The organism is Bordetella genomosp. 6 (genome assembly GCF_002119705.1).
In the GTDB taxonomy this organism is placed as follows: Bacteria; Pseudomonadota; Gammaproteobacteria; order Burkholderiales; family Burkholderiaceae_B; genus Bordetella; species Bordetella bronchiseptica_F.
This window is the reverse complement of sequence record NZ_CP021107.1, coordinates 731318-787189: the sequence shown is the minus strand read 5'-3', so window position 1 is coordinate 787189 and position 55872 is coordinate 731318. Positions and strand designations below refer to the sequence as shown.

General features: G+C 69.3%; 55 protein-coding genes and 1 tRNA gene (2 of these 56 only partly in view). 27 read left to right on the top strand and 29 right to left on the bottom strand.

What is annotated here, in order from left to right; translation table 11 throughout:
* The 6 genes from pal to CAL11_RS03725 all read left to right on the top strand — a co-directional run.
* Positions 1-214, top strand: the final stretch of a protein-coding gene (pal, locus tag CAL11_RS03750) for a peptidoglycan-associated lipoprotein Pal (protein WP_033463926.1). It extends 284 nt beyond the left edge of the window; 214 of the gene's 498 nt are visible here — the last part of the coding sequence; the start codon falls outside the window, past its left edge; it ends in the stop codon at positions 212-214.
* A gap of 86 nt (positions 215-300) precedes the next feature.
* Positions 301-990: a tol-pal system protein YbgF gene (gene ybgF / locus CAL11_RS03745; RefSeq protein ID WP_086092199.1), complete on the top strand. Its 690-nt coding sequence runs from the start codon at positions 301-303 to the stop codon at positions 988-990.
* Complete coding sequence (locus CAL11_RS03740; RefSeq protein ID WP_086092198.1) at positions 990-2039, top strand: FecCD family ABC transporter permease; 1050 nt, start codon at positions 990-992, stop codon at positions 2037-2039. Before ybgF ends, CAL11_RS03740 begins: the two co-directional genes overlap by 1 nt.
* Entirely contained in the window at positions 2036-2827 is a 792-nt protein-coding gene (locus tag CAL11_RS03735) for an ABC transporter ATP-binding protein (RefSeq protein ID WP_086092197.1), read from the top strand. Before CAL11_RS03740 ends, CAL11_RS03735 begins: the two co-directional genes overlap by 4 nt.
* Positions 2828-2994: 167 nt before the next feature.
* A complete protein-coding gene (locus CAL11_RS03730; protein WP_033463937.1) occupies positions 2995-3981 on the top strand; it encodes a tripartite tricarboxylate transporter substrate binding protein in 987 nt (328 codons plus the stop codon).
* 4 nt (positions 3982-3985) lie between these two features.
* A complete protein-coding gene (locus tag CAL11_RS03725) occupies positions 3986-5587 on the top strand; it encodes a gamma-glutamyltransferase family protein (RefSeq protein ID WP_086092196.1) in 1602 nt (533 codons plus the stop codon).
* Between the two features lie 10 nt (positions 5588-5597).
* On the opposite strand, the gene CAL11_RS03720 is transcribed toward CAL11_RS03725, so the two are convergent.
* A complete protein-coding gene (locus tag CAL11_RS03720) occupies positions 5598-6053 on the bottom strand; it encodes a MarR family winged helix-turn-helix transcriptional regulator (RefSeq protein ID WP_033463942.1) in 456 nt (151 codons plus the stop codon).
* A gap of 105 nt (positions 6054-6158) precedes the next feature.
* On the opposite strand from CAL11_RS03720, the gene CAL11_RS03715 reads away from it, so the two are divergent.
* Positions 6159-7412, top strand: a complete 1254-nt coding sequence (locus tag CAL11_RS03715) for an NAD(P)/FAD-dependent oxidoreductase (RefSeq protein ID WP_167382447.1) — start codon at positions 6159-6161, stop codon at positions 7410-7412.
* Positions 7413-7424: 12 nt separating this feature from the next.
* On the opposite strand, the gene CAL11_RS03710 is transcribed toward CAL11_RS03715, so the two are convergent.
* Positions 7425-7925 (bottom strand): YbaK/EbsC family protein, encoded by a 501-nt coding sequence (locus CAL11_RS03710; protein ID WP_033463947.1) that lies wholly within the window; start codon positions 7923-7925, stop codon positions 7425-7427.
* A gap of 119 nt (positions 7926-8044) precedes the next feature.
* Here CAL11_RS03710 and CAL11_RS03705 point away from each other — a divergent pair, with 119 nt between their 5' ends.
* The 3 genes from CAL11_RS03705 to CAL11_RS03695 all read left to right on the top strand — a co-directional run bounded on the left by CAL11_RS03705 (position 8045) and on the right by CAL11_RS03695 (position 11770).
* Positions 8045-8851 (top strand): alpha/beta fold hydrolase, encoded by an 807-nt coding sequence (locus tag CAL11_RS03705; RefSeq protein ID WP_086092194.1) that lies wholly within the window; start codon positions 8045-8047, stop codon positions 8849-8851.
* Positions 8852-9068: 217 nt separating this feature from the next.
* Entirely contained in the window at positions 9069-10067 is a 999-nt protein-coding gene (locus CAL11_RS03700) for a Bug family tripartite tricarboxylate transporter substrate binding protein (RefSeq protein ID WP_086092193.1), read from the top strand.
* Between the two features lie 68 nt (positions 10068-10135).
* Complete coding sequence (locus CAL11_RS03695; protein ID WP_086092192.1) at positions 10136-11770, top strand: AMP-binding protein; 1635 nt, start codon at positions 10136-10138, stop codon at positions 11768-11770.
* Positions 11771-11813: 43 nt separating this feature from the next.
* Here CAL11_RS03695 and CAL11_RS03690 read toward each other — a convergent pair whose 3' ends face one another.
* The 3 genes from CAL11_RS03690 to CAL11_RS03680 are packed head-to-tail and all read right to left on the bottom strand — an operon-like array spanning position 11814 to position 15278.
* Positions 11814-13007, bottom strand: a complete 1194-nt coding sequence (locus CAL11_RS03690; RefSeq protein ID WP_086092191.1) for a thiolase family protein — start codon at positions 13005-13007, stop codon at positions 11814-11816.
* A gap of 55 nt (positions 13008-13062) precedes the next feature.
* A complete protein-coding gene (locus CAL11_RS03685) occupies positions 13063-14091 on the bottom strand; it encodes an acyl-CoA dehydrogenase family protein (RefSeq protein WP_086092190.1) in 1029 nt (342 codons plus the stop codon).
* A 26-nt stretch (positions 14092-14117) separates the two neighbouring features.
* Positions 14118-15278 carry an acyl-CoA dehydrogenase family protein gene (locus tag CAL11_RS03680; protein ID WP_086092189.1) on the bottom strand — a complete coding sequence of 387 codons (1161 nt, stop codon included), beginning with the start codon at positions 15276-15278 and terminating at the stop codon, positions 14118-14120.
* 197 nt (positions 15279-15475) lie between these two features.
* Here CAL11_RS03680 and CAL11_RS03675 point away from each other — a divergent pair, with 197 nt between their 5' ends.
* Positions 15476-16393: a LysR family transcriptional regulator gene (locus tag CAL11_RS03675; protein ID WP_347876364.1), complete on the top strand. Its 918-nt coding sequence runs from the start codon at positions 15476-15478 to the stop codon at positions 16391-16393.
* A 10-nt stretch (positions 16394-16403) separates the two neighbouring features.
* Here the strand turns inward: CAL11_RS03675 and CAL11_RS03670 are convergent, their stop codons facing one another.
* The 4 genes from CAL11_RS03670 to CAL11_RS03655 form a co-directional block, all read right to left on the bottom strand.
* Positions 16404-17375 (bottom strand): Bug family tripartite tricarboxylate transporter substrate binding protein, encoded by a 972-nt coding sequence (locus CAL11_RS03670; RefSeq protein WP_086092187.1) that lies wholly within the window; start codon positions 17373-17375, stop codon positions 16404-16406.
* 65 nt (positions 17376-17440) lie between these two features.
* Complete coding sequence (locus CAL11_RS03665) at positions 17441-18226, bottom strand: crotonase/enoyl-CoA hydratase family protein (RefSeq protein WP_086092186.1); 786 nt, start codon at positions 18224-18226, stop codon at positions 17441-17443.
* Positions 18219-19451 (bottom strand): CaiB/BaiF CoA transferase family protein, encoded by a 1233-nt coding sequence (locus CAL11_RS03660; RefSeq protein WP_086092185.1) that lies wholly within the window; start codon positions 19449-19451, stop codon positions 18219-18221. Before CAL11_RS03660 ends, CAL11_RS03665 begins: the two co-directional genes overlap by 8 nt.
* Before the next feature lie 195 nt (positions 19452-19646).
* Positions 19647-20402 (bottom strand): TerC family protein, encoded by a 756-nt coding sequence (locus CAL11_RS03655; RefSeq protein WP_086092184.1) that lies wholly within the window; start codon positions 20400-20402, stop codon positions 19647-19649.
* Positions 20403-20511: 109 nt separating this feature from the next.
* Between CAL11_RS03655 and CAL11_RS03650 the strand changes: the two genes are divergently transcribed.
* On the top strand, positions 20512-21030 hold the full coding sequence (locus tag CAL11_RS03650) for an MgtC/SapB family protein (protein WP_086092183.1): 519 nt from the start codon (positions 20512-20514) through the stop codon (positions 21028-21030).
* Here CAL11_RS03650 and fusA read toward each other — a convergent pair.
* The 4 genes from fusA to CAL11_RS03630 form a co-directional block, all read right to left on the bottom strand.
* Positions 21027-23150, bottom strand: coding sequence for an elongation factor G (fusA, locus tag CAL11_RS03645; RefSeq protein WP_086092182.1), 2124 nt, complete (start codon positions 23148-23150; stop codon positions 21027-21029). The genes CAL11_RS03650 and fusA overlap by 4 nt on opposite strands.
* Positions 23151-23518: 368 nt before the next feature.
* Complete coding sequence (locus CAL11_RS03640) at positions 23519-23989, bottom strand: universal stress protein (RefSeq protein ID WP_003814701.1); 471 nt, start codon at positions 23987-23989, stop codon at positions 23519-23521.
* A gap of 88 nt (positions 23990-24077) precedes the next feature.
* Complete coding sequence (locus CAL11_RS03635; RefSeq protein WP_033463982.1) at positions 24078-24422, bottom strand: TIGR01244 family sulfur transferase; 345 nt, start codon at positions 24420-24422, stop codon at positions 24078-24080.
* 82 nt (positions 24423-24504) lie between these two features.
* The gene (locus CAL11_RS03630) at positions 24505-25905 is read right to left on the bottom strand and encodes a PLP-dependent aminotransferase family protein (RefSeq protein WP_080699812.1); all 1401 of its coding nucleotides are present in this window, start codon (positions 25903-25905) and stop codon (positions 24505-24507) included.
* Between the two features lie 188 nt (positions 25906-26093).
* Here CAL11_RS03630 and CAL11_RS03625 point away from each other — a divergent pair, with 188 nt between their 5' ends.
* The 3 genes from CAL11_RS03625 (at position 26094) to CAL11_RS03615 (ending at position 28675) form a co-directional block, all read left to right on the top strand.
* Positions 26094-27008 (top strand): DMT family transporter, encoded by a 915-nt coding sequence (locus CAL11_RS03625; RefSeq protein ID WP_033463988.1) that lies wholly within the window; start codon positions 26094-26096, stop codon positions 27006-27008.
* Positions 27005-27664 (top strand): LysE family translocator, encoded by a 660-nt coding sequence (locus CAL11_RS03620; protein ID WP_033463991.1) that lies wholly within the window; start codon positions 27005-27007, stop codon positions 27662-27664. The genes CAL11_RS03625 and CAL11_RS03620 overlap by 4 nt, the downstream gene beginning before the upstream one ends.
* 87 nt (positions 27665-27751) lie before the next feature.
* Positions 27752-28675, top strand: coding sequence for an alpha/beta hydrolase (locus CAL11_RS03615; protein ID WP_033463993.1), 924 nt, complete (start codon positions 27752-27754; stop codon positions 28673-28675).
* 5 nt (positions 28676-28680) lie between these two features.
* On the opposite strand, the gene CAL11_RS03610 is transcribed toward CAL11_RS03615, so the two are convergent.
* Together CAL11_RS03610 and CAL11_RS03605 are read right to left on the bottom strand one after the other, a co-directional pair.
* Positions 28681-29136, bottom strand: a complete 456-nt coding sequence (locus CAL11_RS03610; protein WP_086092181.1) for a multidrug/biocide efflux PACE transporter — start codon at positions 29134-29136, stop codon at positions 28681-28683.
* Positions 29133-30134 carry a ChbG/HpnK family deacetylase gene (locus CAL11_RS03605; protein ID WP_244172906.1) on the bottom strand — a complete coding sequence of 334 codons (1002 nt, stop codon included), beginning with the start codon at positions 30132-30134 and terminating at the stop codon, positions 29133-29135. The genes CAL11_RS03610 and CAL11_RS03605 overlap by 4 nt, the downstream gene beginning before the upstream one ends.
* Here CAL11_RS03605 and CAL11_RS03600 point away from each other — a divergent pair.
* Positions 30069-30464, top strand: a complete 396-nt coding sequence (locus CAL11_RS03600; protein WP_244172905.1) for a GtrA family protein — start codon at positions 30069-30071, stop codon at positions 30462-30464. The two genes, CAL11_RS03605 and CAL11_RS03600, sit on opposite strands and share 66 nt — an antisense overlap.
* On the opposite strand, the gene CAL11_RS03595 is transcribed toward CAL11_RS03600, so the two are convergent.
* Positions 30424-32043 carry an ArnT family glycosyltransferase gene (locus CAL11_RS03595; RefSeq protein ID WP_086092179.1) on the bottom strand — a complete coding sequence of 540 codons (1620 nt, stop codon included), beginning with the start codon at positions 32041-32043 and terminating at the stop codon, positions 30424-30426. The two genes, CAL11_RS03600 and CAL11_RS03595, sit on opposite strands and share 41 nt — an antisense overlap.
* Positions 32040-33098, bottom strand: a complete 1059-nt coding sequence (locus CAL11_RS03590; protein WP_086092178.1) for a glycosyltransferase family 2 protein — start codon at positions 33096-33098, stop codon at positions 32040-32042. Before CAL11_RS03590 ends, CAL11_RS03595 begins: the two co-directional genes overlap by 4 nt.
* A 130-nt stretch (positions 33099-33228) precedes the next feature.
* On the opposite strand from CAL11_RS03590, the gene CAL11_RS03585 reads away from it, so the two are divergent.
* From CAL11_RS03585 to CAL11_RS03575, 3 genes are all read left to right on the top strand, one after another.
* Positions 33229-33744, top strand: coding sequence for a GNAT family N-acetyltransferase (locus tag CAL11_RS03585; protein WP_086092177.1), 516 nt, complete (start codon positions 33229-33231; stop codon positions 33742-33744).
* A gap of 197 nt (positions 33745-33941) precedes the next feature.
* Positions 33942-35147, top strand: coding sequence for a sodium/glutamate symporter (gene gltS, locus CAL11_RS03580; RefSeq protein ID WP_086092176.1), 1206 nt, complete (start codon positions 33942-33944; stop codon positions 35145-35147).
* Entirely contained in the window at positions 35144-36655 is a 1512-nt protein-coding gene (locus CAL11_RS03575) for a TAXI family TRAP transporter solute-binding subunit (protein WP_033464006.1), read from the top strand. Before gltS ends, CAL11_RS03575 begins: the two co-directional genes overlap by 4 nt.
* Positions 36656-36670: 15 nt before the next feature.
* Here the strand turns inward: CAL11_RS03575 and CAL11_RS03570 are convergent, their stop codons facing one another.
* The 8 genes from CAL11_RS03570 to CAL11_RS03535 form a co-directional block, all read right to left on the bottom strand.
* Complete coding sequence (locus tag CAL11_RS03570) at positions 36671-37984, bottom strand: short-chain fatty acid transporter (RefSeq protein ID WP_033464009.1); 1314 nt, start codon at positions 37982-37984, stop codon at positions 36671-36673.
* Positions 37985-38175: 191 nt separating this feature from the next.
* Positions 38176-38355 carry a hypothetical protein gene (locus CAL11_RS03565; protein ID WP_003814728.1) on the bottom strand — a complete coding sequence of 60 codons (180 nt, stop codon included), beginning with the start codon at positions 38353-38355 and terminating at the stop codon, positions 38176-38178.
* A gap of 284 nt (positions 38356-38639) precedes the next feature.
* A tRNA-Val gene (locus tag CAL11_RS03560) sits at positions 38640-38714 on the bottom strand.
* 71 nt (positions 38715-38785) lie between these two features.
* Positions 38786-39520: a DNA polymerase III subunit epsilon gene (gene dnaQ, locus CAL11_RS03555; RefSeq protein ID WP_033464012.1), complete on the bottom strand. Its 735-nt coding sequence runs from the start codon at positions 39518-39520 to the stop codon at positions 38786-38788.
* 8 nt (positions 39521-39528) lie between these two features.
* Positions 39529-42615 (bottom strand): efflux RND transporter permease subunit, encoded by a 3087-nt coding sequence (locus tag CAL11_RS03550; RefSeq protein WP_086092175.1) that lies wholly within the window; start codon positions 42613-42615, stop codon positions 39529-39531.
* 12 nt (positions 42616-42627) lie between these two features.
* Positions 42628-43707, bottom strand: coding sequence for an efflux RND transporter periplasmic adaptor subunit (locus CAL11_RS03545; RefSeq protein WP_033464018.1), 1080 nt, complete (start codon positions 43705-43707; stop codon positions 42628-42630).
* Positions 43708-43875: 168 nt separating this feature from the next.
* Complete coding sequence (rnhA, locus tag CAL11_RS03540; protein ID WP_086094506.1) at positions 43876-44343, bottom strand: ribonuclease HI; 468 nt, start codon at positions 44341-44343, stop codon at positions 43876-43878.
* Between the two features lie 59 nt (positions 44344-44402).
* Entirely contained in the window at positions 44403-45173 is a 771-nt protein-coding gene (locus CAL11_RS03535) for a class I SAM-dependent methyltransferase (protein ID WP_033454676.1), read from the bottom strand.
* Positions 45174-45193: 20 nt separating this feature from the next.
* Between CAL11_RS03535 and gloB the strand changes: the two genes are divergently transcribed.
* The 3 genes from gloB (at position 45194) to fabI (ending at position 48294) form a co-directional block, all read left to right on the top strand.
* A complete protein-coding gene (gloB, locus tag CAL11_RS03530; RefSeq protein ID WP_086092174.1) occupies positions 45194-45994 on the top strand; it encodes a hydroxyacylglutathione hydrolase in 801 nt (266 codons plus the stop codon).
* A 10-nt stretch (positions 45995-46004) separates the two neighbouring features.
* Positions 46005-47414: a transglycosylase SLT domain-containing protein gene (locus CAL11_RS03525; RefSeq protein WP_033454680.1), complete on the top strand. Its 1410-nt coding sequence runs from the start codon at positions 46005-46007 to the stop codon at positions 47412-47414.
* Between the two features lie 94 nt (positions 47415-47508).
* Positions 47509-48294 carry an enoyl-ACP reductase FabI gene (gene fabI / locus CAL11_RS03520; RefSeq protein WP_086092173.1) on the top strand — a complete coding sequence of 262 codons (786 nt, stop codon included), beginning with the start codon at positions 47509-47511 and terminating at the stop codon, positions 48292-48294.
* 92 nt (positions 48295-48386) lie between these two features.
* Here the strand turns inward: fabI and CAL11_RS03515 are convergent, their stop codons facing one another.
* Complete coding sequence (locus CAL11_RS03515; RefSeq protein WP_033464023.1) at positions 48387-48779, bottom strand: OsmC family protein; 393 nt, start codon at positions 48777-48779, stop codon at positions 48387-48389.
* A gap of 137 nt (positions 48780-48916) precedes the next feature.
* On the opposite strand from CAL11_RS03515, the gene CAL11_RS03510 reads away from it, so the two are divergent.
* Positions 48917-49594, top strand: a complete 678-nt coding sequence (locus tag CAL11_RS03510; RefSeq protein ID WP_086092172.1) for a tellurite resistance TerB family protein — start codon at positions 48917-48919, stop codon at positions 49592-49594.
* 4 nt (positions 49595-49598) lie between these two features.
* Here the strand turns inward: CAL11_RS03510 and CAL11_RS03505 are convergent, their stop codons facing one another.
* From CAL11_RS03505 to CAL11_RS03495, 3 genes are all read right to left on the bottom strand, one after another.
* On the bottom strand, positions 49599-50570 hold the full coding sequence (locus tag CAL11_RS03505) for a tripartite tricarboxylate transporter substrate binding protein (protein WP_167382446.1): 972 nt from the start codon (positions 50568-50570) through the stop codon (positions 49599-49601).
* 92 nt (positions 50571-50662) lie between these two features.
* Positions 50663-51568 carry a carboxylating nicotinate-nucleotide diphosphorylase gene (nadC, locus tag CAL11_RS03500; RefSeq protein ID WP_086092170.1) on the bottom strand — a complete coding sequence of 302 codons (906 nt, stop codon included), beginning with the start codon at positions 51566-51568 and terminating at the stop codon, positions 50663-50665.
* 102 nt (positions 51569-51670) lie between these two features.
* Positions 51671-52639 carry an NUDIX hydrolase gene (locus CAL11_RS03495; protein ID WP_086092169.1) on the bottom strand — a complete coding sequence of 323 codons (969 nt, stop codon included), beginning with the start codon at positions 52637-52639 and terminating at the stop codon, positions 51671-51673.
* A gap of 242 nt (positions 52640-52881) precedes the next feature.
* On the opposite strand from CAL11_RS03495, the gene CAL11_RS03490 reads away from it, so the two are divergent.
* The 4 genes from CAL11_RS03490 to CAL11_RS03475 all read left to right on the top strand — a co-directional run.
* On the top strand, positions 52882-53115 hold the full coding sequence (locus tag CAL11_RS03490) for a hypothetical protein (protein ID WP_033464037.1): 234 nt from the start codon (positions 52882-52884) through the stop codon (positions 53113-53115).
* Positions 53116-53356: 241 nt separating this feature from the next.
* The gene (locus CAL11_RS03485) at positions 53357-54718 is read left to right on the top strand and encodes an aromatic ring-hydroxylating dioxygenase subunit alpha (protein WP_086092168.1); all 1362 of its coding nucleotides are present in this window, start codon (positions 53357-53359) and stop codon (positions 54716-54718) included.
* Positions 54719-54777: 59 nt separating this feature from the next.
* On the top strand, positions 54778-55416 hold the full coding sequence (locus CAL11_RS03480) for a hypothetical protein (RefSeq protein WP_003814756.1): 639 nt from the start codon (positions 54778-54780) through the stop codon (positions 55414-55416).
* Positions 55416-55872, top strand: partial view of a branched-chain amino acid ABC transporter permease gene (locus CAL11_RS03475; protein ID WP_080699816.1) — the 5' portion only. 413 nt of this gene lie beyond the right edge of the window; only the first 457 of its 870 coding nucleotides appear in the window; the start codon lies at positions 55416-55418; its stop codon lies off the right edge, out of view. The genes CAL11_RS03480 and CAL11_RS03475 overlap by 1 nt, the downstream gene beginning before the upstream one ends.

The following is a 55872-nucleotide window of genomic DNA, read 5'->3' as shown; positions in this document are numbered from 1 at the left end:
CGAAGGCAACACCGACGAACGCGGCGGCGCCGAATACAACCTCGCACTGGGCCAACGCCGTGCCGACGCTGTCCGTCGCATGATGACCCTGCTGGGTGTGTCGGACAACCAGATCGAAACCATTAGTTTCGGCAAGGAAAAGCCGAAGGCGACGGGTTCGAGCGAGGCTGATTTCGCCGAGAACCGCCGCGCCGATATCGTTTATCAGCGCTAAGTCCTCGCGACGCCAAGCAGCCCCACCACGCGTCGGGACGGTCATCCGGCCGTCCCGACGTTTTCGTTTCAGACCTGGATATTTTCATGCGCGATCAAGCCCTGCCCCTGCGTACTCTGGTCATTACCGCCAGCCTGGCCCTCGCGGCCATGGCGGCCCCCGCCCATGCCTTTGCCGACGATGAAGCGCGCCGCGCCATCCTGGATCTGCGCCAGCAGGTGCAACAGCAGAATGAGCAGAACCAGCGCGCGCGGCTGCAATTGGCCGATCAGTTGCACGCCATGCAACAGGAAATCGCCCAATTGCGCGACCAACTGGAACTGATTTCGCGCCAGCAGCCCAATGCGCAGGGCGGCCAGCCCCAGCACGCCGGCAACCCGCCGGGCGTGACCGCGGTCGACCAGCAGGAGCAGGCCGCCTATGACGGCGCAATCGACCTGTTCCGCAAGGGCCAGTACAAGGACGCCGCCGAATCGCTGGCCGCCTTCATCGCGCTGTACCCGAACAGTCAGCTGGCGCCGACGGCGCAGTTCTACCTGGGCAGCAGCCGCTACGCCATGAAGGATTTCAAGGGCGCGATCGAGCAGCTCAACAGCCTGGTGCAGAACGCGCCGACCAACGCCCGCGCGCCCGACGCCCTGCTGGTGATCGCCGGCAGCCAGATCGAGCTGAACAACCGCGCCGGCGCCAAGGCCACGCTGCAGCGCATCGTGCGCGACTATCCGACCACGCCGGCCGCCAACACGGCCAAGAGCCGCCTGCAACTGCTGCAGTAATGGCCGCGGCCGCCCCCGACGCGGTGCGGGCCTACGGCCGCCTGCTGCGGCGCCGCCGGTGGCTGATGGCCGCCCTGGCGGCGGCAGCCTGCGCGGCGCTGGCCGCCGACGCTGCGCTGGGTCCCGCCGGCCTGACGCTGGCCGAACTCTGGCGCACCCTGCTGCAACCCGGCGCCGCCGATACGGCGGCCCGCGTCATCGTCTGGGACATCCGCCTGCCGCAGGCCGCCATGGCCGCCATCGTGGGCATGGCGCTCGGGCTGGCCGGGGCCGAGATGCAGACCATCCTGAACAACCCCCTGGCCAGCCCGTTCACGCTGGGCGTCTCGTCCGCCGCGGCGCTGGGCGCTTCGCTGGCCATCGTGCTGCATGTCGGCCTGCCCGGCGTGGCCGGGGCCTGGCTGGTGCCGCTGTACGCTTTCCTGTTCGCCGCGCTGGCCGGCCTGCTGCTGGACCAGGTGGCGCGGCGCCGGGCCATCGGCGCGCCGGCCATCGTGCTGTTCGGCATCGCGCTGGTATTCACCTTCAATGCGCTGATCTCGCTGATCCAGTTCACCGCCAGCGCCCAGGCGCTGCAGAACCTGGTGTTCTGGACCATGGGCAGCATGGCGCGCGCCGATTGGGCCAGCGTGGGCATCCTGGCGGCGGCCTGCGCGCTGGCCCTGCCGCTGGCGCTACGCCACGCCTGGCGGCTGACCGCCCTGCGGCTGGGCGAAACGCGCGCGGCCAGCTTCGGCGTGGACGTGCGCCGGCTGCGCCTGGCCGCCCTGTGCCGCATCAGCCTGCTGGCCGCTCTGGCGGTGGCATTCGCCGGCACGATAGGCTTCATCGGACTGGTGGCGCCGCACATCGCCCGCCGCCTGTTCGGCGAGGATCACCGCTTCTATCTGCCCGGCAGCGCGCTGACGGGCGCGCTGATCCTGTCGCTGGCCGCCTCGGTGTCCAAGAGCCTGGTGCCAGGGGTGATCGTGCCGGTGGGCATCGTGACCTCGCTGGTGGGCATTCCCTTTTTCGTGGCGGTGCTGCTGCGCCGCCCGCAAAGCCTGTGAACGCGCCGGGGCTGGCCATCGAAGGACTGGGCGTGGCCTATGGCGCCCGCACGGTCATCGCCAGCCTGGATCTGGGGCCCTTGCCGCACGGCACGCTCACCGCGCTGCTGGGCCCCAATGGCAGCGGCAAATCCACCCTGCTCAAGGCGGTGGCGGGACTGCTGCCCGCGCGCGGCGGCGCGATCGCGCTGGACGGACTGAGGCTGGACCAGGCCGGGCTGGCGCAACGGGCGCAGCATGTCGCCTATCTGCCGCAAGGCCTGCCGGCCGATGTCCACCTGCGCGTGTTCGAATCGGTGCTGGTCGCGGCGCGCGCGCATGGCGAAGCGGCCGGACAGGCCGGGCCGCCGGCCGTGGCCGCCCTGCTCGAGCGGCTGGGCATCGGACACCTGGCGCTGCAATTCCTCGATGAGCTGTCCGGCGGGCAGAAGCAGCTGGTGGGGCTGGCGCAGGCGCTGATACGGCGCCCGCGCGTGCTGCTGCTCGACGAGCCGCTGTCGGCGCTGGATCCGAACTACCAGTTCCATGTGATGGACCTGCTGCGCCAGGAAACCCGCCGCCATGGCTTGATCACCATCGCGGCGCTGCACGATATCAATGTCGCCCTGCGCCACGCCGACCAGGCGCTGCTGATCCGCGCCGGGGAGCTGGCCGCGGCCGGCGAGCCAGCCGCCGTGATCGACGCGCCGCTGCTGGCGCGCGTCTATGGCATCCAGGCGCGCGTGGAACGCTGCTCGCGCGGCCATCCCCATGTGCTGGTGGACGGCGTGGCCGGCCCCGTCAGGTAGCGGCAACCCGAACGTCATCGACGACGCATGGCCGGCCGCGCGCCATCGCATAAAACGTTGACATAGCAACTATATGCTCATAGGATGAGCACCTCGCCCGCCGCCGGCCCGGCCGCGGCGCGCTTCCCGTTGACTTCCCCGCCCATATCCGCCCAGGAGATGCATTCATGTCCGGTTCCCGCTGTTTTACGCTGGCGCGCCTGATCGCGCCCGTCTTCGCGGCCGCAGCGCTGGCCGCCGCGCCCGCCAGCGCCGCGGATTTTCCCAGCCGTCCGATCAAGCTGGTGGTGCCGGCGCCGCCGGGCGGCGCGGGCGACATCAGCGCGCGCGCCATCGCCGAAGGCATGGGCGCCAAGCTGGGCCAGCCGGTCATCGTGGAAAACCGCCCCGGCGCGGCCACGCTGCTGGGCCTGCGCGCCGTCGTGCGCGACCAGCCCGACGGCTACACCATGGCGCTGCTGCCGGTCACGGGCGTGGCCATCGCCACCACCATGTACGACAACGTCCCCAGCCTGGAAAAGGACTTCTCGTATGTCGCCGGCGTGGTCAACGCGCCGCACATGCTGGTGGCCCCCGCCGGCCAGCAGTCGGCCACCGTGACCGAGCTCGTCGCCCGCCTGAAGGCGGCCCCCGGCCGCTACAACTACGCCTCGCAGGGCGTGGGCTCGCTGTCGCACCTGGAGTCGGCGCTGTTCCTGGACGGATCGAAGGCGCAGGCCGAGCACGTCCCGTACAAGGGCAGCGCCGAAGCGCTGCCCGGCCTGATGAGCGGCGAGACCGCCTTCATGTTCGACAGCGTCGCGTCGGTCCGCACGCACGTGGCGGCCGGCAAGCTGGTGGCCCTGGCCACCAGCGCCAGCGGCCGCGTGCCGCAGTTCCCCGATATCCCCACGATGGCCGAACTGGGCGTCACCGACCTGAAGGCCGACAACCCGTTCGCGTTCGTCACCCCGGCCGGCACGCCGCCGGCGGTGGTGGCGGTGCTGACCGATGCGGTGCGCACCGCGCTGGAAGACCCCAAGATCATCGAGACGCTGACGCGCGCCGGCATGGTGCCGGCGTTCCATCCGCCCAAGGATATCGCCCGCATCGCGGCCGACGACCTGGCGTTCTGGCCCGGGCTGGCGCGCCGCGTCGGCGCCAAGAAGGAGTAATCGCGTGACCGCATCCCACCCCCTGGACTGGACCTTCCCCTACGTATCGCAGCGCATGCCCGCGCTGGGCGAGAACATGGTCTGCACGGAGCAGCCGCTGGCCAACCAGGCCGCCATGCGCATGCTGGCCGCCGGCGGCAACGCCGTCGACGCGGCGATCGCGGCGGCCATCACCATGACGGTGGTGGGCCCATGCATGAACGGCATCGGCGGCGACCTGTTCGCCATCATCTGGGACGGACGCCAGCTGCACGGCCTGAACGCCTCGGGACGGGCGCCGCAGGCCTGGACCCGGGAATACTTCTCGCGCCATGACGCCATGCCCGCGCGCGGCTGGGACGCCGTGACGGTGCCGGGCGCCGTATCGGGATGGGTGGCGCTGTCGCGCAAATTCGGCAAGCTGGATTTCGCCCGCCTGTTCGAGCCGGCCTTGCACTACGCGCGCCATGGCTTTCTGGTGACGCCCATCACCGCGCGCCAGTGGGCAGACCAGGCCGAACCGATCATGCAGGGCCCGGGCTTTCGCGATGCCTTCGCGCCCAACGGCCGCACGCCCCAGCCCGGCGAACGCTTCATCTGCCCCGGACAGGCCGATACGCTGCAGGATATCGCGGACACGCACGGCGAATCGTTCTACCGCGGCGCGCTGGCCGCCCGCATCGCCGCGTTCGCGCGCGAGACCGGCGGGGCGCTGACCGAGGCCGATCTGGCCGCGCACCAGGCCGATTGGGTGGACCCGATCGGCGCGCAATACGGCGAGCTGACGCTGCACGAGATCGGCCCCAGCGGCCAGGGCATCGGCGCGCTGATGGCGCTGGGCATGCTCGATGGCCTGTCGGGCAAACTGGGCCAGCCCGACAGCACGGACTTCTATCACTACCAGATCGAGGCCATGAAACTGGCCTTCGCCGACATCAACCGCTACGTGGCCGACCCCGCCTCGATGCGCGAGGTCTCGGCCGAGATGCTGCTCGACCGCGCCTACCTGGCCGCGCGCGCCGGCGCGATCAGCCCGACCGAAGCGCGCTACCCGGGACCCGGCAAACCGCACAACGGCGGCACGACGTACCTGACGGCCGCCGATGCCGACGGCATGATGGTGTCGCTGATCCAATCCAACTTCAAGGGCTTCGGCTCCGGCGTGGTGGTACCCGGCACTGGCATCGCCCTGCACAACCGCGGCTGGGGCTTCAACCTGATCGAAGGCCACCCCAACGAAGTCGGGCCCGGCAAACGGCCGTTCCACACCATCATCCCAGGCTTCCTGATGCGCGGCGGCGCGCCGCTGATGAGCTTTGGCGTGATGGGCGGCTCGCTGCAGGCGCAGGGCCATGTACAGGTGACGGTGCGCACGGCCGCCGGGCAGAACCCACAGGCCGTCGTCGACGCGCCGCGCTGGCGCATCCTGGAGGACAACCGCACCGTCATGGTGGAATGGAACTTCCCCGATGCCGCCGTGGCCGGCCTGCGCGAGCGCGGCCACGCGGTGACCGTGGCGCCGCGCTTCTCGGATGAGTTTGGCGGCTCGCAGGCCATCATGCGCATCGAGGGTGGCTACCTGGGCGCCTCGGACCACCGCAAGGATGGACAGGCCAGCGCGCTCTGAACGCAGCGCCTCAGAGCTCGTCCATGATGGCCTGCGCCTGTTCGGCCAGCTTGTCGAGCGTGGCGTTGAAGGCGGCCAGTTCGTCGGCGGACAGGGCGCGCTTCATGCGCTCGTCGCGCGCCAGGCTGATGCGCAGACCCTGCCGGTACACTTCGATACCGGCAGGCGTCAGCGACGCCAGCACCTTGCGGCGGTCATGGGCGCTGGGCACGCGGTTCACGTAGGCTTTGTCGGTGAGTTCCTGCAAGGCCCGGCTGACCTGGCTTTTGTCGTAGCGGCAGAAATCGGCGATCTCCTGCACCGAGCCGACGCCGTCGTTGGCCAGGAAGAACATGACGCGCCATTGCCGCACCGACAGGCCGAGTTCGCGCCCCATCATGAGTTCGAGGCTGCGGTACAGCAGTTGGCTGGTCGACAGGAAGCGAAAGGCAAGCAGGCGGGATGCCGCCTGGGTGGATTTGTCCATGCTGAACCCTGAGCGGAATGGGAATGGCGGGCGCCAGGCAGGCCCGAGTATACAGAACGCCTCGCGCCCGGCTGGCGCGCGGCGCGCATCACGGAGATGGGATCGATGAGCAAGGAAATCATCGTGCTGGGCGCGGGCATGGTGGGCGTATGCGCGGCCCTGCACCTGCAGCGCCGCGGCCACCGCGTCACGCTGGTCGACCGGCGCGAGCCGGGGCTGGAGACCTCGTACGGCAATGCCGGCATCATCCAGCGCGAGGCGGTCGAACCCTATGCCTTCCCGCGCGGCCTGGCCACCTTGCTGCGCGTGGCGCTGCGCCGCGGCTTCGACATCCGCTACCACTGGGGCGCGCTGCCCGCGCTGCTGCCGCGCCTGGCCGCCTACTACGCCGCCAGCGCGCCGCGCCGCTACCGGCCCATCGCGCTGGCGTACGGCCAGATCATCGCCCATTGCACCCATGAGCACCAGGCGTTGATCGACGCCTCGGGCTGCGACGACCTGATCCGGCGCACCGGATTTCGCTCGCTGTTTCGCGGCGCGGCCGGCCTTGCCGCGGCGACCCGCGAGGCGCGGCGCCTGGCCGACGAATGCGGCGTGGCGCTGGCGATCGAATCGGCGTCCGACCTGGAACAGGCCGAACCGGGCTTGCGGCCCGGCGTGAGCGCCGGCGCCATCCATTGGCAGGAACCCTGGAGCGTGGCCGACCCCGGCGCGCTGGTGGCCGCCTATGCCGAGCGCTTCCAGGCCGAAGGCGGGACGGTGGTGCGCGGCGATGCCGGCACGCTGCAGCGCGCCGGCGCCGGCTGGTCGGTACAGATCGAGGAAGCGGCCGGCCCGGCCCGGCGCGAGGCCGGCCACGCCGTGGTGGCGCTCGGCCCCTGGTCCGATGGCCTGCTGCGGCGCTTCGGCTACCGGCTGCCCCTGTTCGTCAAGCGCGGCTATCACCGCCATTACCAGTGCGCCGCCATGCCGAGCATGCCGGTGCAGGATGCGGATTGCGGCTTCGTGCTCAGCCCGATGCGGCGCGGCCTGCGCCTGGCCACCGGCGCCGAGCTGGCGCGCCAGGACGCGCCGCCCACGCCCGTGCAGCTGGCGCGCGCCGAAACCGCCGCGCGCGACCTGTACGCACTGGGAGAGCCGGCCGAACCGGATTTCTGGATGGGCAGCCGCCCCTGCACGGTGGACATGCTGCCGGTGATCGGCGCGGCGCCGCGCCACCCCGGCCTGTGGTTCAACCTCGGGCACGGGCACCAGGGCTTTACGCTGGGGCCGGTCAGCGGCCGGCTGCTGGCCGAACTGGTGGACGGCGCGCCGACCGTGGTCGACGCCGCGCCCTACTCGCCCGCCCGCTTCGGTTGATGCAATGCGCCGTCAGGCGGCGCGCTGCGCCACATCGGCGACCGGCGCGCCGGTCATGTCGGCCAATTGGCGCGGCGTCAGGCTGAACACCGCGTGCGGATGGCCGGCCGCCGCCCACAGGCTGTCGTACCGGAACAGATCTTCGTCGAGCAGCATCACCGGGCGCACGGCATGGCCGATGGGGCAGACGCCGCCGATGGCGTAGCCCGTCATGGCACGCACGAACTTGGCGTCGGCCTTGGCCAGCCCGCCCACCCGCGCGGCCACCTTGGCCTCGTCGACCCGGTTGACGCCGCTGGCGATGACCAGCACCGGAGCGTCGTCGGCCGCGCGCCGGAAGATGATGGACTTGGCGATCTGCGCCACTTCGCAGCCCAGCCCCGCGGCCGCCTCGGCCGAGGTCTTGCCGGTCTGGGGCAGCATGATCACCGGCCGGTCGTGGCCCATCTCGCGCAGCAGCCGCGCCACGCGCAGCGCCGACTCGGGCAGGGAATTCGGTTCGTCTTCGGCCATGGGTAGCGGATCCTTCGGGAAGTCATCGAAAACGCGATCGGCCACGAGTGTATCAGCCCGCCCGCGCCGTCCGGGCTAGAATCACGCCCTGCGGGCCGTCGCGGCGCGCCACACCTGCCATGCGCTCAGAACCTCAACTTTCCTTGCAGACCGCCGCCATCGACGGTTACCCCATCGCCTACGCCGAGGCCGGCCAGGGCGCCCCCATGGTGCTGATCCATGGCTCGCTGTGCGACTGCCGCTACTGGAAACCGCAGCTCGGGCCGCTGGGCAGATCCTTTCGCGTGCTGGCGCCGTCGCTGCGCCACTACTGGCCCGAAGACTGGGATGGCGCCGGCGACGATTTCTCGGTGGCCCGCCATGCGCAGGATATCGTCGAGTTCATTGAAAACGTGTGCGGCGAGCCCGCGCACCTGGTGGGCCATTCGCGCGGCGGCCGCGTCGCGCTGGAAACGGCGCTGCGCCGCCCCGACCTGGCACGCTCGCTGGTGCTGGCCGACCCGGGCCTGCCGCTGCCCGGCGGCGACGACTCGCGCGGCGGATTCCGCCAGCGCGCGCTGGCGTTGATCCGCGACGGCGACCCCGACGCGGGCCTGGCGCTGTTCATCGACACGGTGACCGGGCCCGACACCTGGCGTCGCATGGTGCCCTGGTTCAAGGACATGGTGCGCGACAACGCCAATACGCTGCTGGGCCAGGCGCGCGAACAGCCCGGGCCGCTGACGCCGGATACCCTGCGCAGGCTGGCGCTGCCGACGCTGCTGATCGGCGGCGCGCTCAGCCCCGCCCCCTACCCCGAGGTGCTGGACATGCTCGAAGGCGCCTGGCCCCACGCCGAGCGCACGGCCATCGCCGGTTCGTCGCACGGCATGAACCTGGGCAACCCGCGCGCCTTCAATGGCGCGATCGAAGCCTTCCTCGCCTAGGCCGGCCCGGCGCGGCGCCCAGCCGCGCGGACTGCGCACCCGATACGCCGGCCGTATTGGCCGAGACAAATAAAGTATTTGTGGAGACCGCCGCACCCTACATAGCATTGCCAGCTGTTGCACCAGTACGCGGCATGCCACGCGGAACGTTCCCGATCCGCGCCATGCCGCCGACAGAACAATCGACAACAGCCTCAGGCAACCAAGGGGGAGCAACATGGCGATTCACAACAAGGCACGGACATACCTTGCTTCGGCCGTCGGGGCGGTGCTGTGCGCGTTCGCGGCACCGGTTTGCGCGCAAGCCACCTACCCAACCCGGCCGGTCAGCATCGTGGTGCAGACCCCGCCTGGCGGCCCGCTGGACGCCGCCATGCGCGTCGTCGCCAAGCAACTGGAGCAGCGGTTCGGCGGCAACGCCAGCGTTATCGTGGAGAACAGGCCCGGCGCCAACGGCCTGATCGCGACGAAGTTCGTCGCCCAGTCGCAGCCGGACGGCCATACGCTGCTGGGCGTCAGCGTCTCGCATGTGGCCAACCCCAGCATCCATCGGAACATGCCGTTCGATCCCCTGCGCGAGCTCAAGGGCATCGCGCACCTGGGCGTGGCACGCAACGTTTTCGTTGCCAGTTCGGTGGCGCCGCCAAAGAGCATCGAGGAATTCGTCGCCTGGGCAAAAGAAAACCCGGACAACGTGACGTTCGGCTCCGGCGGCGTGGGTTCGGGCGGACACCTGATGGCCGCGCTGATCGCACAGTCGACCGGCATCCGCATGACACACGTCGCCTACAAGGGCGGCACCGCCATGCTGCCCGACCTGGTCGCCGGACGGGTGCTGTTCAGCGTGGACACGCTCAAGAACATGGCCCCGGTCGTCGAGGCAGGGTCTGTGAGGATACTGGGCGTGACCAACGCGCAGCGCTGGCCGGACCTGGCCTCGGTGCCGACCTTCGTCGAGTCAGGCTATCCGCAAGTGGCGCTCAACTCGTGGATCGGCATCGTGGCGCCGGCCAAGACCCCGCCGGCAGTGATGGCGCGGCTGGAGCGCGAGCTTGCCGCGATCGCCAGCCTGCCCGAGGTCAGGGAGCAGTTCTCGGGGTTCGGACTCAGCATCCTTCCCGAGCCGCTGGTCGGCGAGCAATTCCAGGCCTTCATGGAATCGGAGAAGGCCATGTGGAAGAAGATCGCCGACGCCGCCGACATCAAGGTCGACTAGGCCGTCCATCACCCGGCCGGCGCGCGCCGCTGCGCGCACGGACCCTGCACAACGACATCAAGGCCCCCATGGCAGACTTCACGCTGGACGAGATCAAGCAACGCCGCATGGCGGAAATCACCGCGATGCAGGCCCGGCGGCATGGCGAGAAGACCTTTCTTCATTTCCTGCCGCGCGGCGAGAAGATCAGTTATGCCGGGTTCGACCGGCGCAGCAGCGATGTGGCCCGGGGCCTGAAAGCCCACGGCGTGGAGACCGGCGCGCATGTCGGGCTGATTCTCGACAATTGCCCGGAGATGATCCTGGCGGTATTCGCGCTCGCCAGGATCGGAGCGGTGTGGGTGCCGATCAATACCGCGGCCAAGGGCAAGCTGCTGGTCTATTACCTGGATTTCGCCGACATCACGACCCTGGTCGTGCACGAGAAGTACCTGGCCCTGATCGCGGCCTGCCTGCATGAACTGCCCAGGCTGGAACGGATCGTCGTCGTCGAGGATGGATCCGGACACATCGCGCCGCAAGGCCCCCGGTCCATCCGCTTTGCCGAGCTGGAGCGGGATGGTCCGGCGGACCAGTCCTGGGACGCCGACCCCTGGCAGCTTGGCGCGCTGCTGTTCACGTCCGGCACGACGGGGCCCTCCAAGGCCGTCATGTGGCCGCAGGCGGGGCTGAATGTGTGGGCGGTACAGAATGCCACGGCGCGCTGGGTTACCCATGACGACGTGGAGTATGTCTGCCTGCCGCTATTCCACGCCAACGCCTTGCTCAACAGTACCTGGACGGCGTTCGTGGCGGGCGCCACCGTGGCGTTGACGGACCGCTACTCGACCACGCGCTTCTGGAACGAGATCCGCCAGAGCGGCGCCACCCGCTTCAATTCGCTGGGCGCGATCGTCAATTTCCTGTGGACCCAGCCGCCCACGCCGCGGGATCGCGACCACAAGGTCCGGCTGTGCTCGATGGCGCCCGTCCCGCCCTACGTGCACGAATTCGAAGCGCGCTTCGGCGTGAAGGTTTTCACCGGCTACGGGCTCAGCGACTACTGCCTGGCGGCCTCCACCCGGCTGGACGACCCGGCCGGGAAGGCCTTCAGTTGCGGCAAGCCGCGCCCGGGCATCGACTTGCGCATCGTCGACGACAACGACATCGAACTGCCCGCCGGACAGACCGGAGAGATCGTGTTGCGCAGCCATGAAACCTGGAGCACGGCTTCGGGCTACTACAAGATGCCCGAGGCGACGCTGCGGGCACGGCGCAATTTCCTGTTCCACACGGGCGACCGGGGCTACCTGGACGCGGACGGCTACCTGTACTTCGTCGACCGCAAGAAGGACTCGATACGGCGGCGCGGCGAGAATATTTCCTCGCAGGAGGTCGAGGCCGTCCTCACGTCGCATCCCGAAGTCGTGAATGCCGCGGTCTATCCCGTGCGCGGCGATCTGCCCGAGGACGAAGTCGGCGCCTCGGTGCTGCTGCGTCCGGGTAGCGCGCTGAGCTACCAGGACCTGACCCGGTACTGCGTGGAGAACATGAGCTATTACATGGTGCCGCGCTTCCTGGAATTCGTCGATGCGCTGCCGCTGACCGAATCCGGCAAGATCGAGAAATTCAAGCTCAGGCAGCGCGCCGAGCAGCGACCATCGCCGCTGTGGGATCGCGAGGCGGCCGGCGTTGTCGTCTCGCGCGCAGGCGCCAAGCCGTAGCACGCCGCGCCCGCCGCCCGGCAGGCCGGCGGGCGGCTCGGCGTCAGACCCGTTCGATGGCGATCGCGGTCGCTTCGCCGCCGCCCAGGCACAGGCCGGCCACGCCGCGGCGCAGGCCACGACGCTGCAACGCATGTATCAGCGTGACGATGAGACGCGCGCCCGTGGCACCGACCGGATGCCCCAAGGCGCAGGCGCCGCCGTTGACGTTGACCCGGTCGGCCGGCAGGCCCAATTCGCGCAGGGCGATCATCGTCACGACCGCGAACGCCTCGTTGATCTCGAACAGGTCGACCGAGTCGCGGCTCCAGCCCACCCGCTCGAACAGCCGCGCGATGGCGCGCACGGGCGCGGCCGGAAACTGGCCCGGCGGCAACGCCGCGGTGGCATGGCCGACGATGCGCGCCAGGGGCGCCAGCCCCAGGCGCTCGGCGTGCGCCTGCCGCGTCAGCACCAAGGCCGCCGCGCCGTCGGAGATCGAGGAGGCGTTGCCGGCGGTCACCGTGCCGTCGGCGTTGAAGGCCGGCTTGAAGCTGGCCAGCCGCGACACGTCGCACAGGCCGGGCGTCTCGTCCACGGCAACCATGCCGGCCGGCGCGCCGCGACGCGCCAGCCCGGCCATCGGCGCGATTTCATCGGCGAACTCGCCTTCGGCGACGCTGCGTTGCGCCCGCAGTACGCTCTCGTGCGCGTACGCATCCTGCTGTTCGCGGGAGAAGCCGTATTCGCGCGCGGCCAGGTCGGCGTAATGCCCCATCAACCGGCCTTCGTAGGCATCCTGCAGGCCGTCGCGGTACATGTGGTCGAGCAACTGGCCATCGCCGAGCCGATAGCCCTGCCGCGCCTTGGGGATCAGATGCGGCGCATTGCTCATCGACTCCATGCCGCCGGCCAGCACCACATCGGCCGATCCGGCGCATAGCATGTCGTGCGCCAGCATGGCGGCCTTCATGCCCGAACCGCACATCTTGCTCAGGGTGGTGGCCTGCACCTCGGTCGGCAGCCCCGCGCCGAGCACGGCCTGGCGCGCCGGCGCCTGCCCCAGCCCGGCGAACAGGCAGCATCCCATCAGCGCCTCCTGCGCCGCGTCGGGCGGCAAGCCCGCCTGCCGCACCGCGGCGGCCAGCGCATGGGCGCCCAGTTGCGGCGCGCTGTAGTGCGCCAGCGCGCCCTGGAACGCGCCGATGGGCGTGCGCCGCGCCGCGACGATGACTACCGGATCTGGATTGACGGACATGTTGAACCTCGAAAAAGGGGTAGGAAAAAAAAGCAGAGCCGGCGCGCGGACGGCGCTACGCCTGGGCGGCGGACACCAGCCCGCGCACCGTGTCCAGCAGCGTTCGCCCGTCATCGGCCAGTACGCGCCGGCCGAGCAGCTCGGCGCAATCGTCTTCGCTCGTTCCAACGGCGCGCCACTCGTGCAGCCGCGCCGTGTACAGGCCGAGCGGCAATTCCTCGGTGATGCCGATGGCGCCATGCACCGCGTGCGCCAGCGCGCAGACTACGGGCACGGCCTCGCAGGCCCGGAGCCGGGCGCAGGCGGCAAGCGCCGGATCGGGAAACAGCGCGCCGCTGGCGCATGCCAGCCGCGCGGCCATGGCCACCGCCGCCACCTGCTCGGCCAGCACGCTGATGTCCTGCTGGATCGCCTGGAACCGTCCCAGGACCTGTCCAAACTGATGTCGCTCCCGCGCATAAGCCACGCAGCAGTCCAGCACCGCCTGCATGGCTCCTGCCATGCCCGCGGCATCGGCCGCATTGCGCCAGGCCTGCACCGCCCCGGCGGGCACCGCGGCGCGGCCGGCATGCGCCGGCATGCCGCGCCACGCAGGCGCGCCGCTGGCGCCGGGCCGGAACAGGCCGGGCAGTGCCATGTCCGGCGCCGGCCACAGCGCCAGGCAGCCGTCGCGCTCGACCGCCACCGCCTGCGCCAGCCCCGCGCCCGCGATGGGCGCGCAGCGCCAGCCGGCGCCATCGGGCAGCGCCGCGCCCAGGGCGATGGGCCCGTCCGGCACGGCCTGCCCGGCGGCGCGCAGCAAGGCGCGCGCCAGCAGGGTGTCGGCGAACGGAAACGGCAAGGCCATGGCCCCGGCTGCCCGCAACAAACCTTCCGCGTCGGCAAGCGACAGGCCGGCGCCGCCGTGTTCGGCGGGCGACAGGGCGTCGCCATAGCCCAGGGCGTCCACCGCGTTCCAGGTATGCGCGGCGGCGGCGCGCGGATCGGCCGCGGCTTCGATCTCGCGCACCCGCTCCAGCGGACACAGGCCGGCCAACGCACGGACGAACGTTTCGTATAGATCCTGCTGCATGGTGGACGCCATGTCCTCCCCCTCGATGTAGGTCCGCCTCAGCGCAGCCCGAGCTCGCGCGCGATGATCCCGCGCAGGATATGGCGCGTTCCGCCGCGCAAGGAAAACGTTGGATTGATCAGCGTCAGATAGGCCAGCGTACGCATCAGCGCCGCGTCGGGCGCGGGCCGCGGACTGGCGCGCAACGCCTGCCCTATCAGCTCGGGAACCGTCTGTTCGAACTCCGTGCCCAGGTCTTTCACCAGCACGGCGGCAAGGCTGGCGTCGGCGCCCTGCTCGAGCCGCTGCGATACCGCCAGCGACATGGAGCGCAGCACCGCCAGCCGTGCGGCCAGGCGGCCCGCCATGCGGACCTGCTCCCGCGGCGGCGCGGGGTCGCGGCGCAGATGGGCCAGCCAGCCATCGAGCAGGACCATGCTGGAATAGATGCGCTCCGGGCCGCTGCGCTCGAGCGCCAGTTCGGCCATCACCTGCCGCCAGCCGCTGCCTTCCTCGCCCACCAGCGCATCGTGCGGCAGCAGCACATTGTCGAACAGCACTTCGCAGAAATGCGCATCGCCGGCGATGTCGCGGATGGGCCGGATCTCGATGCCCGGCAGCGCAAGGTCGAAGATCATCTGCGACAGCCCGCGGTGGCGATCCTCCGGCGTGCCGGAGGTGCGCACCAGCGCGCACATGTAGTGCGAGCGGTGGGCGTTCGTCGTCCAGATCTTGCGTCCGTTCAGCAGCCAGCCGTCGGCGACGGGCGTGGCGCGCGTGCGCACGCTGGCCAGGTCCGACCCGGTATCGGGTTCGCTCATGCCGATGGCGAAGAAGGCTTCGCCGCGGATGATCCTGGGCAGGTAGAACGCGCGCTGCGCCGGCGAACCGAAACGCAGGATCAATGGCGCGGTCTGGCGGTCGGCGATCCAGTGCGCCGACACCGGCGCGCCGGCGGCCAGCAGTTCCTCGCTGAGCACGAAGCGCGCGAAATTGCTGCGGCCCGCGCCGCCGTACTCGACGGGCAGCGTCAGGCCCAGCCAGCCCTGCCGCGCCAGCGCTCGGCTGAATCCGGCGTCATACCCCATCCAGGAGCGCGCCCGCCGATCCGCCGGCATCTCTCTCAGCGCCTCTTCCAGGAAGGCGCGCACGGCCGGGCGCAGGGCCTCGTCGCGCGCGGGAATGGCGGCAGGCTGCAGCGCCTCGATGATAGTGCCCAAGATGGCTCCCGTAAGTGCGGCGGCACGGCACCGCGCACGCGCCACGGTTCTCGAAGCTGCCGTGAAACCCATGGCCCGCGCGGCTGCGCGGGCATCACGACAATCTACACGGAGCACATATCACGGTCTAATATTAGATGTGGACCGGGCAATACATCATGCATATCGCAAGCCCGGCGCATCACCGGAGGCGCGCCGTGGAGCTACGCCAGCTCAAGCAACTGTTGGTCCTGTCCGAAACGCTCAATTTCCACCGGGCGGCCGAACGGCTTCATATGGCGCAACCACCCCTTTCCACCGCAATCAAGAAACTGGAACAGGAACTGGGCGTGCAGCTGTTCGAACGGCTGCCCGCGGGCCTGCGGCCCACGCCGGCGGCCGAGGTGGTGTTGCGCTATGCGCGCGCCACGCTGTTCTACGCCGATGAAATCCAGCGCGCGGCCCAGGAAGGCGCCAGCGGCAAGCAAGGCATGCTCAAGGTGGGCTTTGTCGGCTCTTCGGTCTACTCGCTGATGCCGCAACTGCTGTCGGCGTTCCGCAAGGACTACCCGCGCGTGGACCTGGTCATCGAGGAATCCACCACCGTGGACCTGCTGCGCCGCCTGGACGCGCACACGCTGGACGTCGCGCTGGTGCGCTTTCCGGTGCTGGAGCCGTCGACGGCCCGCATAACGCTGCTGCAGGCCGATCACCTGATGCTGGCGGTGCCGGCCGGCAGCCGCTACGCGCAGCGCGACGACGTCGCGCTCGACGAGCTGGCGGACGAACCGTTCATCGGCTATTCGCGCACGCACGTGCCGGGCATGCATGCGTTGATCATGTACGCGTTCCAGCAGTATGGCGTGGTGCCTCACATCACGCAGGAGGCCATCCAGGTGCAGACCATACTGAGCCTGGTGGAGAGCGGACTGGGCCTGGCCATCGTGCCCAAGGTGGCATGTCGGCAGGCTGGCGGCGGCGTGCGGCTGGTCAACGTGCCGCAACTGGCCGAAACCATCAAGGTCGGCATCGCCCTGGCCGTGCATCCCGACAACGCCACGCCGACCACCGCCAACTTCGTCGACATGGCGTGCCGCCTGATGCAGGCCGGGCCGGCCGCCGGCCCGCCGCGCTGAGCCTGAAGCGCTATTCCTGCTGGATGTTGGCCAGTTCGGCGATGCGCCGCATGGACGCCAGCTCGTCGCGCTGGAACGCCGCCAGCGTGTCGGGGCCGCCGACGAAAGGCTCGCCGCCCAGTTTCTCCATGAACGCCTTGCCCTCCCCGCTGCGCACCAGCGCCTGGACGGCTTCGGACACGCGCGCGACGATGGCCGGATCGATCTTCGCGGGAAAGAACGCGGCGGTCCAGGCATACGCCTCGAACCCCTTGTTGCCGCTTTCCTGCATGGTGGGCACGTCGGGCAGGTCCTTGATGCGCCGTGTGCTGGTCACCGCCAGCGGCCGCAATTTGCCGCCGCGGATCAACGGCAACGCGGCGCTGACGTCGGCCACGCTGTATTGCACGACGCCCCCGGCCACGTCGGCCAGCGCGGCCGACGTGCCCTTGTACGGCACGTGGGTGGCCTTGATTCCGTTCTGCTCGTGGAACAGCTCCAGCACGACCTGGTAGGTCGCGGTGCCGCTGGCGAAGTTGAGCTGGCCGGGCGCGGCCCGCGCGGCGGCCACCAGATCGGCGACGCTGCGATACGGCGAGTTGGCCGGCACGACCAGGGCCATCGGAAAGCGGGCGATCGGCGCGACCGGGGCAAAGTCCTTGACCGCGTCGTAGGGCAGGCTCTTGAAGACGGCCGCGTTGGTCGTCATGGGCGAATTGCTGGCGACGAACAGGGTGTAGCCGTCGGGCGGCGCGGTGGCCACCGCCTGGGCGGCGATGAAGCTGTTGGCGCCGGGCCGGTTCTCCACGACGAAGGGTTGCTTGAAGCGTTGCGCCAGATGCCTGGACAGGAACCGCGCGGTCGTGTCCGCGCCGCTGCCCGGCGGCAGGGACACGATGATCTTCACCGGATGCGCGGGATAGCCGGCCTCCGCGCGGGCGTTGCCGCCCTGCGCCAGCCCAACGACGGACAATGCCGCAAGGGCCAGGGTCCTGGGATGCATGGTCGTCTCCGTTCTGTTGGTCTTGTCGAATGCCGCGGCGGCCGCAAGCCCGCCGCGGGGCAGCCTCAGCCGCGCTTGCGGCTCAGATAGGTATCGAGCGCGTCGGCATGCTCCGGCGTGTGATGCGCCAGCGCCTGGAAGCCCGCCGACAGCTCCAGCAAGGTGTCCAGCCGCGTATGCTGGCCCTCGCGCAGGAGCCGCTTGGTCAGGCGCAGCGCATGGCCGGAATGCTGGGCAATCTCCTGGGCCAGCGCCAGCGCCGCCGGCAGCAGCGCGTCGGCGTCCAACACCTCCGAGACCAGGCCCAGTTCGCAGGCCCACGCGGCATCGATGCTGCGGCCGGTGAACGACAGTTCGCAGGCGCGCGACATGCCGACGATGCGCGGCAGCAGCCAGGCGCCGCCGTCGCCCGGCGTCAGGCCCAGCTTGACGAAACTCTCGGCAAAGCTGGCCTGCCGGGCGGCCAGCCGGATATCGCACATGCAGGCCAGGTCGCAACCGGCGCCGATGGCCGGCCCATTGACCGCGGCGATGGTCGGCACCTCCAGGTTGTACAGCGCCAGCGGGATGCGCTGGATACCGCTGCGGTAGGCCTGGCGGCTGTGCACCGGCTCGCCCAGCCCGGCGCCCACCGTATCGGCCAGCGTCTTGAGGTTGCCGCCGGACGAGAACACGCCATGCGAGCCGGTCAGCACCACGGCCCGCACCGACAGGTCCGCGCCGATCCGCGCGCAGGCCTCGACCAGCTCCTCGACCGCGTCGGCGTCGGACAGGGCGTTGCGGGTGCCTTCGCGGTCCATGGTCAACAGCAGCACGCCGCCATGCCGTTCATGCCGCAGGAAATCAGTCATGGCCGGCTCCCGTTGGCAGTTCGCCGGGCGCGGCAATGGCCGCTCCGTCGCGCAGCAGCGCGGCGATGGCCTCGTCGCCGTATCCGGCTTCCTTGAGCACGTCGACGCTGTGCTCGCCCAGGCGCGGCGCGTGGCCGCGCGGCTGGGGCGGCGTGCCGGACCACCGCGACGGCACCGCCATCATGCGCACCGCGCCTTCGCTGGGATGATCCACCGTGCCGAAAAATCCGATGGCCTCCAGATGCGGGTCGCGCAGCAGCGACGCCATGGTGTGCACGGGCATGGCGGGGATGTCGGCGGCCTCGAACGCGGCCAGCCACTCCTCGGTGGTGCGGGTGGCGATGGCGTCCGAGACCAGGCGATAAATGGCGTGGATGTGCTGGGTGCGGGTGCCGATGTCGCGAAACCGCGGGTCGGCCGCGTCGCGGCCTGGCTGCCCCATGATCTCGAAAAACGCCTTCCAGTGCTTGTCCGCATAGAGCAGGACGCAGATGTGGCCGTTCCTGGTGGCGTAGGGGCGCCGGTCGGCGTTCAGGATGCGCGGATAGCCGGGCGGCCCCAGGGGCGGCTCGAAAGTCTGGCCCATCATGTGGTCGCCCAGGATCAGGTGCGCCATGGTTTCGAACATGGGCACGTCGATGGCCTGCCCCTGGCCCGTGCGGGCGCGGTGGTACAGGCCGGCGGTGACGGCGTTGGCGGCGCTGATGCCGACGATGCGGTCGACCATGGCGCTGGGCGCGTAGCGCGGGATGTCGCTGCCGGCCTCGACCGACAGCGACGGGATTCCCACCGCGCCCTGGATCAGGTCGTCATAGGCCGCCCGGGCGGCGTAGGGGCCGCGCTGGTCGTAGCCGTACATGCCGACGTAGAGGATCGACGGATTGGCTTGCGCCACCTCGGCGTAGGACAGCCCCAGCCGCGCCATCGCCTGGGGACGCACGTTGTAGACCAGCACATCGCAGGTGGCGGCCACCTTGAGCAGCGCCTGCCGGCCGGCGGGGTTTTTCAGGTCCAGGGCAATGCTGCGCTTGCTGCGGTTGGCGTGCAGGAAGATGCCCCCCATGTCCGCATGGCGGCCGGGCCCGATGCCGCGCACGTTGTCGCCGGCGGGCGGTTCGACCTTGATGACGTCGGCGCCCAGGTCGCCCAGTATCTGCGTCGCGTACGGCCCCATCAGCACGGTCGTGATGTCGAGGATGCGCACGCCCTCCAAGGGGCCGCTCATGCGTCGCCTCCGCCATGCCCCGCCCCGGCGCGCGCGGGGTGCCCGGCCATGCGCTTTCCAGTATCGCCTGCTTGCATCGCAACTCCTGCCCTGGATGTTCGTTGCGAACATCCTAGGCAAGAAGCGGGCGCGGCGGAAATACTATATTTGGGTCGGCCGATACATCGCAGGTATTGCCGGCGCGCGGCCGCGGCCTCACCCGCCGGCGGCCCCCGCGCCGCGCCGCTCGCGCGCGCGGCGCGCCATCATGTTCAGCCCCTCGACCAGGGCCGAGAACGTCATCGCGGCGTAGATATAGCCCTTGGGCACATGCGCGCCGAACCCTTCGGCGATCAGCGTCATGCCTATCATCATCAGGAAAGCCAGCGCCAGCATGACCACCGTGGGATTGCGCTCGATGAAGCGCGCCAGGGGCTCGGCCGCCAGCAGCATGACCGCCACCGCGACGATGACCGCCACGAACATGATGGGAATGTGTTCGGTCATGCCCACGGCGGTGATGATGCTGTCGATCGAGAACACCAGGTCCAGCATCAGGATCTGCGCCACCGCCGCGGCAAAGCCCAGGGTGGCCGCCTTGCCGCCGAACATGTCGCCGCCCGGGTTGGGGTCGACATGGTGGTGGATCTCCTTGGTGGCCTTCCAGACCAGGAACAGGCCGCCGGCCACCAGGATGACGTCGCGCCACGAGAACCCGTGGCCGAACAGTTCGAACACCGGCTGCGTCAGCTGCACGATGAACGCCACCGTGCCCAGCAGCGCCAGCCGCAGGATCAGCGCCATGCCGATCCCGATGCGCCGCGCCCTGGTCTGGTGCTGGGGCGGCAGCTTGTTGGTGAGTATGGAGATGAAGATGAGGTTGTCGATGCCCAGCACGACTTCCATGGCTATGAGGGTAGCCAGCGCTGCCCAGGCGGCGGGTTGCTGGGCCAGCGAAACAAGGTAGTCCATCGGCGTCTCCAACGCAGGCGGGTTTGTCGATCATAACGACCCGAAGCCGCCGTGCACAGCGCCGCGTTGCCCTGCTATGCTGGAATTCCTTTCCTGGGAGCGCGCTGCCATGGGCACCATCTGGATGGAAATCTGGTCCACCGTGCGTAACGAATTCGCCGACATCCCGGACGTCGCCGAGGCCACCCGCATCGTGCTGCGGCTGGGCATGGCGGTGGTGCTGGGCGGGCTGCTGGGCTACGAACGGGAACGCAGCGGCAAGGCCGCCGGGCTGCGCACCCACATGCTGGTGGCGCTGGGCGCGGCGCTGTTCGTGCTGGTGCCGCTGCAAGGCGGCATGGAGGTCGGCGACCTCAGCCGCGTGCTGCAGGGCGTGATCGCCGGCATCGGCTTCCTGGGCGCGGGAGCCATCATCAAGCTGGGCCACGAGGGCGAAATCCGCGGCCTGACCACCTCGGCCGGCATCTGGCTGACCGCGGCGATCGGCGTGGCCGCCGGCATGGGGCGCGAGGCCACCGCGCTGGCCAGCACGCTGATCGCCCTGTTCGTCCTGGCGGCGCTGCGCCGCCTGGAAAAACGCATCGCGGCCCGCGACGACAAGCGGGTCGTCGCCCAATCGCCGCACTAGCCCCGCGCCGCCGCCCCCGAGCCGCGGGCGGCGATGATCTGCTCGGCCACCTGGCGCGGCGCCTCGGCGTAATGCTTGAACTCCATGCTGTAGGTGGCGCGCCCCTGCGTCAGAGAACGCAGCGACGTGGAGTAGCCGAACATCTCGGCCAGGGGCACTTCGGCGCGCACCAGCTTGCCGCCGCCGCCGGCGATGTCCTCCATGCCCTGCACCATGCCGCGCCGCGACGACAGGTCGCCCATCACGTTGCCCGTGAAATCCTCCGGCGTCTCGACCTCCACGTGCATCATGGGTTCGAGCAGCACCGGCCTGGCGCGCCGCATGCCTTCCTTGAAGGCCATCGACGCCGCCATGCGGAACGCATTCTCGTTCGAGTCCACGTCGTGGTAGGAGCCGAATACCAGCGTGACCTTGACGTCGACCACCGGATAGCCCGCCAGCACGCCGGCATTCAGCGTCTCGCGCACCCCGCGGTCGACCGCGGGGATGAACTCGCGCGGCACCACGCCGCCCTTGATCGCATCGACGAACTCGTAGCCCTTGCCCTGCTCCTGCGGTTCCAGCTTGAGCACCACATGGCCGTACTGGCCGCGTCCGCCCGACTGCTTGACGAACTTGCCCTCGACGTCGGTGACGGTGGACCGTATGGTCTCGCGGTAGGCGACCTGGGGCTTGCCCACGTTGGCCTCGACCCCGAACTCGCGCTTCATGCGATCGACCAGGATTTCCAGGTGCAGTTCGCCCATGCCCGAAATAATGGTCTGGCCGGACTCTTCGTCGGTCCGCACCCGGAACGACGGATCCTCCTGCGCCAGCCGGTTGAGCGCGATGCCCATTTTTTCCTGGTCGGCCTTGGTGCGGGGCTCGACGGCCTGCGAAATCACCGGCTCGGGGAAGGTCATGCGCTCGAGGATGATGACGTGCGCCGGATCGGTCAGCGTGTCGCCGGTGGTGATTTCCTTGATGCCGACCGCGGCGGCGATGTCGCCGGCGTATACCTCGCTGATTTCGCGGCGTTCGTTGGCATGCATCTGCAGGATGCGGCCCAGCCGCTCTTTCTTGCTCTTGAGCGGGTTGAGCACCGAGTCGCCCGACTTGACCACGCCCGAGTAGACCCGGAAGAAAACCAGCTGGCCCACGAAGGGATCGGTCATGATCTTGAACGCCAGCGCCGAGAACGGCTCGTCGTCGGCGGGATGGCGCTCGATCTCGCGGTCGCGCTCGTCGTGGCCGATGATGGCGGGCACGTCCGCCGGCGAGGGCAGGTAGTCGATGACGGCGTCCAGCATGGCCTGCACGCCCTTGTTCTTGAACGCGCTGCCGCACAGCATGGGCACGATCTCGTTGGCGACGGTGCGGGCGCGCAGGCCGCTCTTGATTTCGTCCTCGCTCAGCGGCTGGCCCGACAGGTATTTCTCGAGCAGGGCCTCGTTGGCCTCGGCCGCCTTCTCGACCATTTTCTCGCGCCACTGCTCGGCCTGCGCCTGGAGTTCGGGCGGAATGTCGCGGTACTCGAAACGCACGCCCTGGCTGGCGTCGTCCCAGATGATGGCCTTCATCTTGACCAGGTCCACCACCCCTTCGAAGTGGTCCTCGGCGCCGACCGGAATCTGTATCGGCACGGCGTCGCCCTTCAGACGCTCGACGATCTGGCGCTGCACGCGGAAGAAGTCGGCCCCGACGCGATCCATCTTGTTGACGAACGCGATGCGCGGCACGCCGTATTTGTTGGCCTGGCGCCAGACCGTCTCGGACTGCGGCTGCACGCCGCCCACCGAGTCGTAGACCATACAGGCGCCGTCGAGCACCCGCATCGAGCGTTCGACTTCGATGGTGAAGTCCACGTGCCCCGGGGTGTCGATGATATTGATGCGGTGCTCGGGATAGTTGCCGGCCATGCCGCGCCAGAACGCCGTGGTGGCGGCCGACGTGATGGTGATGCCGCGCTCCTGTTCCTGCTCCATCCAGTCCATGGTCGCCGCGCCTTCGTGCACCTCGCCCAGCTTGTGGGTAATGCCGGTGTAGAAGAGGATGCGCTCGGTGGTCGTGGTCTTGCCCGCGTCGATGTGGGCGCTGATGCCGATGTTGCGGTAGCGTTCGATGCTCGTCCTGCGAGTCATGATGGCCTCTTGATGGCAAGGGATCGTGGTTTTTCCACGCGTCGCGGAGGTCGTCCGCGCCGCCTTGCGCACCTGCGCTGCAATCGGCTGTGGCTGGATCTGGCGCCGATGCGCTACCGCAGACAATACTACGACTGGCGCCGCCCATGGCAGATATCCCTGGCGTCGCCGGGGTGGCTTGCCGCATGGCGCAGGACGCCGTGGGCGCCTGTCCCTGCTGGGACAGGCACCCCGCCGTACGCCATCGACGCCAGCCTGCCAAGACAGTCTCCGCCCCCCGGGACAGACGCCCAAGCAATCGACAGGCCCAAAAAAGCCCCGCGGCCTGTGCGGCCAGCGGGGCTGGTGCGGCGCCGGGACGGCCAGCGCTATTTCTTGTCCTTGTCTTCCTTGACCCGGTACACCAGCACGGCGGTATGGGCCAGCGACAGCACCTTGGCGGTGACGCTGCCCAGCAGCAGGCGCGACAGCCCGCTGCGACCGTGGCTGCCGATGAAGATCAGGTCGCAGCCGGCCTCGCCGGCGGCCTGGACGATGCCGTCGGCCACGTTGAAATTGGAGACAGCGCGCGACTCGGCCTTGACCCCGGCGGTTTCGGCGCGGTCGAGGATCAGCTTGAGATATTTCTCAGCCTGTTCGGCCGAAGCCTTTTCGTAGTCTTCGTCGGTAATGGCGTAGGCGGCGGCCATGCCATCGAACCCGATGGTGGCGGCAAACGGCTGCGTGACATGCAGCGCGACGACTTCGGCCCCGGTGGAGCGGGCAAAGCAGATGCCCGCATTGGCTGCTTGCGCGGACAGCGGGGAACCGTCCGTGGGAATCAGGATCTTCTTGAACATGCTGCCTGCTCCTGTCTGGTAAGAGACTCCATGCTAACGGAAAACCCGCCGCCGACGCACCCCGGGGGAGACCCGCCCTTGACCCGCGTCAACCCAGTTGCCGGGCGGCCGCGAACAGGTTGGTGCAGCGGGTGCCGGTACGGCAATAGGCCAGCACGGGGCCGGGCATCGTGCGCAACAGTTCGGCGAAGCGCGCGACATCGGCGGCGGTCATCGCGCTGCCGACCACCGGCTGGTACTCGACCTGCAAACCCAGCGCCTGGGCGGCCTGCGACACATCGGCGGCGGTGGGCTGGTCGGGGCCGCCCTCGAAATCGGGCCGGTTGATGATGACGCTCTTGTAACCCGCGGCGGCCACGTCGGCCATGTCGGCCGGCCCCAGCTGGGGCGCAACGGCGAAATTCTCGGTAAGGGGCTTGATAGCGGCGGACATGGTTGCAACCTCGAATGGTGAAGCGCCGGAGAGGCGGGATCTGTGGAAAGTATATTCAGTTCTGCGGGTCAGCGCGCAGGCCCTATTGCGCCACCACCGCCGCGATCGATTGCCAGATACCCGGCGTGTCGACCATGGCGACCGAGAACCGCAGCATGGTAGACGGCGCGCCGCTGGGCGAGAACAGCGTGCCTGGCGCCAGCAGCATGCCGCGCTCGGCGGCGTTGCGCGCCACCGGCTCGGAATCGCGGCCGCAGTCGGCCCAGACGAACATGCCGGCGTGCGGCTCGTGCGGGACGGACAGCCCGAGCTGCTGCAGGGCCTGGATGCTGCGCAGGCGCGCCTCGTTGACGCGCGCGCGCACGCGCTCGATGTGGCGCCGGTATTGCCCTTCGACCAGCACCCGGTGCACCACCCGCTCGCCCAGTTCCGGCGAGGTCAGCCCGGCCAGCATTTTCAGGTCGGTCAGGCGCTGCAGCGTCTCGGCCCCGGCGGCGATATAGCCCACGCGCAGGCTGGCCGCCAGCATCTTGGAAAAGCCGCCCACCAGGATCACGCGCTCGAGGCGGTCGAGCGCCGCCAGCTTCATCGCGCCGCCCGGGTGCAGGTCGGCATAGGTGTCGTCCTCGACCACCATGAAATCATGACGCTCGGCCAGGCGCAGGATGTCGTAGGCCGCGCCGGCCGACAAGGTGTGGCCCGTGGGGTTGTGGACCGCGCCGTTGATGATGTACAGCCGCGGCTTGTGCTCGGCCGCCAGGCGGTCGAGCATGGCCAGGTCCGGGCCGTCGGGGCCGCGCGGCACGCCGATCGGGCGCGCGCCGAACGCGGCCAGGCGCCCGAAAATGACGAACCACGCCGGGTCTTCGACCAGTACGGTATCGCCCGGCTTGATCAGGTGGCGCGCCACGATGTCCAGGCCATGCGTGACACCGTTGGTGGTCAGCAGATTGCGCTCCGGATGGGCCGGCACGCCATCGGCCTGCAGCATGGAGGCCAGTTGCTGGCGCAGCGGCGCGTAGCCCTGCGGGCTGCCGTACGACACCAGGTTGCCGCGCACCGTGCGGCCCACCGCGCGCACCGCCGCGGCCACCATATCGGGGTCGAGCCACTCGGGCGGCAGCAGGCCGGCGCCGCCCGGCATGCCGGCGGCGGTTTCGCGGAACATGTTGCGCAGCAGCCAGCTCACGTCCACCCGCACCGGGGTCTCGGGCGCGGCCTGCGGCGCCCGCGCGCTCGCCAGGGCGGTCAGGGAGGCGCTGCGGGCCCGCACGAAAAACCCGGCGCCGCGCCGGGATTGCACCAGCCCGCGCGCCACCAGCCGATCATAGGCCTCGACCACGGTGAAGCGGCTGACACCGCTTTGCTCGGCCATCCGGCGTATCGACGGCAGCCGGGTGCCCGGCCGCAGGCCATGTTCGTCGATGCGCCGCGCCAGGTCATCGGCCAACTGCGTCACCAGGGTGGCGTCGGCCTGCCGCACCGGCTGCCACCCGGCGCCGGAAGGGGGGGAAGTCGCAACTGTCATGGTGGTTTTACCAGGCCAGTGATTAAAGTGATATGAAAAAGTGTACCGGTACTGTACCGATATCTATGCGTAGAGTGACACCAATGCAACGGATCGGCAAGCCCGGTCGGCCAGTTTCCCCCATCCTGAGGCAATTCTTTCCCATGTCCCCCCCTAGCGCGCAAGCATCGGCACCGTCCGCGTCCCCCCACGTCTCGAGCTGGGAAGGCTATGGCTACGGATTGATCGGTGTCCTGGTGTTCGCCCTGACCCTGCCCATGACCCGGCTCGCCGTCGGCGAACTCTCGCCGCTGCTGGTCGGACTGGGCCGCGCCCTGCTGGCGGCCGTGCCGGCGGCCGCGCTGCTGTGGCTGACGCGCAGCCGGCGTCCCGACCGGGCAGAATGGTCCGGCATCGTGCTGGCCGCCGCCGGCATCGTGGTGGGCTGGCCGGTCGCCTCGACGCTGGCCATGGCGTCGGTGCCGGCCGCGCATGGCGCGGTGTTCAACGGCCTGCTGCCGCTGTCGACGGCGGTATTCGCCGCCTGGCGCAGCGGCGAGCGGCCCTCGCCGGCCTTCTGGGGCTTCGCGGTGCTGGGCGCCGTCCTGGTGGCGGGCTATGCGTTGCGGCAGGGCCACGGCGCCCTGCAGCCAGGCGACCTGTGGCTGCTGTTGGCGGTGGTGCTGGGCGGCATGGGCTACGCCGAGGGCGCCCGGGCCAGCCGCACGCTGGGCGGCTGGCGCACCATCTGCTGGGCGCTGGTGGTCAGCGTGCCGGCGCTGCTGCCGACCGTGCTGTGGCTGGCGCGCGACGCGGCCTGGCCCAGCCTGCCGGTGGCCGGCGCGTTTGCCTACCTGGCCTTCGGCTCGATGTTCCTGGGATTCTTCGCCTGGTATCGCGGCCTGGCCATTGGCGGCATTGCGCGGGTGGGACAGATCCAGCTGCTGCAACCGTTTCTTACGGTTGTCGCGGCCGCCCTGCTGTTCAATGAGCAGGTCGAACCCATTACCTATGTGTTTGCCGTGGCGGTGGTGGCTGTCATCGCCGGCGGCCGGCGCGCCATGGTGCGAAAAGCATGATCGGCTCCGACCTGACCTCCCTCGACCAGGCGCCCCTGGCCTCGCTGTCGGTATTGACGCCGCTGGTGCTGTTCACGCTGGTCAACTCGCTGACTCCCGGGCCGAACAACGTGATGCTGGCCTCCTCGGGGCTGACCTTCGGCTTTCGCCGCACGATTCCCCACCTGCTGGGGATCTCGGTCGGCTTTTCTATCATGCTGCTGATGGTCGGCCTGGGGCTGGGCGCCACGCTGGAGCGCCTGCCCTGGCTGTACTCGACGCTGAAATACGGCGGCGCCGCCTATCTGCTGTACCTGGCCTGGAAAATCGCCACCTCGGGCCCGATGGAAAGCGGCGCCGAACGCGGCAAGCCGCTGACCTTCATCCAGGCCGCGCTGTTCCAGTGGGTCAACCCCAAGGCCTGGGTCATGATCGTCAGCGTGGTGGCGACCTATACGCCGCAACATGGCTATTTCGCCAACCTCATCATCGCGACCCTGGTGTGCGGCGTGGTCAACCTGCCCAGCGTGGGCGTGTGGGCCGCCTTCGGCATGGCGCTGCGCCGCTGGCTGCACCGCCCGGCCGCGGTGCGCGGCTTCAATGTCGGCATGGCGGTGCTGCTGGTGGTGTCGCTGTATCCGGTGGGCCTGGACCTGCTGGCGCTGTATACCGGCTGACGCCGGGGAACTGGCGGGCACGCCGCATGGTCTGAGCAGGAGGCACGGGGCGCCGCGCGCCCTCCAAGACGAACAAGCTCCGGTTACATGGTTTCCCTGCCCTTCAGACTCTCGTGGCGCCGCATGGCCGCCGTGCTGCTATTGGCGGCCGGCGCGCTGGGCTTCAACCAGCTCGACGCCTGGCAGCGCCAGGCCATCTTCTCGCCGCAGACCGATCAGCAGCGCTGGTGGCGCGAACCGCCGGCGGGCACCGAGGTGTTCGACCTGGCGCTGCCTAACGGCGACAAGGTGCATGCCTGGTACTGGCAGAGCCCGCGCCGCGACGCGCCGACCGTGCTGTACCTGCACGGCGCGCGCTGGAACCTCAACGGCAGCGCGTTCCGCATGGAGGGCTGGACCCGCATGGGCTACTCGATGCTGGCGATCGATTATCGCGGCTTCGGCCAGTCGACGCCGCTGCTGCCCTCGGAGCAAAGCGCCTCGCAGGACGCCGTCGCGGCGCTGCAGGAGCTGGCGCGCCGCCAGCCCGACCCGGCGCGCCGCTTCATCTACGGCCACAGCCTGGGCGGCGCGATCGCCATCGACCTGGCGGCGCGGCCCGACCTGCCGCCGTTCGCGGGGCTGATCGTCGAATCCAGTTTCACCAGCATCGGGGCCATGCTCGGTACGATGAAGTGGGGCTGGGTACCCGGCGCCACGCTGCTGGTCACGCAACCGTTCGCCTCGGTGGACAAGCTGGCCGCGCTGACCACCCCCATGTTGCTGCTGCATGGCACCGCCGACCGCGTCGTGCCGCACACCATGAGCGACGAACTCTATCGCGCCGCGCAACAGGTGCCGGCCGACCTCAAGCGGCTGGTGAAGATCGAAGGCGCGTCGCACTCGGGCGCGATCCGCAGCGGACGCATCTATGAAGATGCCGTGGCCGACTTCGTGCGCGACGCCGGCCGCGGCTATGCCGGCCGCCAGGGCGCCCCGACCCCGCTCACGGCCTCCCGGCCCGGCGCCTGAGCGGCTCAGGCGCCGGCCGGCTCGATCCGGCCCCACCAGCGCGCGCGCAGCTTGTCATAGGCCAGGTTGTAGAAGAAGGCGTAGGGCAGGTAGAACATCAGCAGGCCGATGTCCAGCATGAACGCCTCCCAGAAGCTGATGGACAGCCACCAGGCGGCCAACGGCACGATGATCAGCACCAGGCCCAGCTCGAAGCCCACCGCATGCGCCACGCGCACCGGCATGGTGCGGGCCACGCCGAAGCGGCGCTCCAGCCGTTCGAAGCCGGCGTTGTAGACCATGTTCCACAGCAGCGCGATCCAGGCGATGACCGCGGTCAGCACGCCCATGTCGAACAGCGGCTGGTCCATGGCCCAGGCCGCCACCGGCGCGCTCAGGCCAATGGCGATGATTTCGAAGAAGAACGCATGCAGGAAGCGTTCCTTGATGGTTTTGGGGGCTTGTTTCGAGGAAGAACTCATAAACGGCTTGCCAGGCGCCGGAAGCTGCCGGAATGCGGAACATTCCGGACCTTACCCGATTCCTGGCTCGCCTGCCGGCCACGGACCTGGCTCAGGCGCACGATGCGCAAGCCGTTGCGCGCCAGCCACGTGCCCAGCTCGGGGTGCGCCAGCACGGCGTACTCGGCGGCGCGCTGGGACGCGTGCGCCGCGCCGTGGGCCTGCGGCCAGCCCGGATGGCACATCAGCAGGTCGCCGTCGCGCGCGTTCATCAGCCAATGATGCAGCAGCCCGGCGTAACGGCGCGGCCCGCCCGTGAAATCGTAGACGCCCAGCATGCGCCGGTTGGTCTGCCAGCCCTCCTGGCCGGCGGCGCGCGCCAGCGCCCCGGCGCCCAGCGCGCCAATCAGCCGCGCCTTGGCGGCTTCGGCCAGCGGCAGCCCGAACTGCAGGCCGGGCGCGGTATGGCGCAGCCAGATGCGTTGCCCGGCGTAGCGCCGCTTGAGCAAGGCGCGCAGGCGCGGCAGGATGCCGGGCAGCTGGTGCACGTGCTGATGGCCGTCGACGTAGTCGGGCGCGCGGCCGAAGGCCCGCTCGAACGCATCGAACTGGCTGGCCAGCCGCGCATCGATCCAGTCCGGATCGAGCTGGCCGGCGTAGGCGCGCCACAGCAGGGTCGCCAGCCCGGGCGCGGCCGGGGCGGCGCCGGCGAAGGCTTCGGTGAAATCGACATGGACGCCCAGGTCGACGTCCAGGCGCGCCAGCGCCGGCGCATCGGCGGCGAACGCCGGCGCCAGCGGCATGCAGCTGACCGCGCTCAGGCGTCCCGCGCCGGCCAGTTCGATGAGCGCGCCATCGATGGCCTCGTTCATGCCAAAATCATCGCCGCACACCGCGATGCGCCGGCAACGGACATCGCCGCCCTGATTCCTCACGGGAGCCCCCTCTTCGACATGCGCGGCCTGCTGCGACAGATTGCCTGGTTCATTGCCGTCGGCTGCGCCGCGGCCGCCACCCATTGGGCCGTCGCGGTCGCCTGCGTGGAATGGGCCGGCCTGCCCCCGCTGGGGGCCAACGTGGTGGGCTGGCTGCTGGCTTTCGTCGTATCGTTCACTGGTCATTTCAGACTCACTTTCCGCCACCTTGCGGCATCCTGGACCATAGCCGCCCGGCGTTTCTTCCTTGTGTCAGCCCTGGGTTTCGCCGTCAATGAGCTGTCATATGCCTGGCTGCTGCACGCCACGTCGCTGCCCTATGACGTGCTGCTGGCCCTGGTATTGACCGGGCTGGCGTTCCTGACGTTCGTCGCTAGCCGTCTGTGGGCGTTCCGTCACAGACGCGCCCCTTGAAGGCCTCGTCCACCAGCACCAGCCAGAGGCTGCGCCGCGCGTCGGCAAAGCGCGCCGCCTGGCCGCGCAACGGCGCGTAGGCCTGCTCGTCGGCCGCCGTGCCCCAGACCCAGTAGCGGCTGCCCTCCGGCGCCTGGCACAGGCGCTGCTGGAAGGCGTCGGCCGACACCAGCAACTGCTGGCCCAGGGCCGGCTCGAACTGAACCGCGTCGTAGAGCTCCTTGCGCCAATTGTCGCGCTTGGGAATTTCCGGATTGGTCCAGTCGTCGACCACCCACATCGGCCGGGACGCATGGGCATACAGCTGCAGGTCGAACGGGTAGGTATGCAGGGCCACCAGCGTGTCGTCCGGGCGCAGTTCGTCGCGCAGCGACAGGGCCAGCTCGCGTGAACTGCCGCGGGCGTTGAACGACGCCACGAACACCGCGGTCACGCAGATGGCCGCCGCCACCAGGGCGCTGACGCGCGCCATGCGGCGCGTGGCCCGCGCCACCGCCGGGTCGCGCAAGGCGCCCATCACCACTTCGGCCAGCAGGAAGGCAAGCGGCGGCAGCACCGGCATGATGTAGCCGACCAGCTTGGACTGAGGCATCGAGAAGAACGCCACGATGACCGCCAGCCAGACCAGCGCCAGGCGGCGCAAGCCGTCCGGGTCGGCGTCGGCGGCCCAGAATTGCTTGCGCAGCAAGCCGCCGGCCCACAACGACCACGGCAGCGCCAGCCCGGCGATGACGGGCAGGTAGAACCAGAACGGCTGCACATTGTTGAAGCCGGACTGCGCGAAGCGCTCGAAATGCTGGTGGACGAAGAAGTAGTCGAAAAAACCCGGGTAGCGCGCCTGCATCAGCCAGAACCAGGGCACGGCCACCACCGCGAACGCCAGGATGGCGGGCGGCCACAGCAGGACCCGCAGGCCGCGCCAGTCGCGCCGCCACGCCAGCCAGGCCAGCAGGACCGCGCCCGGCAGCACCAGCCCGATCAGCCCCTTGGCCAGCATGGCCAGCGCGGCGCACACGCCGGTGGCCAGGGCCATGGCGCGCCAGGCCTGTCCGGCGCGGGCACGCAGCGCCGTGTCGGCGCCTGCCAGCACGCACAGCGTGATCATGCCGGCCACCAGCATGTCCATGTTGGCGTACTGGGCGCCGCCGAAGAACAGCGGCAGCGTGGCCAGCACCAGCACGCACAGCGTCGCCGACGCGGCGTCGCGATGGCGGCGCACGAACAGGTACAGCGCGGCGACGCTGGCCCAGGCGGCCAGCGCCGAGGGCAGGCGCGCGGCCCACTCGTTGACGCCGAACAGGCGAAACGACAGCTCGGCCAGCCAGTAGTACAGCGGCGGCTTGTGGAAATACGGCATGCCGTCGATCAGCGGCACCGCGAACGAGCCGTTGCGCAGCATGTCCCAGGCCACGCCGGCGTAGCGCCCTTCGTCGGGCAGCGCCAGGGGCCGCATCCAGGACAGGAAGGCCAGCCAGACGCCGACCGCGAGAAGTAGCCAGCCCGCCGCGGGCAGGGGCCAGGACCTGGCCTGGCCAGGGGAAACCGCATGGGGTTGCATGGATTGGGTAGCGAGAGTCATTGGGAACGCGCCTTGGCCGCGCGCTTGGCGCGCCCGCGGCGTTGACGGGCGATGAACAGGGGCCGGCCTTTCACTTCGTCGAAGATCCGGGCCACGTACTCGCCCACCACGCCCAGTGAAATCAGGTTGATGCCGGCAAAGAACAGCAGCGCGGTGACGATGGTGGTCCAGCCGGAGACCGCGTTGCCGCTGATGAGATAGTCGGCCACCAGGTAGCCGGCGTAGGACAGCGACAGCAGCGCGAACAGCACGCCGATGAGGCTGACCAGCCGCAGCGGCCAGGTGGTGAAGGCGGTCAGGCCGTCGAAGGCCAGGCGAAACAGCTTCCAGGCGCTGAAGTGGCTGGCGCCATGGCGGCGCGCTTGCGGGGTATAGGGCAAGGCCTGCGACTTGAAGCCCACCCAGGCGTACAGCCCCTTCATGAAGCGGGTGCGCTCGGGCAGCGCCACCAGGGCCTCGACCACGCGCCGGTCCATCAGCCGGAAGTCGCCCGCGTGCGGCGGCACCTCGACGCCGCGCGCCGTGCTGAGCAGGCGGTAGAACGCGCGGGCGCCGACGCGCTTGAACCACGACTCGTCGTCGCGCTGGCGCCGCACCGCGTAGACCATGTCGGCGCCGTTGCGCCAGGCTGCCAGCATGTCGCCGATGAGTTCGGGCGGATGCTGCATGTCGGCGTCCAGGCAGATGACGGCGTCGCCGTCGGCGGCTTCCAGGCCGGCCGTCAGGGCGGCCTCCTTGCCGAAATTGCGCGACAGCTGCACGTAGCGGATGCCCTCGACCGCGGACCATTGCGCCATCAGCTCGGCGGTATCGTCGGTGCTGCCGTCGTCGACGACGATGATTTCCCAGCTGGCGCACCATTGCTCCAGGCAGGCGCGCAGGGCCGGCACCAGCACCCGCAGGTTGGCCGCCTCGTTCAGGCCCGGCACCACGCAGCTGACCTGTACGCCGGTGGCGCCGTCCCCCGCCAGCACCGCCATGCGCGCGGACTGCCCGGCGACGGACGCGCCGGCGCCGGCAAGCAGCTGGGATCGGAATTCGGTATACATGAACACACCACGGCGAAATTGACAGGAACGGCCGCAAGTATTCGTGAAGCCCCGTCAAATTTTCATCAAATCCGCCGCTCTTGAGGGCTTGTGCCGGGTCTTGGGTAAAATTGCCGTACCCCGAACGGAGAAGTACGTGCCCCAAAGTTACATTGTGCGAACAATGCGGCCGACCGACGTGGAGGCAGTGCTGCGAGTCCAGGCCGCTGTATACCCGTCCAGCCTGCTCGAGAGCGCCGCCCTGTTCCATAACCGCATCGAGATCTCGCCAGCCACCTGCCAGGTCGCGCTGGACGGCCCGGATCTCATCGGTTACCTGATCGCCTATCCCTGGGACGCCGGCCTGCCGCCGGCCCTGGACCGCTCGCTCGACCACCTGCCCGGCGCCGCCGATACCTGGTTCGTCCACGATTGCGCCGTGCTGCCCGCCGCGCAAGGCGGCGGCGTGGCCGCGGCCCTGCTGGCCGGCGGGCGCGCGCAGGCGCGACGCCTGGGCCTGCGGCGCGCCAGCCTGGTGGCGCTGGCCCCGGCCGTCGGCTATTGGCTGCGGCACGGCTACCAGGCCCTGGCGGACTCGGACGCGCTGCGCGCCAAGCTGGCCGGCTATGGCGACGGGGCCCGCTACATGGTGCGTGCCGACCTGGCCGGCTGAAATATTGAGCCCGGCGCTCAACTGGCCCACAATACGCAATCAGCGAGACTGCCCGCCGCCCCGGAGTCCGGCCGGCGGGCAGGCCGGCCATGGAGCAGCCGGCCAGGCGCATGCGCCGTTGCGCCCGGCCGCGGCTTTCGTGGGGCGCACGACTTCGTCCTGACGTTTCAACCGGCCCCAGACGGCCAAAGGCTCGCATGATTTCCCTCACGCCCGTTCAGTCCTTGCTGGCCTGCTGCCTGGTGCTGGTCGCAGGCCGCATTCTCACCACGCGCATCGGCGTGCTGTCGCGCTACAGCATCCCCGACCCCATCGTCGGCGGCCTGCTGTTCGCCGTCCTGGCCACCGCCCTGGGCACCTGGGGGGGCATCCAGATCTCGCTCGAGACCAATATCAAGCCCACCCTGCTGCTGATCTTCTTCGGCTGCATCGGCCTGACGGCCGACCTCAAGCTGCTGGCGCGCGGCGGGCCGCGGCTGATCGCCTTCCTGCTGGCGTTGGTTCCCTTCCTGGTGCTGCAGAACGTCGTCGGCCTGGGCCTGGCCTGGCTGCTGGACATGCATCCGCTGATGGGGCTGATCGGCGGCACCATCACCCTGGTGGGCGGGCACGGAACCGGCGCCGCCTACGCGGCGCGCTTTGCCGACATCAACAATATCCAGGACGTCATGGCCCTGGCCATGACCGCCGCCACGATCGGCCTGGTGCTCGGCGGCATCATCGGCGGCCCGGTCGCCGAATGGCTGATCCGCCGGCACAAGCTGGATCCGCGCATGGCGGGCAAGGACGCCAACCAGGCGCTGCCCGACGTCGAGACCACCGCCGAGGCGCCCACCGCCACGTCGTTCATCACCTCGCTGACGGCGGTGTTCGTGACGGTCGTGGTCGGCAGCTACCTGGCGGGCCTGGTCGAGGACGCCCCGGTCAGCCTGCCGAATTTCCTGTGGTGCCTGGCCACCGGCGTGATCATCCGCAACTTCGGCGGATACGTCGGCATACGGCTGGACGACCGGGTCTCGGAAATCATCGGATCGATTTCCCTGTCGCTGTTCCTGGGCCTGACCATGATGACGCTGGACCTGTCCAGCGTGGTGCGGCTGGCCGGCCCCCTTGCGCTGATGCTGGTGGCGCAGGCGCTGGTGTGCGCGCTGTACTCCGGCTGGGCGGTGTTCCGGATGCTCAAGCGCGACTACGAGGCGGCCGTCATGGCGGCGGCGTTCTGCGGCTTCGCCATGGGCGCCACCGCGACGGCCATCGCCAATATGCAGGCGCTGACGCGGCGCCACGGCCCGGCGCCCGAATCGTTCATCGTGGTGCCGATCACCGGCGCGTTCCTGGTCGACATCCTGAACGTGATCGTCCTGACCTCGCTGATCGCCCTGCCGTTCGTGGGAGGCATGTGACCATGTTCATCCGCTGGCTCATACTTTCCGCCTGCCTGCTGCTGGCCGCCTGCGGCCGCGCCCCCGATGCCGAGGTGCTGCAGCGCGACGTCGGCCAGACCCTGGCCGCCACCTACGGCCCGGACCTGTTCGACATCGTCGCGCTGCGCCGCATGGGTTCGGCCACCGACAGCACCGCCCCGCCGGACCAGACGCGCCGGGTAGTCTATTACGATGTGGTGCTCGGCCTGAAGAAGGACCTCACCCTGGGCGCGTGGGACCAGCCCGGCGCCGCCGCGCTGGTCAGCCTGCTGGGCGCCGGGCCGCGCAGCATCTCGGGCGTGAAGTCCAGCGGCAACGCCGCCGGCGACCAGATCGTCGCCCACGCCAGCGCCATCTACCAGCGCGACGGCGACCAATGGGTGCACGTCGCGCCGGCCAGTTTCACGGCCGCCGAAGCGCCCTCGCTGGACACCGGCGCGCCGCCGCCGGTAACGCGCCAGCTGCTCCAGACGCTGGAGCAGATCACGCGTTCGGTGCCCTACAGCGCCTCCAGCACCGCCCAGCACGTGGTGCAACAGGAACTGGAGCGCTCGGTGGCGCGCATCAATGGCCGGCTTGCCCGCCTGCAGAAAGGCTACCCGCTGGCCACCGGCCCCGACAAGGGCGAATACCTGGCGTTCGGCCAGGCGCTGGCCGCGGTCGGGCGCAACGGGCAGGTGCGCGTCATTCCGCTGATCACCGGCGGCAGCGCGGACAACATGGCCATGCTGCGCAGCGGCGCGGCGGTGGCCGCCCTCTCGCAGGCCGACATCGCGCAACTGGCCTACGAGGGCAAGGGACCGTTCGAAAGCCAGGGGCCGTTCTCCGGGTTGCGCGCGCTGGGCAGCCTGTATCCGGAACTGGTGCACATCGTGGTGCGCCGGGACGAAGGCATCGCCACGGTGGACGGGCTGCGCGGCAAGAAGATTGCCCTGGGCCCGGCCGGCTCGGCGGTGCGCACCACGCTGGAAACGGTGCTGGCAGCCCATGGGCTGCAGCCGGGGCGCGACTACGAAGTCATCGACACGCCGGCCGCCGCGGCCCTGCCGCAACTGGGCGAAGGGCGGGTCGACGCGGTGGCGCAGGTCATCGGCACGCCGGCCGCGCCCTTGCGCGCGGCGCTGACCCAGGCGCACCTGGAGCTGCTGCCGCTGGACCCGGCCGCGATCGGCAAGCTGGTGCAGGCCGATCCGACCCTGATGGCGCTGGACATCCCGGCCAACACCTATCCCAGCCAGGCCGCCGCCATCCCCACGGTGGGCATGGCGGCGCTGCTGGTCACCACGGCCGACCTGACGCGCGACGAGGCCGCGCATGTGGTGAACGTGGTGTACCGGGCCGGGCAGGACCTGCTGGCAGCCGGGTCCGCGCAGGGCGCGCAGGTATCGGCGGCCAACGCCGGGCGCGGCTTGAGCATTCCCCTGCACGACGGCGCGGTGGAAGCCTTCGAGAAACTGGGCGCGCCGCCCCTGCCCGAGAGCAGGTAGGCGGCTTGCGCGGGGCTAGAAGAAGCTCAGGCCCACCGAGATGATGACGCCGGTCACCACCAGCTGGATGATGCAATAGCCCATGATGTCCTTGGCCTTCAGGCCGGCGATCGCCAGCACCGGCAGGGCCCAGAACGGCTGGAGCATGTTGGTCCAGGCATCGCCCCAGGCGACGGCCATCGCCACCCTCGGCATATCGGCGCCGAGCGCCTGCGCCGCGCTGATCACGATGGGGCTTTGCACCGCCCACTGCCCGCCGCCGGACGGGATGAAGATGTTGACGATGCCGGCGCTGATGAAGGTCCAGAACGGCAGCGTGGCGGCCGAGGCGATCGACACGAACCACTCGGACAAGGTGGCCGCCAGCCCCGAATCCATCATGATGGCCATGATCCCCGCATAGAACGGGAACTGGATCACGATGCCCGCGCCTCCCTTGATGGCCTCGTCCAGGCTGGCCAGCAGCCGGCGCGGCGTGCCGTGCAGCAGGATGGCCAGGATCAGGAAGCTGAAGTTGATGACGTTCAGGTTCAGGCCGGCGCCGCGCACGACGTAGTAGTCGAACATGTAGGCCAACCCGCCCGCGGCGATCAGCCAGGCCAGCACCCGGCTGTTCTCCAGGCGCGCGGCCGGGCGCTTGTCGTCGTCCGAGGCCGGCACGGGCGCCTCTTCCAGGCGCGCCGGATCGACATAGACGCTTTCCTTCTCGTCGGGCAGCATCAGCCGGTTGACCAGCGGCACGAGGACGAACATCGCCACCACGATCACCAGGTTGAAGACCGCGAAAATCGTATCGCCGGTGGGGATGATGCCGATCTTGTCGGCCGAGAAGTGACCCTCGGTGGCGATGGTCAGCGGAATCGAGCCGGCCAGCCCGCCGTGCCAGATGATGAAGCCGGAATAGGCGCTGGCCACCAGCAGCCGGTAATCGACCCGCACCTGGCGGGCGATCTGCTTGGCGAACAGCGCGCCGACCACCAGCCCGAAGCCCCAGTTGAGCCAGCTGGCGGCCAGCGACACCACGCTGACCAGGATGATCGCGCCGCCGGCGCTCGTGGCCAGGCCGGCCAGCCGCGCCAGCATCCGCTTGACCAGCGGCGTGCTCGCCAGCATGTAGCCGGTGACCAGCACCAGCAGCATCTGCATCGCGAAAGTCAGCAGCCCCCAGAAGCCATTGCCCCACCAGCGCACGACGGCCATGGGGGTCTGGCCCTCGATGGCCATGGCCGCCCCGGCCGCGACCAGCGTCAGCAGCACCACGAATACATAAGGGTCGGGCAAATAGCGTTCAACCATTTTCACGGCTGAACGAGACATCAGCTTGAACACATCATCCTCCTGTTGGCTGGCCCGGCGCCGCGGAGGTCCATGGATAATGAACGGGCGGCGCGCAGGACCACTGTCGTTGTTCGACGATAGTCCGGACCTGGCATGCAGGCCCGCGATGCGCGCAGACAGCAAGCGGCCGTCCGCGCGCGGCGCATCCTAACATGCGGTGCGCGCGGGCCCAGCCGGCCGCTTCAATAGTAGAACGAGTTGAAGGTGATATACGCCTTGTAGGCGATGGTCGCGAGCGCGGCGATCAGGCCGATGCCCAGCAGGCCCAGGCCAAGGTTGCGGTCGCGCAGGCCGAAGCCCACGATCATCAGGGCGACAGCCGCCGCGATGATGATCAGCATCGTGTTCGTATCCGGGTGCATGCTCTTGTTCCCCCTGGTTGACCTGGCCGCGTCCACGCCGGGCGCAGCCCGCTCGCGCCACCGGCGCCTCCCCAAACGGCAATTCCGCCCCATCTTAGCTGCCATGCCTGCCTTGCGGACTCTACCGCATGGCGCGGGCTTGCGCCAAATCAACGTCCATGGCCCGCCCTCGCCGCAGCCAGGCGGCATGGCGCGCAGCGCCCGCGCCCGCGCCCGAGTCAAAAAGGCAACCGGAAATGAAGAAGGGCCGGCGCTTTTGCAAGCGACCGGCCCTTCTGGGATGCTGGTGGGTGGTACAAGTTTCGAACTTGTGACCCCTGCCGTGTGAAGGCAGTGCTCTACCACTGAGCTAACCACCCCGAAAGAGGCGAAATTCTAGCACGAAAAAAACATTGCGTGCAAACCGCCCTTAAAGCGCCCGCCCACGGGCTCAGCCAGGCTGCCCCGGTTCGGCGGGCAGCGGCTCGATCGCGCGCCAGGCGCAGGCCCCGCCGACCGCCTTGTCCAGCGCCTGCAGATAGGCCGCGTGCTCGGCCAGTTCGGCTTCGCTGGCGGCCAGCACGGTCAGCACCGAGGCGTCGAACTTGCCCAGCACCAACGCGCCATTGGCGTTCGCGCCCTGGTCATCGACGTCGATCAGCAAGGCGTCCTGGCCGCGCGTCATCGCCAGCCAGACCTCGGCCAGCAGCTGGGAGTCGAGCAAGGCGCCGTGCAGGGTCCGGTGGGCGTTGGAGATGCCGTAGCGGTCGCACAGCGCGTCGAGCGAGTTGCGCTTGCCGGGGTGCAGGCTGCGCGCATGCAGCAGCGAATCGACGATGTTCTCGCAGTGGGTGTTCAGCGGATCGCGGCCGATGCGCTGCAGCTCGGCATTGAAGAACTTGACGTCGAACGCGGCGTTGTGGGCGATCAGCTCGGCGTCGGCGATAAAGGCCAGGAACTGCTCGGCCACTTCGGCGAAGCGCGGCTTGTCGGCCAGGAACTCGGTGGTCAGGCCGTGCACCGCCAGCGCCTCGGGATCGCTGTCGCGGTCGGGGTTCAGGTAGATATGCAGGTTGTTGCCCGTGACCATCCGGTTGACGATCTCGACGCAACCGATTTCGACGATGCGATGCCCCTGGGCCGGGTCCAGGCCGGTGGTTTCCGTATCGAAAATGATCTGGCGCATAAGCGGTGCTACTCCGAGGCGGGCGGCGCGACGGCCGGCCCGGTATGGCTGGCGCCGGTGCGCTGCCCTTGCGGGCGCGCCGCGGCGATCATCGAATACGCCACCGGCACCACGAACAAAGTCAGTAGTGTACCCAGCATCAGCCCGCCGACCAGCACCCAGCCGATCTGCTGGCGCGATTCGGCGCCCGCGCCCTGCGCCAGCGCCAGCGGCACGGTGCCCAGCACCATGGCGCCGGTCGTCATCAGGATGGGACGCAGGCGCAGCACGCTGGCCTCGACCACGGCCTCGTGCAGCGCCTTGCCCTGATCGCGCAGCTGGTTGGCGAATTCGACGATCAGGATGCCGTGCTTGGTGATCAGCCCCACCAGGGTGATCAGGCCGATCTGGCTGTAGATGGACAGCGTGCCGCCGGTCAGCCACAGCGCCAGCAACGCGCCGGTCATCGACAGCGGCACCGACAGCATGATGATGAAGGGGTTGCGCCAGCTTTCGAACTGGGCCGCCAGCACCAGGTAGATGAAGGCCAGCGCCATGGCGAACACCAGGTAGATGCTGCCCGACGAGTCGCGGAACTCGCGCGACTGGCCGTCGAGATCGGTGATAACGGTATTGGGCAGCACTTCGCGCGCCACCCGGTGCATGTGGTCCAGCACTTCGCCCAGCGCATAGCCCGGCGCCACCGCCGCGTCGACCTTGACCGCGCGCAGCCGGTTGAAGTGGTTGAGCGATTGCGGCGACACGCTTTCGCGCACCGACAGCAGGTTGTCCAGCTGCACCATGCTGCCATCGCGCGCCCGCACGTAAATGCCCGAAATGTCGGTGGGCGTGGCGCGGTCGCCCTGTACCACCTGCACGATCACGTCGTACTGCTCGCCCTGGTCCTTGTAGCGCGTGACCTGCCGTCCGCCCAGCATGGATTCCAGGGTGCGCCCGACCACCTCGACGCTGGCCCCCACGTCGGCCATCTTGTCGCGGTCGACGTGCACGCGCAGCTCGGGGGTGTTCAGGCGCAGGTCGGTATCGATGTTCTGCAGGCCGGGATAGTCGCGCAGCGCATTGGTGAACACGCCGACCAGCTTGGCCAGCTCGGGATACGAGGCCTGGCTCATGATGATGAATTCCACCGGCTTGGAACGGGCCGACTGCCCCAGCGAGGGCGGATTGGTCGGGAACGCCCGCACGCCCGGCAGCGATGCGAACTTGGGCTGCAGTTCCTGGGCGATCTGCTGCTGGCGCCGGGTGCGTTCCTCCCAGGGCGTCAGGCGCAGGATGGCGGTGCCGTCGGTGACCGTCGGAAAGCCCACCGTCACCTGGGCGGTGGCGGCTTCGGGGATGGCGGCGTAGAACTGTTCGATGCCCAGCATGCTGTCGAGCGTGTAGTTCAGCGTGGCGCCTTCGGGCGCGCTGACGATGCCGAACACGACGCCGCGGTCCTCGATCGGAGCCAGCTCGCTCTTGACCACGGAGAACAGCACCCCGCTGGCGGCCGCCACCACGGCGCCCACGCCCACCACTGTCCAGCGATGGCGCAAGGCCAGCTCCAGCATGCGCCGGTAACCGCGTCCCAGCGCTTCCAGCCAGCCCTCGATCAGGTTGTACCAGCGATTGTGGCTTTGCTGGTGCCGCAGCAGCACCGAGCACATCATGGGGGTAAGCGTCAGCGCCACGAAGCCCGACACCAGCACGGCGCCCGCCAGCGCCAGCGCGAATTCGATGAACAGCCGCCCGGTACGGCCGGTGGCGAACGCCAGCGGCGCGTACACCGTGACCAGGGTCAGGGTCATGGCCACCACCGCGAAGCCGATCTCGCGCGACCCCTGGAACGCCGCCTGCTTGCGCGGCATGCCTTCCTCGATGTGCCGGAAGATGTTCTCCAGCACCACGATGGCGTCGTCGACCACCAGCCCGATGGCCAGCACCATCGCGAGCAGGGTCAGGGTGTTGATCGAGAAGCCGAACAGGTACATCAGGGCGCAGGCGCCCACCAGCGATACCGGGATGGTGACGATGGGGATGATGCTGGCGCGCAGGTTGCGCAGGAAGAAGAAGATCACCAGCACCACCAGGATGATGGCTTCGCCGATCGTCTTGAACACCGAGTCGATCGAGCGCTCGATGAACACCGACGAGTCATAGGCGATGTTCAGCTTCATTCCGGCCGGCAGGCTCTGGTTGAGCTGCACGATCTCGGCGCGCACCGCCTTGGAGAGCTCCAGCGGGTTGGCGGTGGACTGGCGCGTCAGGCCGATGTTGATGGCCGAGCGTCCGTTGTAGCGCGACAGCACGCGGTCGTTGGCCGCGCCGATCTCCACCTTGGCCACGTCGCGCAGGCGCACCGGATAGCCCTTGACGTTGGCCACCACCACATCCTCGAACTGGGCCGGCGTCTGCAGGTCTGTCGACGACACCACCGAGAATTCGCGCGCGCGCGACTCGATGCGCCCGGCCGGGATCTCCACGTTCTGGCTGCGCAGCGCCGCCTCCACGTCCTGCACCGTCAGCCCGTAGGCCGCCAGCTTGTCGCGGTCCACGTAGATGCGCATCGACGGCAGGCGCTCGCCGAATACGCGCACTTCGGCCGCGCCCGGCAGCACCGACAGGCGGGTCTTGATGTAGCGGTTGATGTAGTCGGATGTCTGGATGGCCGAGTACGAGCCGGATTCGACCGCGATATAGATGATCGGCTGGGAGTCGGCCTCGACCTTGCCGATGATGGGCTCGTCGATTTCGTCGGGCAGGAAGCGGCGCGCCCGCGACACCTTGTCGCGCACTTCGGCCGCGGCGGCGTCCGGATCGCGCGAAAGGCTGAACTTGATGTTGATCAGGCTGCGCTCGGAGCGGCTGCGCGAGGTCATCACGTCCACGCCCTCGATGCCCGCCAGCTGGTCTTCCAGGGGCTTGGTGACCTGCGATTCGATCACCTCGGGCGAGGCGCCCTTGTAGGTGGTGTCGACCGAGACGATGGGCTCGTCGATCTTGGGGTATTCGCGCACGCTCAGGCGCGTATACGAAATAAGGCCGATCAGGACGATGATCAGCGAGAGCACCGACGCGAAGACCGGCCGGCGGATGCAGATTTCCGAGAGCACCATGGCGCGGCCCGCCTACGAACCGCTGGCGATGACGGTGACCGGCGCGCCGTCGGTCAGCCGCTGCAGGCCGGCCACCACCACCTCGTCGCCGGCGCCCACGCCGGTCAGCAGCTCGACCCGGCCTTCGCGCCGCTCGCCCACCGTCACTTCGACGCGCTGCGCCACGCCATCGCGCACGCGGAACACATACTGTGTCTGGCCCGACGGCGACAACGCCGCCTCGGGCACCGCCAGCGCCTTTTCCTGGCCGAACAGCAGCTGCACGCGCGCGAACATGCCCGGGCGCAGCACGCTGTCCGGGTTGGCCACGGTGGCGCGCAGCAGGATCGAGCGGCCACCCGCGTCAACCAGCGGGCTGACGGCATACACCACGCCCTGGCGCTGCTCGCCGGGCAGGGCATCGAGCCGCACGCTCAGCGCCTGGCCCACGCGCACCTTGCTAAAATACATCTCGGGCACGCGGAAATCGACCTTGAGCGGATCGATCGCCTCCAGCGGCGCGAGGTCCTGCCCCTGGTTGACGTAGTCGCCCACGGACACGTCGCGCAGCCCCACGATCCCGGCAAACGGCGCGCGTATCGTCATCTTGTCCAGCCGGGCCTGGGCCAGCGCGGCCGCGGCCTGCTGCACCTTCAGCGAGCTGGCCGCCTCGTCGCGGGCCTGCTGGCTGACAAAGCCGCGGCCCTGCAGGTCCTGGGCGCGCCGGAACTGGCTTTGCGCCAGCGCCAGGTTGGCGCGCGCCTGGTCCAGCTCGGCGCGCGGCACCGAGTCGTCCAGCCGCACCAGGGTCTGCCCGGCCCGCACCGCCTCGCCTTCCTTGAAATCGATATGCTGGATGCGGCCCGCCACTTCGGGGCGCAGCACCACCGACTCGTCCGAGCGCAGGCTGCCCACGGCCGCGATCCCGCGCGCGAACGGCGTCTCCACCACCTTGGCGGTTTCGACCCGGACCGCCGCCGGCGCCACGCCGGGCTGGGCCAGCGGGGTCACCGGCGCGCCGGAATTGGAGAGCCAGCGCGGCACATAGAGGCCCAGGGCGGCCCCGGCAGCCAGCCCGGCGGCGACTGCGGCAATCAATGCGGCTTTCTTCATGCGAAAACGTGGCAAGGCCGCACCGACGCGGTGATGCGGCAGCAAATTGGGAAGTGTGGCACTGTAGCACCCGCATTTACATCTTGGCACAGCACTGCCCTGCAGTTTCGCGGAATTCGGGCCCGCCGTGCCATGCAATGCCGCCCGTTTAGGGATATCCCTGGTGTATCAGCGCCCGCGCGCGGCCTCCACCCCCAGGTTGGCCAGGGCATCGGCGCGCTCGTTGCCCGGATCGCCGGCGTGCCCGCGCACCCAGCGCCACTGCACCTGGTGCCGGCCGACCTGCTCGTCCAGGGCCTGCCACAGCTCGACATTCTTGACCGGCTTCTTGTCGGCCGTGAGCCAGCCACGCCGTTTCCAGTTGGCCAGCCATTCCGTCATGCCTTTCATGACATATTGGGAATCGGTGTGGATGGTGACGCGGCACGGCCGTTTCAGCGCCCGCAGGCCCTCGATGACTGCCATCAGCTCCATGCGGTTGTTGGTGGTCTGGCGTTCGCCGCCGTGCATGGTCTTCTCGTGCTGGCCGGCGCGCATCAGCACGCCCCATCCGCCCGGGCCGGGATTGCCCTTGCACGCGCCGTCGGTCCACATTTCCACCTGCTGGCCGTCGCCGCTACCTTCTAGATTCTGCATAGTGTCCGTATCGGGGCGCGCCGGATCGGCCGGCGCGCCGGAATGAAAGTACGGCATTATCACCGGCCCGGATCGTCGGCCTGGCGATTGACCGCCACCGAGGCGGCCTGGGCCCGCTTGCGGCGCGTCTTCCAGGCCGGGCCGATCAGGCGCATGGCCGCGACCTTCTTGGTGGCGGTCACCACGTACACGGCGCCCCCCAGGCTCCACCAGCGCTGGCCGTAGCGCTCCATGAAGCGCCAGCGGCGCAGCCACTTGTCGGTGCGGCAGGCGGGCGCGTAGCAGCCGAACCGCCCGCGCTCGACCTCGAACGACAACAGCTTGAACCAGTCCTTCAGGCGCGGCAGCGCGACCTGCGCCGACAGGGGCAGCGGCAGCCAGGCTTCCATGCCGGGCATGAGGTTGCGCGCCCCCCACAGGCTCCAGGGGTTGAAGCCGGAAATCACCACTCGCCCCTCGGGCACCAGCACGCGCTCGACCTCGCGCAGCACCAGATGGGGCGCCTCGGCGTACTCGAAGGCATGCGGCAACACCAGCAGATCCACGCTCTGCGACTCGAACGGCAGCGCCTCGGGCGCGGCCGCCACACAGGCCTGCCAGCCTTGCGCCAGCTCGGGCGGCGGCACGCCGGCCCCCACCCAGGCCTTGAACGGCATGCGGTTGGCGCGCAGCAGGTTGGGCTCGGCCAGCCCCACCTGCCAAGCGTAATATCCGAAGATGTCCGCTACCGCCTCGTCGAACTGGGCCTGCTCCCAGGCCAGGACGTACTGCCCCGGCGGCGTCTGGAACCATTCGGCCAGTTCTACAATCGGCGGAGTTTCTTCTGCCACGCTGTCGATCCCTTTCCAATATGCATACCGCGCCCCCCCCATCCGCCGTCGTGCCCTTGCCGGCCTTTTCCGACAACTATATCTGGGCGCTGGCCCATGAGGGCCAGGCCGCCGTGGTCGATCCCGGCGACGCCGCGCCGGTGCTGCGCTGGCTGCGCGCAACCGGCGCCACGCTGCGCGCCATTCTACTCACGCATCATCACCCCGACCACGTCGGCGGCGTGCTGGAATTGGTGCAGGCCACGGGCGCGACGGTGTACGGCCCGGCCGGCGAAACCCTGCCGCACTGCGACGTGCGGCTGGCCGAGGGCGACCGCGTGGCGCTGCCCGAACTGGCGCTGGCGCTGGAGGTACTGGACGTGCCCGGCCACACCGCCGGCCATATCGCCTACACCGGCCGCGCGGCCGGTGTCGAGCGCGTGCTTTTCTGTGGCGACACCCTGTTTGCCGGCGGCTGTGGCCGGCTGTTCGAGGGAACTCCGGCGCAAATGCTTGATTCATTGGAGAAATTATCTGCCTTACCGGCGGATACACAGGTTTGCTGCGCGCACGAGTACACTCTAGCGAACTTGCGCTGGGCGCTGGCGGTCGAACCCGCCAACCGCACCCTGCAACAGTGGTACCAGCGGGCCCAGGAGCTGCGCAACGAAGGAACGCCCACCTTGCCGTCGACGATCGGCCAGGAGCGCGAGACCAATCCCTTCCTGCGCACACCGCATGCCGCTGTTGCTCACGCTGCTGCTGTCTGGTCCGGACGTTCCCTGGCAACGCCCGTGGAAGTCTTTGCGGCTTTGCGCCAATGGAAGAACAATTTCAAGTGATCCACCGCCCATGAGATTTCTCCGCCTCCTGCTACCCCTGTTCCTCGCCGTACTTGCCGGCTGCGCCGGCACCGCAAAACAGAACCAGGCCGCCGGTCCCTCCAGCAACCGCTACATCGCCCAAGACACCTCCCGCACCGTCGATCTCACCAGCCCGCCCAGCGACGCCTGGGACCGCATCCGCCGCGGCTTCGCCATCCCCAACCTGAACACCGACCTGGCCCAGGAGTGGACCGACTACTACGCGTCGCATCCCGAGTCGGTGCAGCGCATGGCCGAGCGGGCCGGCAAGTACCTGTATTTCATCGTCGACGAAATCAACCGCCGCGGCCTGCCCACCGAGCTGGCGCTGCTGCCCTTCGTCGAAAGCGCCTATAACCCCACCGCCCTGTCGCGCTCGCAAGCCTCGGGCCTGTGGCAGTTCATTCCCACCACCGGCCAGCACTTCAACCTCAAGCAGGACTGGTGGCGCGACGAGCGCCGCGACCCGATCGCCTCGACCTACGCCGCGCTCGACTACCTGGAGAAGCTGTTCGAGATGCAGGGCGACTGGTACCTGGCGCTGGCCTCGTACAACTGGGGCGAGGGTTCGGTGCAGCGCGCCATGGCCAAGAACGAGGCGGCCGGCCTGGGCACCGACTACCTGTCGCTGAACATGCCCGACGAGACCCGCAACTACGTGCCCAAGCTGCAGGCCATCAAGAACATCATCGCCAACCCGCGCAAGTTCGCGGTGGTCCTGCCGCCGGTCGAGAACACCCCGTATTTCGTCGCGGTGCAGAAGAACCGCGACATCGACATCGAGCTGGCGGCCAAGCTGGCCGAAATGCCGCTGGACGAATTCAAGGCCCTCAACCCCGCGTTCAACCGTCCCCTGATCCGCGGCGAGCATGCCCCCACGCTGCTGCTGCCGGCCGACCGGGCCGACCGCTTCAACGCCAACCTGCAGAACTACAAGGGCGACCTCAGTTCCTGGAAGGTCTACCATACGCGCCGCGGCGAAAGCTACGCCGCCATCGCCAAGCGCTTCGGCATCAGCGAGGCCAAGCTGCGCGCCAGCAACGACATCGGCTCCAAACGCAAGGTGGCCGCCGGCCAGGCGCTGCTGATCCCGGGCGTGCCCAGCGGAGACGGCGCAGCCAATATCCAGCTGGCGTCGCTGTCGCCGCCGGTGGGCGCGCTGGACAACGTGGGCGAACCGCGCACCGCCCCCGCGCCGCGCGGCAAGGCGCCGGCGCGCGCGGCCAATGCGCGCCCCAACGTGCGCACCCACAAGGTCAGCTCGGGCGACACCCTGTTCGGCCTGGCGCGCAAGTACGGCACCTCGGTCGATGCGCTGCGCGCCCTGAACAACCTCAAGAGCAACAACCTGAAGCTGGGCTCGCAATTGCGCATCCCGGGCACCGGCACGCGCGGCTGACAAGGCGCGCCGGCCCCGCGCCGGCGCCTGTCCGCCAAGCCGCTAAAATTCCTACAATAGCGGCCTTTCCGCAAGGCAATCAAAGGACATCAACATGGGCTTTCTCGCCGGCAAGCGCATCCTCATGACCGGGGTGCTTTCCAACCGATCCATCGCCTACGGCATCGCGCGCGCCTGCCGCGACCAGGGCGCCGACCTGGCGTTCACCTACGTGGGCGAGCGCTTCAAGGAGCGCATCACCGAATTCGCCGCCTCGTTCGGCAGCGACATCGTGCTGCCCTGCGACGTGGCCGAAGACAGCCAGATCGACGCCGCCTTCGCCGAACTGGGCAAGCGCTGGGACGGCCTGGACGGCCTGGTGCACGCCATCGGCTTCGCGCCGCGCGAAGCGATCGCCGGCGACTTCCTCGACGGCCTGTCGCGCGAGAACTTCCGTATCGCGCACGATATCTCGGCCTACAGCTTCCCCGCCATGGCCAAGGCGGCGCTGCCGCTGATGGAAGGCCGCAAGGGTTCGGTCCTGACCCTGAGCTACCTGGGCTCCGAGCGCGTGGTCGCCAACTACAACACCATGGGCCTGGCCAAGGCCTCGCTGGAAGCCAGCGTGCGCTACCTGGCCACCGCCCTCGGCCCGCGCGGCATCCGCGCCAACGCCATCTCGGCCGGCCCCATCAAGACGCTGGCCGCCAGCGGCATCAAGGACTTCGCGTCGATCCTGAAGTTCGTCGAGGCCAACGCCCCGCTGCGCCGCAACGTCACCATCGAAGACGTCGGCAACGTCGCCGCCTTCATGCTGTCCGACCTCGCCGCCGGCATCACCGGCGAAATCACCCACGTCGACGCCGGCTTCTCGACCGTCGTGCCGGGCATGGAAAACTGATCCCTCCGGTGCCTGTCCCCGCAGGGGGACTGGCACCGGCCAACTCTGACCTCCGCTGCCTGTCCCCGCTGCGGCAAGGGTGCCTGTCCCCCCTACTCCACCACGATCGTCGACACCTGGATGTCGGTGGCGGTCATGAGTTTGTGCAGGGGGCACTTGTCGGCCACCTTGAGCAGTTCGTCGATCTGCGCGTCGTCCAGGTCGCCGTGCAGCTTCAGCTTGGCGGTCAGGCGATAGACGCCCTTGCGCTCTTCGCTGGCGTCGCGCACCACATCCACGTCCACCGCTTGCAGCGGCAGCCCCTTGCGCTGGGCGTACACCATCAACGTCAACGCCTTGCAGCCGCCCAGCGCGGTGTCGAAATAGTCGTGCGGGTCCGGCCCCTCGCCTTGCGGCTGCGGCATGGCCAGCGGCAATTCGTGGCCTTCGGCGGTGGCCGTGTACTGCAACCCGCCGGGGGTATTGGCGCGCACTTGGATCGTCATGGGATGTCTCCGTTCGGGCGCCGCCCCGCTGGCCGCGCGTCCAGGTTTTGTACCATGGACGCCAGCTGACAACGGGCTGAACTATTTGCCGGACCGCCAGTCAGACGGTAATTCCACGCAAGACACAGGAGTCCGCATTGAGCGCCCGTCAATTACTCGATCAATTGTTGCAGTCCGGCCAGAGCCTGATGCAAGGCGCCGGCGCGCAGGCGCAACAGGCCACCCAGGGCAAGGGTTCGTTCCTGGCCGGGCTGGGCGGCGGCGCGCTGGGCGCGGGCGCCCTGGGCCTGCTGCTGGGCAGCAAGAAGGCCCGCAAGATCGGCGGCAAGGTCGCCATGTACGGCGGCATGGCGGCGCTGGGCGCGCTGGCCTATCGCGCCTACGACCAGTACCAGCGCAACCAGGCCGGCGGCGCCGCCGCGCCGGCGCCGCAAACCCTGGACCGACTGCCGCCCGCCCAGGCCGAGCAGCACAGCAACGCCGTGCTGGTGGCCATGATAGGCGCGGCCAAGGCCGACGGCCACATCGGCCCCGAAGAGCGCCAACTGCTCGAAACCGAACTGGCCAAGCTGTCCGGCGACGCCGGCGACCGCGCCTGGCTGGAGGCCGAACTGGCCCGCCCGCTGGACCCGGCCGTCATCGCCCAGCAGGCCCGGACCCCGGAAATGGGGGCCGAAATGTACCTGGCCAGCCTGCTGGTGGCCGACGAGCAGAGCTTCATGGAGCGCGCCTACCTGGACGAGCTGGCGCGCCAGCTCAAGCTGCCCGCCGAGCTCAAGCAACAGCTCGAGGCGCAGGTGCCGGCCGCGGCCTGAGCCTTCAGTCGGCGCGCAGCCCCATGCGCGCCGTCAGGGCGGCGAAGCGCGCGATGTCGGCCTGCACCAGCGCCTCGAAGCGTTCCGGACCTTCGCTGACCGGGTTGAAGCCCAGCGATTCGAGCTCCTGGCGCATGGCGGGTTCGGCCACGATGGCCGACAACGCTTCGTACAGGCGCCGGACTACCTCCGGCGGCGTACCGGCCGGCGCCAGCAGGCCATGCCACTGGTCCAGCTCATAGCCGGGCGCGCCCTGCTCGGCCACCGTGGGCACGTCCGGCAGCAGCGGCGAGCGCTGCGGCGAAGTCACCGCCAGCGCGCGCAATTTGCCCGCCCGGATGAACGGCGCCGCGCTGGACGCGGTAACGATGCCCAGCGGCACCTGGCGCGACAGCACGTCGGTCAGCGCCGGGCCGCAGCCCCGATACGGCACATGCTGCAGCCAGGCGCCGCTGGCCTGGCGCAGCATTTCGCCGGCCAGATGCTGCGGCGTGCCGTTGCCGCACGAAGCGAACGCCAGCGTGCGGGTCTGCGCGTCCGCCTGGCGCAGCCGCTGCGGCAGGCCGGCGTCGCCGGCCGGCTCGGCGGTCACGATCACGGAAGGCACATACGCGACGTTGATCACCGCCGTGAAGTCACGCGTCGGCGAGAAATCCAGGTTGCGGAACACGCCCGGGTTGACCGCGAACGAGCTGTTGACCATCAGCAGCGTGTAGCCGTCCGGCCGCGCCTCGGCCACGGCGCGCGCGCCGATATTGCCGCTGGCGCCGGGGCGGTTTTCCACCACCACCGGCTGGCCCAGCCGCTGCTGCATGGCGGCGCCCAGCTTGCGGGCCAGCAGGTCGGTGCCGCCGCCGGGCGGAAAGGTCACGACAATGGTGATGGCGTGGTCGGGATAGGAGGCCGGCGCTTGCGCGGCGGCCGCGCCGGCGCCAAGCAGGCAGCCGGCCAACAGGATCGAGACTCGTGATTTCATGGTCGTCATGGGTGCAACGGGTCGCAACGCCCCGCATGGCGGGGCGCCGTGGTTGAGAAAACGGAAAGGGAAAGGGCCGCGGCCCTGGGGGGCTAGCTGTCCAGGCCGATATCCAGCACCCGGGCGCTATGGGTCAGCCAGCCGATCGCCATCAGGTCCACCCCGGTGGCGGCCACCGCCGGCGCGGTCTCGGGCGTGATGCGGCCCGATGCCTCGGTGACCGCGCGCCCGTCGACCAGCGCCACCGCTTCGCGCAGGGTGTCCAGGTCCATGTTGTCCAGCAGGACCACGTCCACGCCCAGCCGTAGCGCGGCGCGCAGTTGCTCCAGCGTGTCGACCTCGACCTCGATCTTGACCATGTGGCCGATGGCCGCCCGCGCGCGCTGCACGGCGGCGTCGATGCCGCCGGCGATCGCCACGTGGTTGTCCTTGATCAGCACCGCGTCGTCCAGGCCGTAGCGGTGGTTGCTGCCGCCGCCCACGCGCACGGCGTACTTCTGCACCGCGCGCAGGCCCGGCATGGTCTTGCGGGTGCAGGTCACCTTGGTATGACCGGCGCCGATGGCCGCCACGATGGACGCGGTGGCCGAGGCCACGCCGCTGAGGTGGCAGAGAAAATTCAGGGCCGTGCGCTCGGCCGTCAGCATGCCGCGCGCCGGACCGCGGATCAGCGCGATCTCGGCGCCGGGCCGCAGTTCGGCGCCGTCGGGCAGCAAGGCGTGGAATTCGATTTCCGGATCGACCAGGCGAAACGCCAGGCGCGCCAGGTCCAGCCCCGCCAGCACCCCGGCCTGCCGGGCCACCAGGCGGGTCTGCGCGCGCGCCTGCGCCGGCACGATGGCGTCGGTCGTGATGTCGCCGGCGCGCCCCAGGTCCTCCAGCAGCGCCGCGCGCACCAGCGGCTCGAGCATGACCAGCGGCAAGGGAGCGGGCGCCGTGCGTAGCGTCGGCGCGGCGTCGGTGGCGAGAGGGGCAGCCTGCCCGATATTTATGCTCATAATGAGTATTTAAGGGTCAAAAAAATGGCCACAGGGGCTGTGTTCAATTATGCTATTCCTGAGCATAAAGCGCTGTCAAGTGTTTTCCGCCGCGCCCGTCGCCTAGAACTGCCGCGCCAGCGGCAGTTTGCTGCCGGCGATGGCGCGCTCGAGCAGCACGTCGCGGCGGAAGCGGAACAGCTTGGCCGGGCGCCCCGCCGCGCCGCTGGCCATGTCGCCGGTTTCCTCGACCAATTCCTGCTGTTCGACCAGGCGGCGGAAGTTCTGCTTGTGCAGGCCGCGGCCGGCCAGGGCCTCGACGGCCATCTGCAGTTGCAGCAGCGTGAATTCGGGCGGCATCAGCTCGAACACCACCGGCCGGTACTTGATCTTGGCGCGCAGCCGCGCAATGCCGGTGGCGAGGATGCGGCGATGGTCGTGCCGCATCGACTGCCCCGCCACCGGGTGGCCCGAGGCGTCCGGGTGGCGCGACTCGGGCACCAGCCCGGCCTCGAACAGCAGTTCGTAGCGTTGCAGGACCATGTCCTCGTTCCAGCCCGCCCCATCCAGCCCGAAGGTCAGCGCGACGCGCTGGCGGCGCTGCGCCCGGGCCGCGGCGCCGGCGCCCGCCTTGGCCCAGGCCAGCAGGCGGGGCGCGATCTCGTCGGCGACGATGGCCGGCGGACCGGCGCGCCAGTCTTCCCACGGGAAATAGCGATACCAGTGCTGCCAACCCACCTGCGCCACGCCGGTGGCCCCGGCCTCGCGCGTCAGGCCCAGGTAGCTGACCGAAATGACGCGCGCCCCGGCCTCGTTGGAACGATCGCTGTCGGCAAAGGTGTAGAGCTGTTCGACATAGCCCAGCGGGTGATGCGTCTGCGCCTCCACCCAGGCGCGCAGGCCGGCCTGCAGCGAGCGGTGCGCCAGCTCGAACGGGCCGGCCGGCAGGGCGCGGGCGTCCTCGGTGGTGAGCACGCGCGGCTCTCCTTGCGTCACCGCCACCAGGACGGCTACCAATTCGGCGGAAACGGATCTGTCGAGTGCGTCGGTCAAGGCGATGGGAATGGGATACGGGAGGCATAGCGCCGCCACGGCGCGGGCGGCGGGCGACCGGAAGCGTCGCGCCCCGATTATAGGGGGCACAAGCTGCAACAGCCGCTTGCAAAACGCTTGGGTACCGACAGGCGCGCCGGCCTAACATGGGATGTATGCAGAACCGGCTCGGCTCCTCGCGACGCCTGTCCCCGCAGGAGCCGGATGCCTGTCCTCGCGGGGACAGGCACCCGATACAGCCGACATGACTCGATGACGCACCTGTTTCTGGAGCAGCCATCATGACCAAGACCGCACGCGATTCCCAACCCGCAGACCCGCACGCGCAATCCTGGCCACACCGCCCGGTGAACGCGCGCAAGGGCACGGACGTCATGCCCATGCCCGAGGAAGCCCCCCAGGTGGCCGGCATGCCCCGGCGCGGCCGGGCCATTGCCGAGCCCGGCGATCCCGGCGTCATCACGCCCGAAGACGACGTGCTCGACACCTCGCACCTGGGCAACCCGCAACGCTGACGCGAATTCGCATGCCCGATGCGGCGCCGCAGCGCGGCGCCGTCGTGCGCGCGCGCCGGCCAGCGGCCATCCCCGGGGCACCGCGACGGTGCTGCTGCGCACCAATATCCGGCGCGCCATCCCCCTTTTCGTGCTGCTTTAAAAAAACGGATCTGGTTGGTTCGTTTTAATTATTTTCGCGCGCCGCGCTTTTTTCCTAGAGTGCATTCCATGTTCCTGCAACCTTCCTATGGCGCGAAACATGGAAAAGAAAATCGTACTCGTCAAACCGTACTCCGCATACGAACGGGACAAGACGCCGGCCGAGAACGCCGACCTGACCCGTGTCGAAAAAGGCTCGCCGATGGGCGAGTACCTGCGGCGCTTCTGGCAGCCCGTGGCGCTATCCGAGGAACTGGGCGAACTGCCCAAGGCGGTGCGCATGTTCGGCGAGGACCTGGTGCTGTTTCGCGCGCGCAACGGCAAGCCCGGCCTGCTCGAAAAGCACTGCAGCCACCGCGGCACATCGCTGGAGTTCGGCATCTGCGAGGAAAACGGCCTGCGCTGCTGCTACCACGGCTGGCTGTTCGGCGTGGACGGGCAGATCCTTGAAACCCCGGGCGACCCGCCCGACTCGCAACTGCGCTTCAACGTCTGCCACGGCGCGTATCCGCTGCACGAGTACCGGGGCATCATCTTCGGCTATTTCGGTCCGCCGGCGGACCGGCCCGAGTTTCCGGTCTACGACACCTACGACATCCCTGGCGATCGCCTGGTGCCCTACTGCATTACGTACCCGTGCAACTGGCTGCAGGTCCACGAGAACGTGATGGACCCGGCGCATGCCGTGTTCCTGCACACGCGCATCAGCTTCACGCAATTCGCCGAGGCCTGGGGCGAGCTGCCCGAGATGGATTTCGTGCCCACGCCCACCGGCATGATCTATGTCACCTCGCGGCGCTGGGAAGACAAGGTGTGGGTGCGCTCCAACGACATCGTGCTGCCCAACCTGGCGCAGGTCGGCCACATCTGGGAAGACGGGCTGACGCCCAAGGAATTCGCCCGCGTGGCGATCACGCGCTGGACCACGCCGATCGACGACCACACCTGCCGCATCATAGGCTGGCGCCACATGCACCCGGACGCCGATCCGCGCGGCCTGGCCGACGAAAGCCTGTGCGGCGTGGAGACGGTGGATTTCTTCGGCCAGAACGGCGAACGGCCCTATGCCGACCGCCAGCGCATGCCGGGCGATTACGACGCGCAGATTTCGCAGCGCCCGATCGCCGTGCACGCAATGGAGAACCTCACCCGCTGCGACCGCGGCGTGGCCATGCTGCGGCAGCTGCTGCGGCGCGAATCGCGCAAGATCGCCAACGGCGAGGCGCCCGCCGTCTCTCCGCTGCGGACCAACGGCGCCACGCCCACCTATGCCCACGACACGGTGGTCAGCATCCCGCCCGCCGACGTCGACGACGCGGCCTGCGTGCGCGAGATCGGCAAGGCCATCACCGCCATCGTCGTCAAGGGCGAACACCACGAACAGGCCGATCGCCCCGAACAGGTGCGCGAACGCATCCGCGCCTACGCCGCCGAACAGGCCAGCACCGCAACCTCCGAATGAGGGCAGGCCTGCGCGGCAGGCCCTCGCATCCCTTCGTCACCCACTACAGGACACCCAAGATGAGCTCACCCGTACATCCCGGCAAAGTGGCATGGACCGGCGACAACCCCGGCATCTACCTGAAGGAGCAGGACGACGGTCCATGGACCGGCCTGGCGACGTATTTCCACATCAACTATTCGCCCTACGGCATGGGCCGCGGCGTGCTGCTGCTGGAGCAGCCCGACATCGCCGCGACCCTGCCGCAGGCGTGCAATGTCTGCATCACCGACAACGAGCCCCTGGCGCGCTACCTGATGAAGGAGTTCTTCGCGCGCTTCAATTCGTTCCGCGTCTCGGCCGGCACCGAGGCGATCAGCTACCTGCCGCTGACCGAGGCGCGCTCGGCCGGCGATACGCGCTCGCGCTACCAGGAGATCCTGCGCTCGCGCGACATCGAAGTGGTGCTGACCTGGGACGGACTGACCGAGCCCTACGCGGTGGACATGCCGCCCGAGAAAGGGCCGACCGGCCGCCATGAGATGTACAGCCTGTTCATCGACGCGACCGACGCCAGCATCACCCTCAACGGCAAGCCGCTGCGCGGCCGCGTCACCACGCGCAACTTCGACGGCGGCAAGAAGAGCTCCGCATTCCTGGCGTTCTCGGAATCGTGGATGGAGACGCCGTCCGACGGCACCGACAAAAGGACCACATGATGACCGAGTTCCTGCAGTACCTCGTCTCGGGCCTGGTGGTGGGCTGTATCTACGGCCTGGTCGCCATCGGCTTTACCGCCGTCTACAACGTGACCAACATCGTCAATTTCGCGCAGGGCGAGGCCTCGATGCTGGGCGCGCTGGCGACCGCCTCGATGCTGGCGGCCGGCGTTCCCCTGCCGCTGGCCGTGGTCGCCTGCGTGCTGCTGGTCGGCGCGCTGGGGGTGGTGCTGGAGCGCTTCGCGCTGCGCCCGGTGGGCAGCCACGCGATCCGCGGCATCATCATCACCATAGGCATCAGCGTGGTACTGCAGGGACTCGCCGTGGTGACCTGGGGCACCGACGCCCAGTCGCTGCCCGCCTTCTCCGGCTCGACGCCGATCAGCGTGTACGGCGTGTCGATGCAGCCCCAGGCGTTCTGGGTGCTGGGCACCAGCGTGGTGCTGATGGCGGTGC

Bases quoted from the DNA above. Each gene is read 5' to 3' on its own strand.
- ybgF (WP_086092199.1), top strand. From the start codon at position 301: ATGCGCGATCAAGCCCTGCCCCTGCGTACTCTGGTCATTACCGCCAGC.
- CAL11_RS03740 (WP_086092198.1), top strand. From the start codon at position 990: ATGGCCGCGGCCGCCCCCGACGCGGTGCGGGCCTACGGCCGCCTGCTG.
- CAL11_RS03730 (WP_033463937.1), top strand. From the start codon at position 2,995: ATGTCCGGTTCCCGCTGTTTTACGCTGGCGCGCCTGATCGCGCCCGTC.
- CAL11_RS03720 (WP_033463942.1), bottom strand. From the start codon at position 6,053: ATGGACAAATCCACCCAGGCGGCATCCCGCCTGCTTGCCTTTCGCTTC.
- CAL11_RS03715 (WP_167382447.1), top strand. From the start codon at position 6,159: ATGAGCAAGGAAATCATCGTGCTGGGCGCGGGCATGGTGGGCGTATGC.
- CAL11_RS03710 (WP_033463947.1), bottom strand. From the start codon at position 7,925: ATGGCCGAAGACGAACCGAATTCCCTGCCCGAGTCGGCGCTGCGCGTG.
- CAL11_RS03705 (WP_086092194.1), top strand. From the start codon at position 8,045: ATGCGCTCAGAACCTCAACTTTCCTTGCAGACCGCCGCCATCGACGGT.
- CAL11_RS03700 (WP_086092193.1), top strand. From the start codon at position 9,069: ATGGCGATTCACAACAAGGCACGGACATACCTTGCTTCGGCCGTCGGG.
- CAL11_RS03695 (WP_086092192.1), top strand. From the start codon at position 10,136: ATGGCAGACTTCACGCTGGACGAGATCAAGCAACGCCGCATGGCGGAA.
- CAL11_RS03690 (WP_086092191.1), bottom strand. From the start codon at position 13,007: ATGTCCGTCAATCCAGATCCGGTAGTCATCGTCGCGGCGCGGCGCACG.
- CAL11_RS03685 (WP_086092190.1), bottom strand. From the start codon at position 14,091: ATGGCGTCCACCATGCAGCAGGATCTATACGAAACGTTCGTCCGTGCG.
- CAL11_RS03670 (WP_086092187.1), bottom strand. From the start codon at position 17,375: ATGCATCCCAGGACCCTGGCCCTTGCGGCATTGTCCGTCGTTGGGCTG.
- CAL11_RS03665 (WP_086092186.1), bottom strand. From the start codon at position 18,226: ATGACTGATTTCCTGCGGCATGAACGGCATGGCGGCGTGCTGCTGTTG.
- CAL11_RS03660 (WP_086092185.1), bottom strand. From the start codon at position 19,451: ATGAGCGGCCCCTTGGAGGGCGTGCGCATCCTCGACATCACGACCGTG.
- CAL11_RS03655 (WP_086092184.1), bottom strand. From the start codon at position 20,402: ATGGACTACCTTGTTTCGCTGGCCCAGCAACCCGCCGCCTGGGCAGCG.
- CAL11_RS03650 (WP_086092183.1), top strand. From the start codon at position 20,512: ATGGGCACCATCTGGATGGAAATCTGGTCCACCGTGCGTAACGAATTC.
- fusA (WP_086092182.1), bottom strand. From the start codon at position 23,150: ATGACTCGCAGGACGAGCATCGAACGCTACCGCAACATCGGCATCAGC.
- CAL11_RS03640 (WP_003814701.1), bottom strand. From the start codon at position 23,989: ATGTTCAAGAAGATCCTGATTCCCACGGACGGTTCCCCGCTGTCCGCG.
- CAL11_RS03635 (WP_033463982.1), bottom strand. From the start codon at position 24,422: ATGTCCGCCGCTATCAAGCCCCTTACCGAGAATTTCGCCGTTGCGCCC.
- CAL11_RS03625 (WP_033463988.1), top strand. From the start codon at position 26,094: ATGTCCCCCCCTAGCGCGCAAGCATCGGCACCGTCCGCGTCCCCCCAC.
- CAL11_RS03620 (WP_033463991.1), top strand. From the start codon at position 27,005: ATGATCGGCTCCGACCTGACCTCCCTCGACCAGGCGCCCCTGGCCTCG.
- CAL11_RS03615 (WP_033463993.1), top strand. From the start codon at position 27,752: ATGGTTTCCCTGCCCTTCAGACTCTCGTGGCGCCGCATGGCCGCCGTG.
- CAL11_RS03610 (WP_086092181.1), bottom strand. From the start codon at position 29,136: ATGAGTTCTTCCTCGAAACAAGCCCCCAAAACCATCAAGGAACGCTTC.
- CAL11_RS03600 (WP_244172905.1), top strand. From the start codon at position 30,069: ATGCGCGGCCTGCTGCGACAGATTGCCTGGTTCATTGCCGTCGGCTGC.
- CAL11_RS03605 (WP_244172906.1), bottom strand. From the start codon at position 30,134: ATGGGTGGCGGCCGCGGCGCAGCCGACGGCAATGAACCAGGCAATCTG.
- CAL11_RS03595 (WP_086092179.1), bottom strand. From the start codon at position 32,043: ATGACTCTCGCTACCCAATCCATGCAACCCCATGCGGTTTCCCCTGGC.
- gltS (WP_086092176.1), top strand. From the start codon at position 33,942: ATGATTTCCCTCACGCCCGTTCAGTCCTTGCTGGCCTGCTGCCTGGTG.
- CAL11_RS03565 (WP_003814728.1), bottom strand. From the start codon at position 38,355: ATGCACCCGGATACGAACACGATGCTGATCATCATCGCGGCGGCTGTC.
- dnaQ (WP_033464012.1), bottom strand. From the start codon at position 39,520: ATGCGCCAGATCATTTTCGATACGGAAACCACCGGCCTGGACCCGGCC.
- CAL11_RS03550 (WP_086092175.1), bottom strand. From the start codon at position 42,615: ATGGTGCTCTCGGAAATCTGCATCCGCCGGCCGGTCTTCGCGTCGGTG.
- CAL11_RS03545 (WP_033464018.1), bottom strand. From the start codon at position 43,707: ATGAAGAAAGCCGCATTGATTGCCGCAGTCGCCGCCGGGCTGGCTGCC.
- rnhA (WP_086094506.1), bottom strand. From the start codon at position 44,343: ATGCAGAATCTAGAAGGTAGCGGCGACGGCCAGCAGGTGGAAATGTGG.
- gloB (WP_086092174.1), top strand. From the start codon at position 45,194: ATGCATACCGCGCCCCCCCCATCCGCCGTCGTGCCCTTGCCGGCCTTT.
- CAL11_RS03525 (WP_033454680.1), top strand. From the start codon at position 46,005: ATGAGATTTCTCCGCCTCCTGCTACCCCTGTTCCTCGCCGTACTTGCC.
- fabI (WP_086092173.1), top strand. From the start codon at position 47,509: ATGGGCTTTCTCGCCGGCAAGCGCATCCTCATGACCGGGGTGCTTTCC.
- CAL11_RS03515 (WP_033464023.1), bottom strand. From the start codon at position 48,779: ATGACGATCCAAGTGCGCGCCAATACCCCCGGCGGGTTGCAGTACACG.
- CAL11_RS03505 (WP_167382446.1), bottom strand. From the start codon at position 50,570: ATGAAATCACGAGTCTCGATCCTGTTGGCCGGCTGCCTGCTTGGCGCC.
- nadC (WP_086092170.1), bottom strand. From the start codon at position 51,568: ATGAGCATAAATATCGGGCAGGCTGCCCCTCTCGCCACCGACGCCGCG.
- CAL11_RS03490 (WP_033464037.1), top strand. From the start codon at position 52,882: ATGACCAAGACCGCACGCGATTCCCAACCCGCAGACCCGCACGCGCAA.
- CAL11_RS03485 (WP_086092168.1), top strand. From the start codon at position 53,357: ATGGAAAAGAAAATCGTACTCGTCAAACCGTACTCCGCATACGAACGG.
- CAL11_RS03480 (WP_003814756.1), top strand. From the start codon at position 54,778: ATGAGCTCACCCGTACATCCCGGCAAAGTGGCATGGACCGGCGACAAC.